Annotated in this window: 55 protein-coding genes, 1 rRNA gene and 1 riboswitch (1 of these 57 cut by a window edge); of the genes, 32 read left to right on the forward strand and 24 right to left on the reverse strand. The window is 74.5% G+C overall.

Going from position 1 to position 55561, the window contains the following annotated elements; genetic code table 11:
• The 3 genes from ACI79D_RS08020 to ACI79D_RS08030 form a co-directional block, all read right to left on the reverse strand.
• Nucleotides 1-103: ribosomal RNA gene (locus tag ACI79D_RS08020) — 16S ribosomal RNA — on the reverse strand; the annotation flags it as partial.
• Nucleotides 104-610: 507 nt separating this feature from the next.
• Nucleotides 611-1234 (reverse strand): alpha-ketoglutarate-dependent dioxygenase AlkB, encoded by a 624-nt coding sequence (locus tag ACI79D_RS08025; protein WP_456917834.1) that lies wholly within the window; start codon nt 1232-1234, stop codon nt 611-613.
• A 106-nt stretch (nt 1235-1340) separates the two neighbouring features.
• Nucleotides 1341-3563, reverse strand: a complete 2223-nt coding sequence (locus ACI79D_RS08030) for a DEAD/DEAH box helicase (RefSeq protein WP_456917835.1) — start codon at nt 3561-3563, stop codon at nt 1341-1343.
• A 60-nt stretch (nt 3564-3623) separates the two neighbouring features.
• Here ACI79D_RS08030 and ACI79D_RS08035 point away from each other — a divergent pair, with 60 nt between their 5' ends.
• The 3 genes from ACI79D_RS08035 to bar all read left to right on the forward strand — a co-directional run bounded on the left by ACI79D_RS08035 (nt 3624) and on the right by bar (nt 6655).
• A complete protein-coding gene (locus ACI79D_RS08035) occupies nt 3624-4463 on the forward strand; it encodes a PHP domain-containing protein (RefSeq protein ID WP_456917836.1) in 840 nt (279 codons plus the stop codon).
• A 92-nt stretch (nt 4464-4555) separates the two neighbouring features.
• A complete protein-coding gene (locus ACI79D_RS08040; protein WP_456917837.1) occupies nt 4556-5527 on the forward strand; it encodes a carbamate kinase in 972 nt (323 codons plus the stop codon).
• A gap of 24 nt (nt 5528-5551) precedes the next feature.
• A complete protein-coding gene (gene bar, locus ACI79D_RS08045; protein ID WP_456917838.1) occupies nt 5552-6655 on the forward strand; it encodes a barbiturase in 1104 nt (367 codons plus the stop codon).
• 184 nt (nt 6656-6839) lie between these two features.
• Here bar and ACI79D_RS08050 read toward each other — a convergent pair whose 3' ends face one another.
• Nucleotides 6840-7421 (reverse strand): TetR family transcriptional regulator, encoded by a 582-nt coding sequence (locus ACI79D_RS08050; RefSeq protein ID WP_456917839.1) that lies wholly within the window; start codon nt 7419-7421, stop codon nt 6840-6842.
• Between the two features lie 52 nt (nt 7422-7473).
• On the opposite strand from ACI79D_RS08050, the gene ACI79D_RS08055 reads away from it, so the two are divergent.
• A complete protein-coding gene (locus ACI79D_RS08055) occupies nt 7474-8286 on the forward strand; it encodes a mycofactocin-coupled SDR family oxidoreductase (protein WP_456917840.1) in 813 nt (270 codons plus the stop codon).
• Nucleotides 8287-8322: 36 nt separating this feature from the next.
• Here the strand turns inward: ACI79D_RS08055 and ACI79D_RS08060 are convergent, their stop codons facing one another.
• A complete protein-coding gene (locus ACI79D_RS08060) occupies nt 8323-9114 on the reverse strand; it encodes an SDR family NAD(P)-dependent oxidoreductase (protein WP_456917841.1) in 792 nt (263 codons plus the stop codon).
• A 132-nt stretch (nt 9115-9246) separates the two neighbouring features.
• Between ACI79D_RS08060 and ACI79D_RS08065 the strand changes: the two genes are divergently transcribed.
• On the forward strand, nt 9247-10347 hold the full coding sequence (locus ACI79D_RS08065; protein ID WP_456917842.1) for a PP2C family protein-serine/threonine phosphatase: 1101 nt from the start codon (nt 9247-9249) through the stop codon (nt 10345-10347).
• On the opposite strand, the gene ACI79D_RS08070 is transcribed toward ACI79D_RS08065, so the two are convergent.
• Nucleotides 10323-10859 carry an RNA 2'-phosphotransferase gene (locus ACI79D_RS08070; RefSeq protein ID WP_456917843.1) on the reverse strand — a complete coding sequence of 179 codons (537 nt, stop codon included), beginning with the start codon at nt 10857-10859 and terminating at the stop codon, nt 10323-10325. The two genes, ACI79D_RS08065 and ACI79D_RS08070, sit on opposite strands and share 25 nt — an antisense overlap.
• A gap of 4 nt (nt 10860-10863) precedes the next feature.
• Nucleotides 10864-11655, reverse strand: coding sequence for an IclR family transcriptional regulator domain-containing protein (locus ACI79D_RS08075; RefSeq protein WP_456917844.1), 792 nt, complete (start codon nt 11653-11655; stop codon nt 10864-10866).
• 117 nt (nt 11656-11772) lie between these two features.
• Between ACI79D_RS08075 and ACI79D_RS08080 the strand changes: the two genes are divergently transcribed.
• The 7 genes from ACI79D_RS08080 (at nt 11773) to pcaD (ending at nt 17826) form a co-directional block, all read left to right on the forward strand.
• Entirely contained in the window at nt 11773-12345 is a 573-nt protein-coding gene (locus tag ACI79D_RS08080; protein WP_456917845.1) for a flavin reductase family protein, read from the forward strand.
• Between the two features lie 148 nt (nt 12346-12493).
• Nucleotides 12494-14086, forward strand: a complete 1593-nt coding sequence (locus tag ACI79D_RS08085) for a 4-hydroxyphenylacetate 3-hydroxylase family protein (protein ID WP_456917846.1) — start codon at nt 12494-12496, stop codon at nt 14084-14086.
• A gap of 69 nt (nt 14087-14155) precedes the next feature.
• Entirely contained in the window at nt 14156-15055 is a 900-nt protein-coding gene (catA, locus tag ACI79D_RS08090) for a catechol 1,2-dioxygenase (RefSeq protein ID WP_456917848.1), read from the forward strand.
• Between the two features lie 84 nt (nt 15056-15139).
• A complete protein-coding gene (locus tag ACI79D_RS08095) occupies nt 15140-16261 on the forward strand; it encodes a muconate/chloromuconate family cycloisomerase (protein ID WP_456917849.1) in 1122 nt (373 codons plus the stop codon).
• Between the two features lie 19 nt (nt 16262-16280).
• On the forward strand, nt 16281-16568 hold the full coding sequence (gene catC, locus ACI79D_RS08100) for a muconolactone Delta-isomerase (protein ID WP_456917851.1): 288 nt from the start codon (nt 16281-16283) through the stop codon (nt 16566-16568).
• The gene (locus tag ACI79D_RS08105) at nt 16565-17071 is read left to right on the forward strand and encodes a nuclear transport factor 2 family protein (protein WP_456917852.1); all 507 of its coding nucleotides are present in this window, start codon (nt 16565-16567) and stop codon (nt 17069-17071) included. The genes catC and ACI79D_RS08105 overlap by 4 nt, the downstream gene beginning before the upstream one ends.
• Nucleotides 17068-17826: a 3-oxoadipate enol-lactonase gene (gene pcaD, locus ACI79D_RS08110; RefSeq protein WP_456917853.1), complete on the forward strand. Its 759-nt coding sequence runs from the start codon at nt 17068-17070 to the stop codon at nt 17824-17826. Before ACI79D_RS08105 ends, pcaD begins: the two co-directional genes overlap by 4 nt.
• Nucleotides 17827-17903: 77 nt before the next feature.
• Here pcaD and rpsD read toward each other — a convergent pair whose 3' ends face one another.
• A complete protein-coding gene (gene rpsD / locus ACI79D_RS08115) occupies nt 17904-18506 on the reverse strand; it encodes a 30S ribosomal protein S4 (protein WP_456917854.1) in 603 nt (200 codons plus the stop codon).
• Between the two features lie 70 nt (nt 18507-18576).
• Between rpsD and ACI79D_RS08120 the strand changes: the two genes are divergently transcribed.
• The gene (locus tag ACI79D_RS08120) at nt 18577-19332 is read left to right on the forward strand and encodes a DUF2470 domain-containing protein (RefSeq protein WP_456917855.1); all 756 of its coding nucleotides are present in this window, start codon (nt 18577-18579) and stop codon (nt 19330-19332) included.
• A gap of 21 nt (nt 19333-19353) precedes the next feature.
• Here the strand turns inward: ACI79D_RS08120 and ACI79D_RS08125 are convergent, their stop codons facing one another.
• Nucleotides 19354-20016 carry a TetR/AcrR family transcriptional regulator gene (locus tag ACI79D_RS08125; protein WP_456917856.1) on the reverse strand — a complete coding sequence of 221 codons (663 nt, stop codon included), beginning with the start codon at nt 20014-20016 and terminating at the stop codon, nt 19354-19356.
• Nucleotides 20017-20096: 80 nt separating this feature from the next.
• Here ACI79D_RS08125 and ACI79D_RS08130 point away from each other — a divergent pair, with 80 nt between their 5' ends.
• Nucleotides 20097-20816 carry a DUF998 domain-containing protein gene (locus ACI79D_RS08130; RefSeq protein WP_456917857.1) on the forward strand — a complete coding sequence of 240 codons (720 nt, stop codon included), beginning with the start codon at nt 20097-20099 and terminating at the stop codon, nt 20814-20816.
• Between the two features lie 81 nt (nt 20817-20897).
• Here the strand turns inward: ACI79D_RS08130 and ACI79D_RS08135 are convergent, their stop codons facing one another.
• Nucleotides 20898-22307: a DUF1116 domain-containing protein gene (locus ACI79D_RS08135; protein WP_456917858.1), complete on the reverse strand. Its 1410-nt coding sequence runs from the start codon at nt 22305-22307 to the stop codon at nt 20898-20900.
• Nucleotides 22304-23803 (reverse strand): FdrA family protein, encoded by a 1500-nt coding sequence (locus ACI79D_RS08140; RefSeq protein ID WP_456917859.1) that lies wholly within the window; start codon nt 23801-23803, stop codon nt 22304-22306. The genes ACI79D_RS08135 and ACI79D_RS08140 overlap by 4 nt, the downstream gene beginning before the upstream one ends.
• Before the next feature lie 163 nt (nt 23804-23966).
• Between ACI79D_RS08140 and ACI79D_RS08145 the strand changes: the two genes are divergently transcribed.
• The 5 genes from ACI79D_RS08145 (at nt 23967) to ACI79D_RS08165 (ending at nt 30243) form a co-directional block, all read left to right on the forward strand.
• Nucleotides 23967-25442, forward strand: coding sequence for a uracil-xanthine permease family protein (locus tag ACI79D_RS08145; protein ID WP_456917860.1), 1476 nt, complete (start codon nt 23967-23969; stop codon nt 25440-25442).
• 337 nt (nt 25443-25779) lie between these two features.
• Complete coding sequence (locus tag ACI79D_RS08150; protein ID WP_456917861.1) at nt 25780-26655, forward strand: FAD binding domain-containing protein; 876 nt, start codon at nt 25780-25782, stop codon at nt 26653-26655.
• A complete protein-coding gene (locus tag ACI79D_RS08155; protein WP_456917862.1) occupies nt 26652-27170 on the forward strand; it encodes a (2Fe-2S)-binding protein in 519 nt (172 codons plus the stop codon). Before ACI79D_RS08150 ends, ACI79D_RS08155 begins: the two co-directional genes overlap by 4 nt.
• Nucleotides 27167-29587 carry an aerobic carbon-monoxide dehydrogenase large subunit gene (gene cutA, locus ACI79D_RS08160; RefSeq protein ID WP_456917863.1) on the forward strand — a complete coding sequence of 807 codons (2421 nt, stop codon included), beginning with the start codon at nt 27167-27169 and terminating at the stop codon, nt 29585-29587. Before ACI79D_RS08155 ends, cutA begins: the two co-directional genes overlap by 4 nt.
• Nucleotides 29584-30243 carry an SRPBCC family protein gene (locus ACI79D_RS08165; RefSeq protein WP_456917864.1) on the forward strand — a complete coding sequence of 220 codons (660 nt, stop codon included), beginning with the start codon at nt 29584-29586 and terminating at the stop codon, nt 30241-30243. The genes cutA and ACI79D_RS08165 overlap by 4 nt, the downstream gene beginning before the upstream one ends.
• A 98-nt stretch (nt 30244-30341) precedes the next feature.
• Here ACI79D_RS08165 and ACI79D_RS08170 read toward each other — a convergent pair whose 3' ends face one another.
• Nucleotides 30342-30908: a hypothetical protein gene (locus ACI79D_RS08170; RefSeq protein WP_456917865.1), complete on the reverse strand. Its 567-nt coding sequence runs from the start codon at nt 30906-30908 to the stop codon at nt 30342-30344.
• Nucleotides 30909-30992: 84 nt separating this feature from the next.
• A complete protein-coding gene (locus ACI79D_RS08175; RefSeq protein ID WP_456917866.1) occupies nt 30993-32129 on the reverse strand; it encodes an alkene reductase in 1137 nt (378 codons plus the stop codon).
• A 139-nt stretch (nt 32130-32268) separates the two neighbouring features.
• Nucleotides 32269-32427, forward strand: a riboswitch (cyclic di-AMP (ydaO/yuaA leader).
• Between the two features lie 246 nt (nt 32428-32673).
• Between ACI79D_RS08175 and ACI79D_RS08180 the strand changes: the two genes are divergently transcribed.
• Nucleotides 32674-33114, forward strand: a complete 441-nt coding sequence (locus ACI79D_RS08180; protein WP_456917867.1) for an aggregation-promoting factor C-terminal-like domain-containing protein — start codon at nt 32674-32676, stop codon at nt 33112-33114.
• Nucleotides 33115-33166: 52 nt separating this feature from the next.
• Here the strand turns inward: ACI79D_RS08180 and ACI79D_RS08185 are convergent, their stop codons facing one another.
• The 3 genes from ACI79D_RS08185 to ACI79D_RS08195 form a co-directional block, all read right to left on the reverse strand.
• A complete protein-coding gene (locus ACI79D_RS08185; protein ID WP_456917868.1) occupies nt 33167-34150 on the reverse strand; it encodes an LLM class flavin-dependent oxidoreductase in 984 nt (327 codons plus the stop codon).
• A 66-nt stretch (nt 34151-34216) separates the two neighbouring features.
• On the reverse strand, nt 34217-34843 hold the full coding sequence (locus tag ACI79D_RS08190; protein WP_456917869.1) for a dihydrofolate reductase family protein: 627 nt from the start codon (nt 34841-34843) through the stop codon (nt 34217-34219).
• A gap of 96 nt (nt 34844-34939) precedes the next feature.
• Nucleotides 34940-36790, reverse strand: a complete 1851-nt coding sequence (locus ACI79D_RS08195) for an ABC transporter ATP-binding protein (RefSeq protein ID WP_456917870.1) — start codon at nt 36788-36790, stop codon at nt 34940-34942.
• Between the two features lie 59 nt (nt 36791-36849).
• Here ACI79D_RS08195 and ACI79D_RS08200 point away from each other — a divergent pair, with 59 nt between their 5' ends.
• From ACI79D_RS08200 to ACI79D_RS08230, 7 genes are all read left to right on the forward strand, one after another.
• Nucleotides 36850-37269 (forward strand): MarR family winged helix-turn-helix transcriptional regulator, encoded by a 420-nt coding sequence (locus tag ACI79D_RS08200; protein ID WP_456917871.1) that lies wholly within the window; start codon nt 36850-36852, stop codon nt 37267-37269.
• A gap of 98 nt (nt 37270-37367) precedes the next feature.
• On the forward strand, nt 37368-38573 hold the full coding sequence (locus tag ACI79D_RS08205) for a globin domain-containing protein (protein WP_456917872.1): 1206 nt from the start codon (nt 37368-37370) through the stop codon (nt 38571-38573).
• Between the two features lie 217 nt (nt 38574-38790).
• Nucleotides 38791-39231 carry a DUF1707 SHOCT-like domain-containing protein gene (locus ACI79D_RS08210; protein ID WP_456917873.1) on the forward strand — a complete coding sequence of 147 codons (441 nt, stop codon included), beginning with the start codon at nt 38791-38793 and terminating at the stop codon, nt 39229-39231.
• A 33-nt stretch (nt 39232-39264) separates the two neighbouring features.
• Complete coding sequence (locus ACI79D_RS08215; protein ID WP_456917874.1) at nt 39265-40365, forward strand: winged helix DNA-binding domain-containing protein; 1101 nt, start codon at nt 39265-39267, stop codon at nt 40363-40365.
• Between the two features lie 91 nt (nt 40366-40456).
• Nucleotides 40457-40651 carry a hypothetical protein gene (locus tag ACI79D_RS08220; protein ID WP_456917875.1) on the forward strand — a complete coding sequence of 65 codons (195 nt, stop codon included), beginning with the start codon at nt 40457-40459 and terminating at the stop codon, nt 40649-40651.
• A gap of 123 nt (nt 40652-40774) precedes the next feature.
• Nucleotides 40775-42853: a hydantoinase/oxoprolinase family protein gene (locus tag ACI79D_RS08225; protein ID WP_456917876.1), complete on the forward strand. Its 2079-nt coding sequence runs from the start codon at nt 40775-40777 to the stop codon at nt 42851-42853.
• Nucleotides 42850-44721, forward strand: a complete 1872-nt coding sequence (locus ACI79D_RS08230) for a hydantoinase B/oxoprolinase family protein (protein WP_456917877.1) — start codon at nt 42850-42852, stop codon at nt 44719-44721. Before ACI79D_RS08225 ends, ACI79D_RS08230 begins: the two co-directional genes overlap by 4 nt.
• A 102-nt stretch (nt 44722-44823) precedes the next feature.
• Here ACI79D_RS08230 and ACI79D_RS08235 read toward each other — a convergent pair whose 3' ends face one another.
• A complete protein-coding gene (locus ACI79D_RS08235; RefSeq protein WP_456917878.1) occupies nt 44824-45615 on the reverse strand; it encodes a helix-turn-helix domain-containing protein in 792 nt (263 codons plus the stop codon).
• Between the two features lie 87 nt (nt 45616-45702).
• Here ACI79D_RS08235 and ACI79D_RS08240 point away from each other — a divergent pair, with 87 nt between their 5' ends.
• Nucleotides 45703-46092: a hypothetical protein gene (locus ACI79D_RS08240; RefSeq protein ID WP_456917879.1), complete on the forward strand. Its 390-nt coding sequence runs from the start codon at nt 45703-45705 to the stop codon at nt 46090-46092.
• A 19-nt stretch (nt 46093-46111) separates the two neighbouring features.
• Nucleotides 46112-46480, forward strand: coding sequence for a nuclear transport factor 2 family protein (locus ACI79D_RS08245; RefSeq protein WP_456917880.1), 369 nt, complete (start codon nt 46112-46114; stop codon nt 46478-46480).
• 55 nt (nt 46481-46535) lie between these two features.
• Here ACI79D_RS08245 and ACI79D_RS08250 read toward each other — a convergent pair whose 3' ends face one another.
• From ACI79D_RS08250 to ACI79D_RS08260, 3 genes are all read right to left on the reverse strand, one after another.
• Nucleotides 46536-46727: a hypothetical protein gene (locus tag ACI79D_RS08250; RefSeq protein ID WP_456917881.1), complete on the reverse strand. Its 192-nt coding sequence runs from the start codon at nt 46725-46727 to the stop codon at nt 46536-46538.
• Between the two features lie 7 nt (nt 46728-46734).
• Nucleotides 46735-47211: a DnaJ family domain-containing protein gene (locus ACI79D_RS08255; RefSeq protein ID WP_456917882.1), complete on the reverse strand. Its 477-nt coding sequence runs from the start codon at nt 47209-47211 to the stop codon at nt 46735-46737.
• Between the two features lie 156 nt (nt 47212-47367).
• Nucleotides 47368-47940 carry an NADPH-dependent FMN reductase gene (locus tag ACI79D_RS08260; protein ID WP_456917883.1) on the reverse strand — a complete coding sequence of 191 codons (573 nt, stop codon included), beginning with the start codon at nt 47938-47940 and terminating at the stop codon, nt 47368-47370.
• Between the two features lie 185 nt (nt 47941-48125).
• Here ACI79D_RS08260 and ACI79D_RS08265 point away from each other — a divergent pair, with 185 nt between their 5' ends.
• The 3 genes from ACI79D_RS08265 (at nt 48126) to ACI79D_RS08275 (ending at nt 50898) form a co-directional block, all read left to right on the forward strand.
• The gene (locus ACI79D_RS08265) at nt 48126-49595 is read left to right on the forward strand and encodes a SulP family inorganic anion transporter (RefSeq protein WP_456917884.1); all 1470 of its coding nucleotides are present in this window, start codon (nt 48126-48128) and stop codon (nt 49593-49595) included.
• Nucleotides 49595-49738 carry a MerR family transcriptional regulator gene (locus ACI79D_RS08270; RefSeq protein WP_456917885.1) on the forward strand — a complete coding sequence of 48 codons (144 nt, stop codon included), beginning with the start codon at nt 49595-49597 and terminating at the stop codon, nt 49736-49738. The genes ACI79D_RS08265 and ACI79D_RS08270 overlap by 1 nt, the downstream gene beginning before the upstream one ends.
• A gap of 149 nt (nt 49739-49887) precedes the next feature.
• A complete protein-coding gene (locus tag ACI79D_RS08275) occupies nt 49888-50898 on the forward strand; it encodes an ATP-dependent DNA ligase (protein ID WP_456917886.1) in 1011 nt (336 codons plus the stop codon).
• A gap of 85 nt (nt 50899-50983) precedes the next feature.
• Here ACI79D_RS08275 and ACI79D_RS08280 read toward each other — a convergent pair whose 3' ends face one another.
• The 4 genes from ACI79D_RS08280 to ACI79D_RS08295 all read right to left on the reverse strand — a co-directional run.
• Complete coding sequence (locus ACI79D_RS08280; RefSeq protein WP_456917887.1) at nt 50984-51511, reverse strand: MarR family winged helix-turn-helix transcriptional regulator; 528 nt, start codon at nt 51509-51511, stop codon at nt 50984-50986.
• Between the two features lie 7 nt (nt 51512-51518).
• Nucleotides 51519-52364 carry an SDR family oxidoreductase gene (locus tag ACI79D_RS08285; protein ID WP_456917888.1) on the reverse strand — a complete coding sequence of 282 codons (846 nt, stop codon included), beginning with the start codon at nt 52362-52364 and terminating at the stop codon, nt 51519-51521.
• Nucleotides 52365-52410: 46 nt separating this feature from the next.
• Complete coding sequence (locus ACI79D_RS08290) at nt 52411-53370, reverse strand: anti-sigma factor RsbA family regulatory protein (protein ID WP_456917889.1); 960 nt, start codon at nt 53368-53370, stop codon at nt 52411-52413.
• A 131-nt stretch (nt 53371-53501) separates the two neighbouring features.
• Nucleotides 53502-55561 carry the end of a SpoIIE family protein phosphatase gene (locus ACI79D_RS08295; protein ID WP_456917890.1) on the reverse strand. 3046 nt of this gene lie beyond the right edge of the window, so the window shows 2060 of its 5106 coding nt (coding positions 3047-5106); its start codon lies off the right edge, out of view — the gene reads right to left on this strand; it ends in the stop codon at nt 53502-53504.

Below are 55561 nucleotides of genomic sequence, written 5' to 3' on the forward strand. Positions count from 1 at the left end.
CGTTCGCCACTGATCCCCTCCCGAAGAAGGTTCACCGTTCGACTTGCATGTGTTAAGCACGCCGCCAGCGTTCGTCCTGAGCCAGGATCAAACTCTCCGTAGATGAATTTGCATCCGGGCGAGAACCGAGAGTTGGCACTCTCGATATCCATCAACCCAAAGAAACCCACAAAGGGGTTGTTACTTGGCACTGACTTTCGGCACGCTGTTGAGTTCTCAAGGAGCGGACGCGCTCCAACTCCAGCCTTTTCGGCCTTCGTTCGAGGCGGTGTCTCCACTTTACACCGCGCTCCGCATCAATTCAAACCGCGGGGGTTCGACTGGCGGTTGACCAGGCTGGCGGCCCGGTCCGTTCTCGCTCGGTGCAGAGAGAACATTACACGACCTCCAGGGCCCTCTGCAGGGGGGGTCCCGGAGGGGGGTACGTCCTCCCTCGATCGCCCTGTCCACCAGGGCTTTCGGCCTCCGGGCGGGCGGCTCGGGAGCCGTCGTCCGTGGGCGCTGGGTGGAACGGCAGCCACGGGTCCGCTCTTCCCGAGGCGTCCGAGCGCTGCGTCACAGGAGCGTCGAGCCCTGCGTCACAAGGCGCCCGGGACTCGGCCGGCGGCGGTCAGAGCACGCCGCGGGGGCGGAACTGCACGCTGACCCGGGGCCCGACGGGCTTGGCCGTCTTGGGGATGCAGTGCTCCCACGTCCGCTGGCAGGAGCCGCCCATGACGACGAGGTCGCCGTGCCCCAGGGGGAAGCGCCGGCTCTCGCCGCCGCCGACCGGCCTCAGGAGCAGCGGCCGCGGCGAGCCGAAGGAGACGATCGCCACCATCGTGTCCGCGCTGCGGCCGCGCCCGACGCGGTCCCCGTGCCAGGCGACGCTGTCCCGCCCGTCGCGGTAGAGACACATGCCGGCCGTGACGAACGGCTCGCCGAGCTCCGGGGAGTAGTGGGCGTTCAGCGCGTCGCGCGCCTCGGTCAGCAGCGGGTGCGGCAGCACCTCGCCTCCGCCGTACCACCGGAGCAGCCGGGGGACGGCGACCTCGCGCTCGTACATCTGCCGACGGTCGGCGCGCCAGCCGATGTCGCCGAGCAGGACCTCGAGGACGGCGTCGGACCCGGCGACCCACCCCGGCAGGTGGTCGACCCACGCTCCGCGGCCGAGCTGGTGCCGGGTGACGGTGAGCGGCCCGAGGGTCGGTTCCTCCGCCAGGTCCCACATCGACGGCTGGTGCGCGAGCGACATGGGCGCAGGCTACGCGCGATCGAACGTCTGTACGAGTGGAGCGCCCGCGGCCCCGTCCGGAGGCTCACCGCGAGCGTGCGCGCGGTGACGAGGACCGGGGCCTCCCTCAGGCGGTGAGCGCCAGCGCGAAGGGCAGGACGCGGGAGGCACCCGCCAGCCGCAGCTCCCGGCCGGCGACGGTGAGGGTCCAGCGCGAGTCGGCCAGGTCGTCGACGAGCAGGACCGGGACGGGACCCATCGCCGCGAGCTGCTCGCGCAGCTGGGGACCCACCACGATCCGCTGCCACACCCCCGCCAGTCGGAAGGCGCTGTTCCCGCCGGGCTGTCCGGTCGGGCCGCCGTGCGCGAGGGAGAGCTCACCGAGGTAGGGCAGCCGCCCGAGACCGGCCAGCCCCTGCGCCAGGCCGGTCACCAACCGGGGGCGCCGCCGCGACGGCACCGCGACGACCGCGGCCGGCCGCTCGGCCCAGTCCCAGGCACCGAGCACGCGAGCGCAGGCGCGGATGAGCTCGTCGTCCGGCGGGGTGTCGGAGACCGCACGCCGGACCGGGACGTCGAAGGCGGCGTCCGGGTCCTCCTCGAGGCCGGGCGCCTCGAGGTCGACGACGCCACCCACGCCGTCGTCCCCCAGGAGGGAACGCAACCGCTGCCCCCAGCCCAGGTCGGTGAGCCGGGCGACGGCCCGGCCGGGGTCCATCTGCTCGCCGGGCGGGATCTTGCCCTTCACCTCCACGCCGAGCCGGTCAGCGCCGGTGGGCCACATCGCGCGGGGCGCGAGCTCCACGCCGGGCCGGTCGAGCGCCTCGGAGGCGGCCCGGGTCGCGGCCTCGGGCACGTCGGCCGCGTACCAGGGGCCGGCGCAGACGTCGCACCGGCCGCACGGCGCGGCGGTCGGGTCGTCCAGCGCCTCCTGGAGGAAGGCCATCCGGCACTGCGCCTCGTCGACGGGCCGGGCGTAGGCGATCATCGCGCGCTGCTCGGCCTCGCGGGTGCGGGTCACGCGGGCGTAGCGGTCGGCGTCGTACACCCACGGCCGGCCGGTGGCCCGCCAGCCGCCCTGCACCCGCTCGACCGCCCCGTCGACGGCCAACACCTTGAGCAGCAGCTCCAGCCGGGACCGGCGGACGTCGGCCACGGTCTCCAGCCGGGCCACCGACCAGGCCGCGCCGTCGGCCATCGCGGACAGCACGGCCGCGGCGTGGTCCTCCCGCGGCATGGAGGAGGTGGCGAACCACTGCCAGATCGCGAGGTCCTCCGGGCCGGGGAGGAGTAGCACGTCGGCGTGCTCGACGGCGCGGCCGGCCCGGCCGACCTGCTGGTAGTAGCTGACCGGGGAGGACGGCGCGCCCAGGTGGACGACGAACCCCAGGTCGGGCTTGTCGAAGCCCATGCCGAGCGCCGACGTCGCGACCAGGGCCTTCACCCGGTTCTCCCGCAGCGCCTCCTCGGCCTCGCGGCGGTCGGCGTCGTCCAGCCGCCCGGTGTAGGCGCGCACCTCGTGGCCGGCGTCCCGGAGCAGGGTGGCGGTCTCCTCCGCGGCGGCGACGGTGAGCGTGTAGACGATGCCGCTGCCCGGCAGGTCGCCGAGGTGGGCGGCCAGCCACGCCAGGCGGGCGCGGTCGGTGGGCAGCCGGAGCACGCCCAGGCGCAGCGAGTCCCGCGCCAGCGCACCCCGCACGGTGGTCACCGAGACCCCGCCGGCGCCCAGCTGCTCGGCGACGTCGGCCACGACCCGCTCGTTGGCGGTCGCCGTGGTGGCCAGCACCGGCGTGCCCGCGGGCAGCGTGCCCAGCAGGTCGCGGATGCGGCGGTAGTCGGGGCGGAAGTCGTGCCCCCAGTCGGAGACGCAGTGCGCCTCGTCGACGACCAGCAGGCCGCAGCGCTCGACCAGGTCGGGCAGCTGCTCCTCGCGGAACCGCGGGTTGGTCAGGCGCTCGGGCGAGACCAGCAGCACGTCGACGTCGTCGGCGGCCAGCCGCGCGGCGACGTCGTCCCACTCGGTGGCGTTGGCGCTGGAGATCTCCACCGCCCGGATGCCGGCCCGCGCGGCCGCCGTCACCTGGTCGCGCATCAGCGCCAGCAGGGGGCTGACCAGCAGCGTGGGGCCGGCGCCGCGGCGGCGGAGCAGCGCGGTCGAGACGAAGTACACCGCCGACTTGCCCCACCCGGTGCGCTGCACGACCAGGGCGCGCTCCGAGCGCTCCACCAGCGCGGCGACGGCGGCGTCCTGTCCCTCGCGGAACTCGGCGTCGGGCCGGCCGGTCAGCTCGCGCAGGACCTCGAGGGCCTCGGCGGCGAGGTCGGACGTCGGGGGCGCGACGGAGCTCATGGCTCCCGACAGTAGGTACCCGGGGCGACAGGACCGGCTGCCGCGCGGATCCTGGGGACGATGGAGGAGGATCCACAGGCGATGCGACCGCCGGACAACCACGTGCACACCCACTGGTCCTGGGACACCCCCGACTCGGCGACGATGGTGCGCGCCTGCGAGCGGGCGGTCGCCCGGGGCCTGCCGGCCATCGCCTTCACCGAGCACCTGGACTTCACCACCTGGTCCCCCGAGGACCGCGCCACCGCCGAGGGCCTGGTCGACCGGCACGCCTCCCGGCACCTGCCGATCGACGTCGAGGGGTACTTCGCCGAGCTGGAGGAGTGCCGCGAGCGCTTCCCCGAGCTGCGGATCTGGTCCGGCGTGGAGACCGGTGAGCCGCACCTGTTCGCCGCCAGCGTCGCCGACCACCTGCGCGACGCTCCGGTCGACCGCGTGCTCGGATCGCTGCACTCGCTGAGCGAGGACGGCCGGCTGTACGGCGTCGGCCGGCTGCTCTACCCCGACCCCGACACCACGATGCGCCGCTACCTGGCCGAGGTCGTCGACATGGTCGAGAACAGCGACGTCTTCCAGGTGCTCGCCCACGTCGACTTCCCGCGCCGGTACTGGCCCGGCGGCAGCGACCGGTACTCGGAGAAGGACTTCGAGGAGGAGTACCGGGCCGTCTTCCGGGCGCTGGCGCACACCGGCCGGGCGCTGGAGGTCAACACCACCAGCCCGCTGGCCTCGGTGGACCAGGTGCGCTGGTTCTTCGAGGAGGGCGGGGAGGCGGTCAGCTTCGGCAGCGACGCCCACCAGCCGCCCGTCGTCGGCCAGCACTTCGACCTCGCGGTGGACGTCGTGGAGTCCGCCGGGTTCCGCCCCGGACGGGACGCGTTCGACTTCTGGCGGCGCTGAGCACCGCTGGGCACCGCCGGGCACCACTCGGCACCGCTGGGCGCCGCAAAGAACTACTTCACCGCTAAGAGAACTGCCGTTAGGGTCGGGGGGTGACCTCACCCCGCCGCGTCGTGATCGCCCTCGGGGGCAACGCGATGACCGGGCCGGACGGCTCGGCCACGCCGGCCGCCCAGCAGGTGGCGATCGCCTCGGCGTCGGTGCACATCGCGGAGGTCGTGGCCACCGGCGTCGAGGTCGTGCTGACCCACGGCAACGGCCCCCAGGTGGGGAACCTGCTGGTCAAGAACGAGCTCGCGGCGCACGAGGTCCCCCCGGTGCCGCTGGACTGGTGCGTCGCGCAGACCCAGGCGACGATCGGCTTCACCCTCGCCGACGAGCTGGACGCCGCACTGGCCGCCCGCGGACTCCCCCAGCGCACCGCCAGCCTGGTCACCCGCACGCTCATCGACCCCGACGACCCCCACTTCCGCGAGCCCTCCAAGCCGGTCGGCCGGTTCCTCCCCCGCGAGCAGGCCGAGCAGTTCATCGCGCACGGGCAGATCTGGGAGGACCGCGGCGAGCGCGGCTGGCGGCGGGTGGTCGCCTCCCCCGAGCCGCGGTCGGTGATCGACGTCCCCGCCATCTCCGCGCTGGCCGCGGCCGGCTTCGTCGTGGCCTGCGCCGGCGGGGGTGGCATCCCGGTGGCGGAGGGCGGCGACGGCGGTGCCCTCCACGGCGTCGAGGCGGTCATCGACAAGGACCTCACCGCCGCCCTGCTCGCCGCCGAGCTGGGCGCCGACACCCTGGTCATCGCCACCGACGTCCCGAACGTGATGGTCGACTTCGGCACGCCGGACGCGCGCCCGCTGGGCCGGGTCACCGCTGCCGAGCTGCGCGCGCACGCCGCGGCCGGGCAGTTCGCCCGCGGCTCCATGGGTCCGAAGGTCGACGCCGCGCTGCGGTTCGTCGAGCGTGGCGCGGCGGCCGGCGCCGGACACGTCCGCCGCGCCGTCATCACCAGCCTCGAGCACATCTCCGACGCCGTCCGCAGTGACGACGCCGGCACCACCCTGACCGCCTGAGCACCGACAACCGAGAGGAAAGCCGTGCCCGCACCTATCGAGGTCCGCAAGGTCCCGCTGCACAACGTGAGTGACGCCTCCGAGCTGGCCAAGCTCATCGACGAGGGCGTCTTCGAGGCCGACCGGGTGGTCGCCGTCATCGGCAAGACCGAGGGCAACGGCGGCGTCAACGACTACACGCGGATCATCGCCGACCGCGCCTTCCGGGAGGTGCTGCAGGAGAAGGGGACGCGCTCGGCCGAGGAGGTCAAGCAGATCCCGATCGTGTGGTCCGGCGGCACCGACGGCGTCATCAGCCCGCACGCCACGATCTTCGCGACCCTGCCCGAGGACGCCGTCGAGAAGACCGACGAGCCGCGGCTGACCGTGGGCTTCGCGATGAGCGAGCGGCTGCTGCCCGAGGACATCGGCCGCATCTCCATGGTCGAGAAGGTCGCCGACGGCGTGCGCCGGGCGATGAAGGAGGCCGGCATCGAGGACCCGGCCGACGTCCACTACGTGCAGACCAAGACGCCGCTGCTCACCATCGAGACGATCCGCGACGCCCACGAGCGCGGGCAGACCACCTACTACGACGAGCCGCACGGGTCGATGGACCTGTCCAACGGCACCACTGCCCTGGGCATCGCCGTCGCCCTCGGCGAGATCGAGATGCCGACGCAGGAGCAGGTCATGCGCGACCTGTCGCTGTTCTCGTCGGTGGCCTCCTGCTCGTCGGGCGTGGAGCTCGACCAGGCGCAGATCGTCGTCGTCGGCAACGCCCGCGGGCACGGCGGCAACTACCGGATCGGGCACTCGGTCATGAAGGACGCCCTGGACCAGGACGGCATCTGGGAGGCGATCCGCAACGCCGGCCTCGACCTGCCCGAGCGCCCGCACCACACCGACCTCGGCGACCGGCTGGTCAACGTCTTCCTCAAGTGCGAGGCCGACCCGACCGGCAAGGTGCGCGGCCGGCGCAACGCGATGCTCGACGACTCCGACGTGCACTGGCACCGGCAGATCAAGGCCACCGTCGGTGGCGTGACGGCGTCGGTCACCGGCGACCCGGCGGTGTTCGTCTCCGTCGCCGCGGTGCACCAGGGCCCGTCGGGCGGCGGCCCGGTGGCCGCGATCGTCAAGGCCTGACGACAGCCGGATGACGCCCGCCTGACCGGCCTGACCCGCCCGACCCGCGGTTGATCATGGGGTTGTCGCAGGACGACGCGCCACTACCGGCGTGTCCGACGGCAACAACCCCATGATCAACGCGGAGAGGGGTGCCCACGGAGGAGGGCGCTGAGGAGCGGCGGCCGGGGATCGGCGCGGCGGGTCATCGGTCCAGGGTCACCGCGACCAGCGCGAACCCGCGCGCGACCAGGTCGAGGAATCGGGCGGGGTCCTCGTCCGGGTGCCAGGCGGTGAACGCCGCGCCCAGCACCGCGGCCGCCGCCTGCGCCACCAGCGCGGCGGCGAGGGGGTCGCCCGGGAGCTGGCGGTGCGCCCAGCCGTCCAGGGCCCCCTCGATGTGCCGGTAGGCAGTGCGCTGGTAGGCGGCGAGCTCGGGGTCGTCGGCCAGCCGGCGCCGCACCGCGAGGGTGCCGGTGTGGGTGGTCAGGTACTCACGGCACACCGCGCCCAGCGCCGTCCACGGGTCGGCCGCGCCGTCGGCCGCGGCCAGCATCCCGGCCAGCCGGTCGGCGTCGCCGGGGTCGGGGTCGAAGAGCGCGGCGGCCTTGGTCGGGAAGTGGTTGAAGAACGTCCGCCGGGAGACACCGGCCGCCGCGGCGATGTCGTCGACCGTGACCACGGCGAAGCCGCGTCGCCCCACCAGGTCGACCGCGGCGGCCTGCAGGGCCCGCCAACTCTCCCGGCGCTGCGCCTCCCGGGCGCCGAGCGGCTGCACTCCGTGCACGTTAGCCCCTAGGGTCGCTGCACTGAGTGCAACGGAGCGGGAGGAGCACGGGATGAGCAACCGTCGACTCGAGGGCAAGGTCGCCCTCGTCACCGGCGCCGCGCGCGGCCAGGGCCGGGCGCACGCGGTCCGGCTGGCGAGCGAGGGCGCCGACGTCATCGCCCTGGACGTCAACGCCGACGCGAAGACGACGGCCTACCCCGGCCCGACGGCCGAGGACCTCGCCGAGACGGTCCGGCTGGTGGAGGCGCAGGACCGGCGGATCGTCGCCCGCGAGGCCGACGTCCGGGACTTCGACGCCGTGTCCGCGGTCGTCGCCGAGGGCGTCGCCGAGCTCGGCCGGCTCGACGTCGTCGTCGCCAACGCCGGCATCTGCTCGGCGAACCTCTCCTGGGACATCTCGATCGAGCAGTGGCAGGAGACGATCGACACCAACCTGACCGGCGTCTTCTTCACCGCGAAGGCGACCGTGCCGGTCCTGATCGAGCAGGGCACCGGCGGCTCGATCGTCATCACCAGCTCGGTGGCCGGCCTGCGCGGGCTGCCGTTCCTCGGCCACTACGCGGCCAGCAAGCACGGCGTCGTGGGGCTGGCCCGCACGATGGCCAACGAACTCGGCCAGTACGGCATCCGGGTCAACACCGTCCACCCGCACGGCGTCGCGACCGGGATGACCGTCGACGACATGCAGCCGCTCCTGGTCCAGTACGCGAGCACGCTCGGGCCGATCTTCATGCAGACGCTGCCCGACCAGGTGTCGCAGCCGGAGGACATCGCCGCCGCCGTCGCGTGGCTGGCGTCCGACGAGGCGCGGCACGTCACCGGCATCGCGCTGCCGGTCGACCTCGGCACGCTCGCCCGCTGAGACCGGCCGCGGGCCCGGCGGCGACCGGGCCCGCGGTCAGGGCAGGATCGCGTCCACGTAGCCGCCGTCGACCCGCAGCGCGCCGCCGGTGGTCGCCGAGGCCAGCGGCGAGGCCAGGTAGACGCACATGTTCGCGATCTCCTCGGGCTCGATCAGCCGCTGGAGCAGCGAGTTCGGCCGGTGCCGGCGCATGAACTCCCGCTGCGCCTCCTCCCAGGGCAGGTCGCCGACCAGCGAGTGCACGAACTCCTCGACGCCGCCGGTGTGCGTCGGCCCGGCGATCACCGAGTTGACCGTCACGCCGGAGCCCGCGGCCTCCTTGGCGAACCCGCGGGCCACCGCGAGCAGCGCGGTCTTGGTGACCCCGTAGTGCACCATCTCCGCCGGGATCACCACCGCCGAGTCGCTGGCGATGTACTGCACCCGCCCCCAGCCGCGCTCGCGCATGCCGGGCAGGTACGCGCGGGTCAGCCGGACGGCGGTCAGCACGTTGGTCTCGAAGTAGCGGCGCCACTCGTCGTCCGGGATCTCCAGGACCGGCTGCGCGCCGAAGACGCCGAGGTTGTTGACGAGCACGTCGGCGGCCGGGACGGCGTCGAGCAGCGCGGCGGTGCCCTCGTCGGTGGTGACCTCCCCGGCGACGGTGGCGACCTCGGCGCCCGCGACGTCGGCCCGCAGGCGGTCGGCCGCCCCGGTGAGCTTCCCGGCGTCCCGCCCGGTCAGGACGACCGCTGCCCCGGCCCGGGCCAGTCCGGTGGCGATGGCCAGGCCGATGCCCTGCGAGGAACCGGTGACGACGGCGCGGCGGCCGCTCAGGTCGATCTGCACGAGCAGAGCAAGGCGCGGGCGACGCGGGCTGTTCCGCAGACGGCTCGGTTCCGGGGCTCGGCAGGCCGCCTCCTCTACCCTGTCGGCCGAACAGTGCGACCCGGGGGGTCGGGCCGGACGGGAGCACACCGAGTGAACGGGTCCACCCGCGTGCGGCGTGCCCTCCCAGCGCTCTTCCTCGCCCTGGTCGTCGTCCTCGACGTCGCCGGCGGCCGCGACCAGGTCATCGCGGGCGTGACGGTCATCGCGCCCCTGGTGGCGGCGACGGTGCTGGGCCGGGGGGCGACCGTCGCCTACGGCGTGCTCGCGCTCGGGGCCGCGGCGGCCCTCGGCGTCTACGACCGGCAGTTCACGGCCGCGACGGTGCAGACGCAGGCGGCGCGGCTGCTGCTGATCGTGCTGGGCACGCTGGTGGCGGTCGGCGCCTGCACGCTGCGGCTGCGGCGGGAGGCCCAGCTCGCGCGGGTCAGCGCCGAGGTCGCCGCCGCCCGGGCGGTCGTGGAGACGGCGGAGACCCTGCAGCGTCACCTGCTCGGGGACCCGCCGGACGTGGCGCCTCTCGAGCTGGCCGTGCGCTACCGGCCGGCCGGCCGGCACGCCCGGGTCGGCGGGGACTGGTACGACGCGTTCCGGCTCGCGGACGGGACGACGGCGCTCGTCATCGGCGACGTCGCCGGCCACGACGCCCCGGCCGCGGCGTTCATGGCGCAGACCCGCGGGATGCTGCGGGGCCTGGCGGTGACCGGGCCGGGCTCGCCGGCCGCCGTCCTCACCGCCCTGGACGGGGTGTTCGCGGCCCTGCGCGTCCGGACGCTGGCGACGGTGACCGTGGCGACCCTGGACCCGCGGCCCGGCGGCGGCGCGCTGCTGCGCTGGTCCAACGCCGGGCACCCGCCGCCGGTCCTGGTCCGCGGCGACGGCCGGGCGCTGCTGCTCGAGCGCCCGGTCGACCCGCTGCTCGGCATCGCCCGCAGCGCCCGGCGCGCCGACCACGAGGTCAGCCTCGACCCCGGGGACACCCTGGTCCTGTACACCGACGGCCTCGTGGAGCGGCGGGACGCACCGCTGGACGACGGGTTCGCGCTGCTGGTGGCGACGCTGGAGCGGGTCGGCCGGGACCCGATCGAGCAGGTGTGCGACGGGGTGCTCAGCGGCGTGGGCGGTCGGGGGGACGACGACGTGGCGCTGCTCGCCGTGCGCCTCCCGCCTCAGCCGGCCGCCACCGCCAGGTAGGCGGGCGGGACGGCGTCGACCAACCAGACGCCGTTCGCCGAGCGGGTGAAGCGCGCGCCCGCCGCGGCGAGCCCGGCCGCGTCGACCCGCAGCACCACCGGCACCCCGCGCCGTCCGCCCACCTGCCGGGCGGTCGCGACGTCGGCGCTGAGGTGCACCGCGTGCCGCCGACCGGGCCGCAGCCCCTCGGCGAGGATCGCCGACAGGAAGCGCTCGACGGTGCCGTGGAACAACACCGGTGGCGGGTCCTCCGGGGCGTAGCCGAGGTCGACCGCGACGCTGTGGCCCTGGCTGGCGCGGATCCGCCGCCCGCTCCCGTCCAAGGCGAACCGTCGCTTGCCGTCGGTCGCGACCAGGTGGTCGAGGGTCGCGCGGTCGATGCGCAGCGCGGTGAGCACCGGGTCGACGTCCGCCCAGCCGGCCGCGTCCAGGACCAGCCCGGCGCTCTCCGGCGCGTGCCTCAGCAGGTAGGACAGCCGCTTGCTCAGCCGGACCATCCCCGGCTCGTCCACGGCGCTACGACCGGCCGCCGAGGGCCGCGGTGATCCGGGCGGCGGTCTCGACCAGCAGGGGGACGACGGTGCGCTGCAGCTCGCCACGGCTGGACCGGCCCACCGAGGTCGACGACGCCAGCGCGGCCACCACCTGCCCGGACCGGTCGCGCACGGGCGCCGAGGCCGAGAGCAAGCCCGCCTCCAGCTCCTCGGCCACGATCGACCAGCCCTGCTCCCGCACCCGGGCGAGCTCCGCCCGCAGCGCCGAGGGGTCGGTGACGGTCGAGGGGGTGATGGCCCGCAGCGGCCGGCGGTTGAGGGCGGAGTCGACGACCTCCGTGGGCGCCCAGGCCAGCAGCACCCGGCCCATCGAGGTGGCGTAGGCGGGGACCCGCGTGCCGACGGAGACGTTGATGCTCATGATCCGGCGGACCGGCACCCGGGCGACGTAGACCACCTCGTCGCCGTCCAGGGTGGCCAGCGAGGCGGACTCGTGCGTCTGCTCGGCCAACTGCAGCAGGTGCGGCTGGGCCAGCTCGATGAGCGCGTGCGACGCGGTGTAGTGCTGGCCGATGGAGAGCACCCGCGGGGTCAGCGACCAGCGCCCGTTGCGACCCCGCACGTAGCCCATCCGCTCCAGCGTGATGAGGAACCGGCGGACCGCCGGCCGTGAGAAGCCGGTGATCTGCGCGAGCTCGGCGAGGGTCGGCTCGGGGTGTTCCTCGTCGAAGGCCAGCAGCACGGCGATGCCGCGCTCGAGGCTCTGCACGTAGTCGCGGTCGCCGTTCGTGCCTTCCCGCTCCCCCTCGGACATCGGCCCCCATCTTCCTGCACGCCGGGGCTTGACGGGCGCGCGTGACGCCCACCACACTCTTCGCACGCACTGCGGACACAGTGTACGCACTGCGTGCATCCGGCGAGGAGGGGCACCATGCTCGACCCGCGCAGCATCCGCAACGCCTTCGGGCGCTTCGCCACCGGCGTCACCGTCGTCACGTGCGCCAAGGACGACGGCGTGCCACACGGCGCAACGGTGAACGCGTTCACCGCGGTCTCCCTCGTGCCGGCGCTGTGCCAGGTGACGCTGACCCGCCAGTCGAAGGCCTGCGGCTATCTCGAGGGCGCGCCGTTCGCGGTCAACGTGCTGGCCGCCGACCAGCTGGACACCGCGTGGCACTTCGCCGGCCGTCCGCAGGACCCCGAGCCGGCCTGGGCCGACGGGCCGACCGCACCGGTCCTCGTCGGCAACGCCGCGACGATCTCCTGCCGGCCGTGGCGGACCTACGACGGCGGCGACCACCTCATCGTCATCGGCGAGGTCGTCCACCTCGAGGTGACCGACGCCGCCCCGCTGCTGTTCTTCGGCGGCCGGTTCCGCGAGTTGGCGGCCCCGACCACCGGCGTCCACTGGGGCGGGTCGCTGGACTGCCCCGAGCTGGGCTGGTTCGACGCGACGACGGCCTTCCCCGCGCTGCACCCCCACTCCTCCCGAGCCGCGTCCTGAGAGACGACCCCGTCCTCCTCCCGCCTCGACGAAGGACCCCCTCCTCCCACCCCTCGCTCCGCTCGGGGGCCCGGGAGGGGACCGACGCACCACCCGTTCCACCGCACGGCACGCAGTCCCCGACTCCACCGACGAAGGAGGGTCCCCTGTGACGCTCGAGCAAGAACGCGAGACGGTCAGCCCCCGCACGCCCACCGAACCCGGCACGCCCACGGCCACCCGGCCCATGACCGGCGACGAGTACATCGAGAGCATCCGCGACGGCCGGGAGATCTGGCTGTACGGCGAGCGGGTGCGCGACGTGACGACGCACCCGGCCTTCCGCAACCCGGTCCGGATGACCGCCCGCCTCTACGACGCGCTGCACGACCCGGAGCACCGGGCGGCGCTGACCGTGCCGACCGACACCGGCAGCGGCGGCTTCACCCACCCGTTCTTCCGGGCTCCGCACTCGACCGAGGACATGGTCCGCGACCGCGACGCGATCGCCGCCTGGGCCCGGATGTCCTACGGCTGGATGGGCCGCTCACCGGACTACAAGGCCAGCTTCCTCGGCACGCTCGGCGCGAACAGCGAGTTCTACGCGCCGTTCGAGGACAACGCGAAGCGCTGGTACCGCGAGTCGCAGGAGAAGGTCCTCTACTGGAACCACGCGATCATCAACCCGCCCGTCGACCGCAACCTCCCGCCCGACGAGGTCGGCGACGTGTTCATGAAGGTGGAGAAGGAGACCGACGCCGGCCTGATCGTCTCCGGCGCCAAGGTGGTCGCCACCGGTTCGGCGATCACGAACTACAACTTCATCGCCCACTACGGACTGCCCATCAAGAAGAAGGAGTTCGCGCTCATCTGCACGGTGCCGATGGACGCACCGGGCGTGAAGCTGATCTGCCGCACCTCCTACACCCAGCAGGCCGCGGTCATGGGCAGCCCGTTCGACTACCCGCTGTCGAGCCGGATGGACGAGAACGACACGATCTTCGTCTTCGACAAGGTCCTGGTGCCGTGGGAGAACGTCTTCCTCTACGGCGACATCGAGAAGATCAACGGCTTCTTCCCCGTCTCCGGCTTCATCCCCCGGTTCACCCTGCACGGCTGCACCCGCCTGGCGGTCAAACTCGACTTCATCGCCGGCCTGCTGATCAAGGCGCTCGAGGCTACCGGCAGCAAGGACTTCCGCGGCGTGCAGACCCGGGTCGGTGAGGTCATCGGCTGGCGCAACGTCTTCTGGGCGCTCACCGACGCGATGTGCGCCAATCCCGACGAGTGGGTCGGCGGCACCACGCTCCCCAAGCTCGACTACGGGCTGACCTACCGGATGTTCATGATCCAGGGCTACCCGCGGGTCAAGGAGATCATCGAGTCCGACGTCGCCAGCGGGCTGATCTACCTCAACTCGCACGCCATCGACTTCAAGACCCCCGAGGTGCGGCCCTACCTGGACAAGTACGTGCGCGGGTCCAACGGGATCGAGGCCGTCGACCGGGTCAAGGTCATGAAGGCGCTGTGGGACGCCGTCGGCACCGAGTTCGGCGGCCGGCACGAGCTCTACGAGCGCAACTACTCCGGCAACCACGAGAACGTCAAGGCCGAGCTGCTCTTCGCGGCCGAGGCCCAGGGCACGACCGGCTCGATGAAGGGCCTGGCCGAGGCGTGCCTGGCCGAGTACGACCTCGACGGCTGGACCGTCCCCGACCTCGTCGGAAACGACGACGTCTCCTTCTTCGCCAACCGCACGTGACCGGAGGGGATCGGTGCGCCGGACGCGGACCGATCCCCTCCATCCCGCCCATCCCCCGAGGAGGACCGCATGACCACCACCGAGCACACCGCGCCCGGCGACATCCCCGCCGCCCGCCCCGCAACCGGGGCCAGCCCCACTGCGGCCGGCTCGGGCGCCAACGCCACGGCGTCCTTCCGGACCACCGAGCAGTACCACGCGGGCTCCGCCGCGGTCTCGCCGGAGCGGGTCAGCACCGTCGTCACGGCCGTGCTGCAGGGCGTGCACGCCGCCATCCGCGAGCACGACGTGACCTATCCGGAGTTCCAGGCCGCCAAGGCCTGGATGATCGAGGTCGGCGAGGGCGGCGAGTGGCCGCTGTTCCTCGACGTGTTCGTCGAGCACGTCGTCGAGGAGGTCGCCGCCCGCACCCAGACCGGCACCAAGGGCAGCATCCTCGGCCCCTACTACCTGCCCGGCCAGACACGGCTGCCGGCGCAGGCCACCCTGCCCATGCGGGAGGACGAGGCCGGCACGCCGCTGGTGTTCAGCGGGCAGGTCCGCGACGTCGACGGCACCCCGCTGGCCGGCGCCGAGGTCGACATCTGGCAGGCCGACGACCAGGGCTACTACTCCGGGTTCGCCCCGCACCTGCCCGAGGGCAACCTGCGCGGGGTCGTCGTCACCGACGACGCGGGCCGCTTCGAGATCTGCACCGTCCAGCCCGCGCCCTACCAGATCCCCACCGACGGCCCGACCGGCAAGCTCATCGAGGCCGCCGGCTGGCACCCGTGGCGTCCCGCGCACCTGCACCTGCTGGTCCGCGCCCCCGGGCACCGCACGATCACCACGCAGCTGTACTTCGCCGGCGGCGAGTGGGTCGACAGCGACGTGGCCGAGGCAGTGAAGCCCGAACTGGTCCTCGACCCGCAGGACGCCGGCGACGGCACCCGGGCGGTCACCTACGACTTCGTCCTCGAGCCGCAGTGACGACCCCGCCGGGCCGTGCGACAGCGGCACCGCACGGCCCGGCGGGCTCACCACGCACCTCACGGACGGGAGAACAGCGCCCCCATGGACGACCTGACCATCGAGCGCGTCGAGACGGCGGTCCTCGACGTCCCCCTGCGCCGCCCCCACCGCTTCGCACGGACCGGCATGGACGCCCAGCCGATCCTGCTGGTCACGCTCACCACCAGCGGCGGCGTCCGAGGCGTCGGCGAGGGCGTCGTCCCCGGCGGGCCGTGGTGGGGCGGAGAGTCGGTGGAGACCATGCAGGTGGTCGTCGACCGGTACATCGCGCCACTGCTGCTCGGCCGCCGCGTCGACGAGATCGCCGGCATCCAGCAGGCGATGAACGACGTCGTCAACGCCAACCTCTACGCCAAGGCCGCCGTGGAGGTCGCGCTGCACGACGCGTGGGCGCGCTGCCTCGGCGTCCCGGTGCACACCCTGCTCGGCGGCCTGGCCCGCACCTCGATCCCGGTCACCTGGGCGCTGGGCACCGAGTCCGCCGCCGAGGTGGTCGACGAGGCCCAGGCCAAGCTGGACGCCGGCCTGCACACCAGCTTCAAGCTCAAGATGGGCGCCCAGGAACCCGCCGACGACGTCGCCCGCGTCACCGAGATCGCCGCGAAGCTGGCCGGCCAGGCCAGCGTGCGGGTCGACGTCAACGCCCGCTGGGACCTGGTGACCTCGCTGCGCTGGCTGCCGCGGCTGGCCGAGGCCGGCGTCGACCTGGTCGAGCAGCCGGTGCCCGGCGCCGAGGTCGAGTGGCTGGCCGAGATCAACGCCGCGCTGCCCATCCCGGTGATGGCCGACGAGAGCCTGCGCACCCCGTCGGACGCGCTGCGCCTGGTGCGGCTGCGCGCCGCCGACGTCTTCTCGCTCAAGACCACCAAGTCCGGCGGGCTGCGGTACACCCGACAGATCGCCGACGTCGCCGCCGCGGCCGGCGTCCCCTGCCACGGCGGCACCTCGATCGAGGGCCCGATCGGCACCGCGGCGTCGCTGCACCTGGCCTGCGCGATGCCAGGCGTCACCTGGGGCAGCGAGCTGTTCGGCCCGCTGCTCATGCGCGAGGAGCTGCTCACCGAGCCGCTGCGCTACGCCGACGGCTCCCTGCACCTGCCCGACGGCCCGGGGCTGGGCGTGGAGCTCGACCCCGCCGCCGTCGCCCGCTTCACCCGCGCCTGACCAGCAGAGGAGCTCCAGCATGCTGTTCCACGTCCGCATGGACGTCGCCGTCCCCCGCGACCTCGACCCCGCCGAGCGCACCGACCTGCTCGCCCGCGAGAAGGCCCGCGCGCTGGAGCTGCAGCGGAAGGGCACCTGGGTGCACCTGTGGCGGGTGGTCGGCCAGTACAGCAACATCAGCGTCTTCGACGTCGACAGCTCCGACGAGCTGCACGAGATCCTGTGGAACCTGCCGCTGTTCCCGTTCATGACCATCGCGGTGACCCCGCTGACCGAGCACCCCTCGGCGCTGTCGGCCAACCCGTGACCACGGTCGAGGAGCGGCTGCGGCGGCTCGAGGACGCGGTGCTCCTCCACCGCGACATCGAGGCGATCCGGACCCTCGACGCCACCTACTGCCGGCTGGTCGACACCGGCGACTGGCCCGGGCTGGTCGGGCTGTTCACGCCGGACGGCACCTTCGACGGGCTGGCCGTCGTCACCGGCTCCGCCGACCTGCTCGCCTTCTTCAGCGGGCTCGCCGATGGCGGGATGCGGTTCTGGCACCACGTCGGCAACCACGAGATCGGGGTGGACGGCGACACCGCTACGGTGCGCTCGATGCTGTGGCAGCCCTGCGTGGTCGACGACGTCCCGCACGTCGCCGCGGGCCGCTACTCCGACCGGCTGGTCCGCACCGCCGAGGGATGGCGGTACGCGGTCAAGCAGGTGCGCTTCGACTACTGGGGACCACTGCGCGACGGCTGGGACCAGCACCGCTTCGGTTTCGCCCCCGCCCGCGGTGCCGCCACCGGAGGAGGAACCGCATGACCGCACGCCTGTCCGCCGTCGTCGACGGCCCGGACGACGCCCCCGTCCTGGTGTTCGGCCCGTCGCTGGGCACCGACACCGGGCTGTTCGACGCCCAGGCCGCCGAGTTCGCCGGCCGGTTCCGCGTGGTGCGGTACGACCTGCGCGGGCACGGCGGCTCGGAGGTGGTCCCCGGGCCGTGCACGATGGCCGACCTGGCCGGCGACGTCGTCGCCCTGCTCGACCGGCTCGGCGTGCAGCGGTTCTCCTACGCCGGGGTCTCGATCGGCGGGGCCATCGGCCAGCAGCTGGCCCTCACCGTGCCCGACCGGCTGGACAAGATGGCGGTCCTCGCCTCGGCAGCGCAGTTCGCCGACCCGCCGTCGTGGGCGGTGCGCGCGCAGCAGGTGCGCGAGCACGGCACGGAGGTGCTCGTCGGCTCCCGCACCGGCACCTGGTTCACGGCGGCCTGGGCGGAGCAGCACCCGGACGAGGCCCTGCGGCTGCTGAAGATGCTGCGCGACACCCCGCGCGAGGGCTACGCCGCCTGCTGCGAGGCGATCGGCGCGTTCGACGTCCGCAGCCGGCTGGGCGAGATCACGACGCCGACGATCGTGCTGGCCGGCGCCGAGGACCCGGCCACCCCGCCGGAGATGGTGCAGGTCGTCGCCGACGGCATCGGCGCCGAGTTCGTCGTCGTCCCCGGGGCGGCACACCTGCCCAACGCCACCGACCCGGAGACGGTCAACGCGGCGCTGGCCCGCCACCTGGGCTGAGCCCTCCGCGGCGAGATCTGCACAGTGGTCGCCGTCGGGCGCCCCATGGGCGCCACTGTGCAGGTCTCGCGCCCCGGTCAGCGGGAGTAGTACTCGACGACGAGTTGCTCCTCGCAGACCACCGGGACCTCCTCGCGGGCCGGCGTCCGCTCGACCCGGGCGACCAGGTCGGCCAGCCCGACCGAGAGGTAGGCCGGGGCGTCGGCGTGCGCGCCGGAGGCGGCGACGACGAACGGCTCCTTGGTGCGCGACGTGGCGGCGATCTGCACGAAGTCACCCGGCTTGAGCCGGTAGGAGGGCCGGTCCACCCGCTTGCCGTTGACCAGCACGTGCCGGTGGGTGACGAACTGGCGGGCCTGGTAGATCGTGCGGGCGAAGCCGGCGCGCAGGACGGTGGCGTCCAGCCGCGACTCGAGGTCCTGGATCAGCGCCTCACCGGTCTTGCCGCCGGCGCGCTTGGCCCGGTCGAAGGCCGCCCGCAGTTGGGTCTCGCTGATGTCGTACTGCGCCCGCAGCCGCTGCTTCTCGAGCAGCCGGGTCTTGTAGTCGCTGCTGCTCTTGCGCTTGCGGCCGTGCTCGCCCGGCGGGTACGGACGGCGCTCGAAGTAGGCCACCGCCTTCGGCGTCAGCGGGATGCCCAGCGCGCGGCTGAGCCGGATCTTGGGGCGCGGGGTGTTCACGGGACCTCCTGGTTTGGTTAGGCTCACCTTACTCCTCTGGAGCTTCCCGTCGTCGACCCCGAGGGACGCCATGACCGCCGGCCACCCGATCCCGCCGCACACCGACCGGGCCGCCGTGCCCGCCGCCGCCGAGCGCGCCCGCACCGTCGCCACCCGGCCCGCCGCCTCGATCGCGGCCCTCGGGCTCGGCACCAGCCGGCTGCTGGCCGCGACCACCACCGCCGACGGCGAGGTGCTCGTGGTGGTGCCGCGCGCCGGCGGCCTGGCCGAGGCGGTGGCCTGTGCGCCCGAGGGCGACCTGCCCGCGCGGGTGACGGTGAGCGCGCGCTCGCCCCTGCCGCTGCGCAACCCGCTGCGGGCCCGGCTCGAGCTGGCCGGGTGGCTCACCCCGGTGCCGGCCCGCGAGGAGCCCGACCTGGTGCTCGCCTTCGCCGAGGCCTGCGCGGCCGACGTCCTGCTCGACGTCGGGCTCTCGGCCACGCTGCTGCGCCTGGACCTCGCGGAGGTCCTCCTGCACGAGGGCGGCGGCTGCAGCGAGATCACGCCCGAGGACTACGCGGCGGCCCGGCCCGATCCGCTCGGCGCCGCCGAGGACGACCTGATGGCCGACTGCGCCGGCCCGCTCGCGGAGCTGTGCGTCCGGGTCCGGGCGTGGACCGGGGACGACGCGGTGCACCTGCTCGGCGTCGACCGGTTCGGCGTCCTGTTCCGCGTCGAGCACCGGCGCGGCTGCTACGACCTGCGGACGCCGTTCCCGGCGCCGCTGACCGGCCCCGGCGAGTTCGCGTCGGCGGTCACGACACTGCTGGCCTGCGCGCGGGACTGACCGCCGCGCCGAGGGCCCGGGTCAGGTGCCGTAGGCCGCCAGGAACGCCTCGACGCCGGCCCGGGCCCGCCGGTCGAGCTCGGCGCCCTCCGGCACCGCACCCTCCCCCTCGAACATGACGCGGTCGAGGGTCGCGCCGACCACGAGGAAGGCGAAGTGCTCGGCCGCGAGCCGCCCGTCGGGGACGCGCAGGAGCCCACGCCGGTCCAGGTCGGCGAACGCCCGGGCCAGCGCGCCGATCACGCGGCCGGGCGCACGCGCGTGGTACTCCCGCGCCAGCTCGGGGAATCGTCGGGACTCCGCGCTGGCCAGCCGGCGCAGCCGGACGACCTGGGGGCGGGTCACCGAGGTCAGGTGGCGGGCGGCCAGGTCGCGCAGGGCCGCGCGCACGTCGGCCACCTCGTCGAGGGAGGCGACCAGCGCGTCGGCGAACTGCTCGGCGGTCGCGGTGACCCCGAGGACGATCTCGGTGAAGAGCCGCTCCTTGTCGACGAAGTGGTTGTAGACGGTCTTCTTCGCCACCCCCGCCCGCTCGGCGACGTCGTCGATGCTCGTGTCGACGAACCCCCGCTCGAGGAAGAGCGCGGTGGCCGCCTCCAGGACGGCGGCCCGGCTGCGCACCACGCGCGGGTCGGGCGCTGGGCGGCCTCCGCCAGGCGCCGATGCCTCGTCCCGAGCGCTCATCCCCGGCACCTCCGATGAGTTCTGCCCGGCCGCGGCGTCTCTTGCACTGACCAGTGTAAGAACTCCGGAGAGGCAGACCGATGACCACCAGCGCAGCCCCGCACCCCGCCGTCCCCGTGTCCGCCCCGCGGGGCTGCGACCGGACCGCGGCGGTGACCCGCTCCCTGCTCGGTTACGGGCCGCTGGCCGGCGCCGTCTACCTCACCTCCGGCCTGCTGCAGGCGCTGACCCGGGACGGGTTCGACATCACCCGCCACTCGCTGAGCCTGCTGGCCAACGGCCCGCTGGGCTGGATCCACGTCACCACCCTCGCCGTCTCCGGGCTGATGACCGTCGCCGCCGCCCTCGGCGTGCACCGCGCCCTGGGCGGGGGGCGCCTCGGTTCCTGGGGCGCCGGGCTGCTCGCCGGCTACGGGCTGTCGCTGGTGGCGGCCGCGGTCTTCGTCGCCGACCCGATGGACGGCTTCCCCGTCGGCACGCCCGCCGGAGCCCCGGTCGAGGTCACCGCCTCCGGGCTGCTGCACCTGGCCGCCGGCGGCATCGGCTTCGTCTGCCTGGTCGCCGCGGCCTCGGTCATGGCCCGGCGGTTCGCCGGCGAGGGACGGCGCGGCTGGGCCCGCGCGTCCCTGACCAGCGCCGTCGTGGTGCTGGCCGGCTTCCTGGGCGTCGCCTCCGGTGCCACGTCGTCGTGGGCGGTGCTCCTCCTCTGGGTTGGGGTCGTCGTCGGCTGGGGCTGGGTCGCGGCGGTGTCGGTGCACCTCTACCGGCGGACGCCGCACCCGACCCGCGCCCGCGGCTGACCCGCCCGGAGCCCGTCGAAGTCCGCGGGGCGGCGGTTCCCCGGCCGGGTGGCCGCCGTCCCGCGGATCTCGGCGCGTGCGTCAGACCGCGGGGCGGAGCTCCCCGGCGAGGGCGGCCAGCGCCTTCTCGAAGCACTCCTGCGGCGGCTGCACCAGGCCGGCGCCGACCTGGCCGGTGCCGGCCACCCGACCGGCCATGCCGGTGTTGATCTGCGGCAGCCAGCCGGTCCGGGCCACCGCGAGGACGTCGATGCCGGTCGGCGACCCGCGGAAGCCGAGGATCGGCACCTGCATCGCCGGGTTCTCCGCGAGGGTCAGGGAGTACATCCGCTCGGTGGTGGCCAGCGCGTCGGGCACGGTGCCGCCGACGAACCGGACGATCGCCGGGGCCGCGGCCATCGTGAACCCGCCGACGCCGTAGGTCTCCATGATCGCGGAGTCGCCGATGTCGGGGTTGGCGTCCTCGGGGCCGTAGTCGCCGAGGAACAGGCCGACCGGCGTCTGCGCCGGACCGGTGAACCAGCGGTCGCCGGTGCCGGCGGTCTGGATGCCGAACTCGGTGCCGTTGCGCGCCATCACCGTGACCATCGTCGAGCCCGGGACGTCCCGCGCCGCGTCCATGGCCAGCTTCGCCGTCGGCATGCCGAGGTTGAGGAAGAAGTGCTCGTTGCCGCCGATGAACCGCAGCACCGCCGCGACGTCGGACGCCGGGGCGTCGACCTCGACGATCGCCGGGGAGAGCTCGCGGAGGGTCATCAGCGAGCCGGCGCGGTTGCGGTTGTGCCCCTCGTCGCCCATCTGCAGCATCTGCGCGAGGACGGCCTTGACGTCCAGCGGCTCGGCCATGGAGCGGACCGCCGTCTGCAGCACCGGCCCGAGGACGTCGCGCATCCACCGCAGCCGGGTGAGCACCTCGTCGTTGTAGGCGCCCATCCGCAGGACCTTGCCCAGGCCCTCGTTGAGGTTGCAGAACGCCTGACCGCCGTGCACCGGGTCCGACAGGCACCACATCCACATCGACGGGCTGGTGACGCCGGCCATCGGGCCGACCGCCCGGTGGTGGTGGCAGGGGTCGAGGGCGATCTCGCCCGCGGCGAGGACCCGCTCGGCCTCCTCGACCGAGTCGGCCCAGCCCTCGAACAGGCAGGCGCCGATCAGCGCGCCGCGCAGCGGGCCGCTGGCGTCGGCCCAGGCGATCGGCGGACCGGCGTGCAGCAGCGTGCGGTCGGGCAGACCGAGCACGTCGCGGGCCGGCCGGACGTCGACCAGCCGCGACCCGGCGGCCATCACCCGCTCGACCGCGGTGCGGTTGGCCGCGGCGCGGCGCGGGTCGAGCGCCAGCACCGCGAGCTGGGCGGGGTCGCCGAAGCCCGGCGGGCGCCAGTCGACGTCGTGCACCTCGGCGCCCTGGGCGCGCAGCGCGTCGGAGAAGACGTCGACCCCGGCGGCGACGATGGTCGGCGGGGCGGACAGCAGGTTCCCGAGGCTCATCGCACGGCTCCCAGCAGGTCGAGGGCGTACCGCGTGGCCGCGGCGTTGGACGCGAAGACGGCGGCACCGGCGGCGGCGAGGGCGTCGGCCTGGCGGCTCCACCCCTGCGGATCGCCCTCGGTGCCGACCAGGGCGACCACCACGGGCAGCGTCCGTGTCGCGCGGGCGGCCCGCAGCGCCGGGGCGAGGGTGGCGGCGGGGTCGGCGTCGGCGCCGTACCCGAGGACGACGTCGAGCAGCAGCACCGCCGGCTCCCCCTCGGCGGCCAGCGCGGCGATCGCCTCGAGTCGCAGCGTCGGGTCGATCATCGGGTGCGCCCGCCCGACGGTGAGCGCGTCGTCGCCGAAGTCGACGACCACGTGCCCGCGGGCGGACAGGTCCGTCCCGAGGTCCAGGTCCGGCCGCAGCGGGGTGTTGGACCGGATGTCACCGAGCACCGGCGCGGCGACGAGCATCGCCTCGTCGGCGAGGGTGCCCCCGGAGTACAGGCCCTTGAGCACCGCACCGGGCAGCGGCGTCTCCTGCGGTCCGGGGCGCGACGGCCAGTGCGGCACCTCCGCGCCCATGTCGGCGAGCAGCGCCTCCACGGCGGCGGTGAGGTCGGGGGTGTCGGGGGAGAGCGCCGCGGACCGCACCGGGACCGACAGCCGCGCGGCGGCCTCCTCGACCGCGGCGGCCACCGACGGCGCCGGCGGCTTGGAGACAAGCAGCACCCGCTCGGTGGCGGGGTCGGCGTCCAGCGCGGCGAGCGCGTCGAGGGTCGCCAGCCCGCCGACGGCCTCGGACAGGTCGCGGCCGCCGACGCCGAGGACGTGGCTGACGCCGACGCCGGCCATGTCCAGCAGGCTGGACACCTGCTGCGCGCCGGTGCCGGAGGCGGCGACCAGCCCGACCGGACCGCTGCGCACCACGTTGGCGAAGCCGAGGGCGACCCCGGCGACGATCGCCGTCCCGCAGTCGGGCCCCATGACGAGGACGCCGGCGTCGTGCGCGGCGCGCTTGAGCGCGACCTCGTGCTCGACCGGCACCCCGTCGGAGAAGACCAGCACGCTGCGGCCGGCGGCGATCGCGTCGGCGGCCTCCGCGACGGCGTACTGGCCGGGCACGCTCACGATGGCCAGCGCGGAGCCCTCCGTCGGCAGGGCGTCGAGGCCGCCGCCGATGGTGCGCGCCGGGACGGCCTCGGCGGTGCCGCCGGCGCGCTCGCGGGCGGCCAGCGCGGCGTCGACCGCGGCCACCGCACCGGCCAGGACCTCGTCGTCCGCGGCCGAGACCGCGATGAGCAGCTGGTCGGGGGAGGCCTCCCCGTCGGGGGCCAGGCCCATGTTGGCGGCCAGCTCCAGGTTCAGCGGCGTGGCCATCGCGACGACGACGGCAGAGACACCGTCGAGGGCGCCGATGTCGCGGCTGACCTGCATGAGCTTGACCGAGTCGGCGTAGACGCCGCTGCGGAGGGAGACGTGCCGGACTCCGGTGGCGGAGGGAGGGGCGCTCACCCTCACAATTTATCTCAGCGCTGAGACATCATGGCAATAACGATTTAGCACTGAGGTACTTCCGCGCGCCTCCCGCAGCGTGACAGATTGACCCGTCCCCGGTGCCGGCAACGCGCGTCGACCGGCCCGGACCTGGTCTGTGGTGCACGTCGAGGAGGCACTCATGGCGTTCGGTTGGAAGCTCTACGGGGACGGCAAGACCCCGCCGTTGGGCGAGGCCGTCGCGCCCGATGAGCGCTTGTCGTGGCCGCGCACCATCGGCATCGGCGCCCAGCACGTGGTCGCCATGTTCGGCGCCACCTTCGTCTTCCCGATCGTCATGGGGCTCGACCCCAACCTGGCGATCATGATGAGCGGGATCGCGACGATCATCTTCCTGCTCATCGTCAACGGGAAGGTGCCGAGCTACCTGGGCACCAGCGCCTCGTTCGTGGGCGGCGTGGTCGCCGTCCGGGCGCAGGGCGGCGACTCCTCCGACGTCGTCGGCGCGATCCTGGTCTCCGGGGTCGTCCTCGCGATCGTCGGCGTGATCATCCACTTCATGGGGGCGCGCGTGGTCAACGCCGTGCTCCCGCCGGCCGTGACCGGCGCGGTCGTCATGCTGATCGGGTTCAACCTCGCGCCCGTCGTCGCGGGGGTGTACTGGCCGCAGGACCAGTGGGTCGGCCTGGCCACGATGGTCTTCGTCATCGTCGCGTCGCTGCTGCTGCGCGGCTTCTGGGCCCGCATCTCGATCCTGCTGGGCCTCGTCTTCGGCTACCTGCTGTCGGTCCTGCTCGACGTCACCGCCGGGCCGATCACCGCTCCGGACGGGACCGGCACCGTCTCCACCCGCGAGCGGATCAACTTCGACGCCGTGGGCCAGGCCGACTGGTTCGGTCTGCCGGACATCACCACGCCCAGCTTCTCGTTCAACTTCTCGCTGCTGGTGCTGCCCGCCGTCATCGCGCTCATCGCCGAGAACGCCGGCCACGTCAAGGCGGTCGCCGCCATGACCAAGCGCGACCTCGACCCGGTCATGGGCCGCGCGATCGCCGCGGACGGCATCGCCACCGTCGTCGCGACCTCGGTCGGCGGCTCCCCCACCACGACGTACGCCGAGAACATCGGCGTCATGGCCGCGACGCGGGTCTACTCGACCGCGGCCTACTACGTGGCGGCGGTCGTGGCGATCCTGCTGGGCCTGTGCCCGAAGTTCGGCGCACTGATCAACATCGTGCCCGGCGGGGTGCTCGGCGGGATCACCGTCGTCCTCTACGGGATGATCGGCCTGCTCGGCGCGAAGATCTGGAAGGAGAACCGCGTCGACTTCGCCAACCCGATCAACCTGGTGCCCCTCGCCGCGGGGATCATCATCGCCATCGGCAACGTGACGCTGCAGATCACCGACACCTTCTCGCTGTCGGGCATCGCCTTCGGTGCGATCGTCGCCGTCGTCTTCTGGCACGTGGCCCGGGTGCTGGCCCCGGCCGAGATGAAGGAAGCGCTCGCCCGGGAGGGCGTCCACCCGGCCGCGGGCTCGTCGTTCGGGCACGTCCACGGCGAGGAGGTCAGCTCCGACCCGTCGTCGGTCGACGAGGTCGGCCGGCCCGGCGTCCCGAGCGCCCGGACGCCGGGGAAGGGCACGCGCACGTCGTGATCCCCGCGGGACCGCCGTCGGTCCCGCGCTGTTGGGAAGGGGGCCCCGTCACCTCGGTGACGGGGCCCTTTCCGCTGTTCAGGGCCCAGCGGAGGCGGCCGGCGGACGGCCGTCGTCCGGACACGAATATTTAGCACTGAGGTACTTCCGCCGCTCCGGGCCCCGTGACAGGCTGACACCTCGCCGGTGCGGGCGACGCTCGTCGGCCCAGCACCCCCGGCCGGCCGTCAGGGCCCCCGGGAGTCGGCGATGAGCGCGGCAAGGAGGCACTCGTGGCGTTGCGTCGGAAGCTCCGCCGGGCCGGCACCCGGCCGGGAAGCCGGGGAGCCGTCGGCCGGTGAAACCCGCCCCGTTCCGCTACGCCGACCCCCGCTCGCTGGACGAGGCCCTCGCGGTCCTCGCCGCGGAGGAGGGTGCGAAGGTCCTGGCCGGTGGCCAGTCGCTGCTGCCGCTGCTGTCCATGCGGCTCGCCGCGCCGGCCGCGCTGGTCGACATCAACCGGGTGCCCGGCCTGGACACCGTCGAGGCGAGCGGGGACGGCGTCCGGGTGGGCGCCCTCGTGCGCCACGCGTCCCTGCTCTCCCACACCGCGGCCGCGCGCGTGCAGCCGCTGCTGGCCCGGGCGACAGCGAACGTGGCGCACCCCGCGATCCGCAATCGCGGGACCACCGTCGGGTCGATCGCGCACGCCGACCCCTCCGGCGAGATGACCTCCGTCCTCGCCCTGACCGGCGGCTCGGTCACCGTCGCCACGCCGTCGGGCACCCGTGACGTGGCCTGGCCGGACCTGTTCGTCGGCCCGCTGGAGACCTCGCTGTCCGGCCCGGCGATCGTCACCTCCGCGTTCTTCCCGGCCCTGCCCGAGCGCGCGGGCACCGCGTTCGCCGAGGTCGCCCGCCGCAAGGGCGACTACGCCGTCTGCGGCGCCGGCGTGGTGGTCGAGCTCGACCCGTCCCGCCGGGTGACCGCCGCGCGGGCCGCCTACATCTCCGTCGGGCTGGTGCCGGAGGTGCACGACCTCACCGAGGCCGTCGCCGGCGCGCCGGTCGAGAAGGCCGACTGGGCCGCCGCCGGCGCGCTTGCCCGCACCCTGGTCGACCCCGACGGCGACCTGCACGCCAGCGCGGACTACCGCCGCCTGCTGGTCGGCGTGCTGACCGAACGCACGCTCGCAGAGGCCGCCACGGAAGCAGCCGAGAGGACCGCCGCATGACCGTCTCCGTCGACGCCGAGCGCACGATCACCGTGACCGTGAACGGTGTTCCACGTGAAGCCACCGTGCCGGTGCGACGGCTGCTGTCGGACGCGCTGCGTCACGACCTGGGCCTGACCGGCACGCACGTCGGCTGCGAGCACGGCGTCTGCGGCGCCTGCACCGTGCTCGTGGACGGCGCGCCGGTGCGGTCCTGCCTGGTGCTCGCCGTCCAGGTGGACGGGGCGTCGGTGGAGACCGTCGAGGGCCTGGCCCGCGACGACGGCCGGGGCGGGTCGGTGCTGCACCCGGTCCAGGAGGCCTTCCGCGAGTGCCACGCGCTGCAGTGCGGCTTCTGCACGCCGGGCTTCCTCATGACGATCAAGGCCGGCCTGGAGAACCGCGACGCGGCGGCCGAGCTCACCGAGGAGGAGGTCGACGACCTGGTCGGCGGCAACCTCTGCCGGTGCACGGGCTACGCCAACATCAAGAAGGCCGTGCGCCACGCGGCCGCGGCGATGCGGGACGCCCGATGACCACCAAGCTGTTCGGGGAGCCGGTCCGCCGGCGCGAGGACGCCCGGCTCATCACCGGCCGAGGCCGCTACCTCGACGACATCGGTTCGACCGCGACCCTGGCCGCCGCCTTCGTGCGCAGTCCGCACGCGCACGCCCGCATCGTCGACATCGACGTCGAGGCGGCACTGGACGTCGAGGGCCTGGTGGCGATCTACACCTACGAGGACCTCACCGGCCCGCTCGCCGAGCCGCTGCCCGTGCTGATCCCACACCCGCAGCTGCACGCGCCGCGCACCGGCTTCCCGCTGGCCAACGGCGAGGTCAACCACGTCGGCGAGCCGATCGTCATGGTGGTGGCCACCGACCGGTACCTCGCCGAGGACGCCGCCGAGCGGATCGTCGTCACCTACGAGGAGCTCCCGCCCGTCGTGGGCGTGGACGCCGCCCGCGCCGCCGAGCACGCCGTCCACGAGGAGATCCCGGACAACGTCGCCGCCCGGCACCACCAGGAGACCGGGGACGTCGAGCCGGTGCTGGCCGCCAGCCCGCACACGCTCTCGTTCACCCAGTACATCGAGCGCAGCGCCTGCATGCCGATGGAGGGCAAGGGCGTGCACGCGCGCTGGGACGCCGCCGACCGGAGCCTGCGGGTCTACACCAGCACCCAGGCCTCGACGTCGGTGCGCGCGGCGATCGCGGCGAAGCTGCAGCTGTCGCTGGACAAGGTCGAGGTGATCGCGCCCGACGTCGGCGGCGGCTTCGGCGTGAAGATCGTGCACCCGTGGCCCGAGGAGCTGCTGGTGCCGATGGCCGCGATCGCGCTGCAGGCCGAGGTCAAGTGGACCGAGGACCGCCGCGAGCACTTCATCTCCAGCGCCCACGAGCGGCAGCAGCGGCAGGAGATCACCGTCGGGTACGACGACGACGGGAGGATCACCGCGCTCGACGTCCACATCTGGCACGACAACGGCGCGTACACGCCCTACGGGATCATCGTGCCGATCGTGACCGCGACCCAGCTGGTCGGGCCCTACGTCATCCCGGCCTACCGGGTGATCGTGGAGAGCGTCTTCACCAACACCGTCATCGTGACGCCGTACCGCGGCGCCGGCCGCCCGCAGGGCTGCTACGCGATGGAGCGGACCATGGACCGCATCGCCGACGCCCTCGGCCTGGACCGGGCCGTCGTCCGCGAGCGGAACCTGATCCGGCCCGACCAGTTCCCCTACGACCACCGGCTGACCTTCCAGGACGGCCGGCCGGTCATCTACGACTCCGGCGACTACCCGGGGCTGCTCGACAAGCTGCGCGACCTCGTCGGCTGGGAGCAGGCCGAGGAGCTGCGGGCGGACGCCGAGGCCCGCGGCAAGCTGCTCGGCGTCGGGATGGCGCTGTACGTGGAGGGCACCGGTCCCGGCCCGTACGAAGGCGGGCACGTGCAGGTGCTCGGCAGCGGCAAGGTGCTGGTCTCGACCGGGCTGACCTCGCAGGGGCAGGGCCACGAGACGGTGTTCGCGCAGATCGTCGCCTCCGAGCTCGGGGTGCCGATCGAGGACGTCGAGGTCACCACCGGCGACACCCGCCGGTTCGGGTACGCGGTGGGCACGTTCGCCTCCCGCGCCGCGGTGATGAGCGGCAACGCGATCGCGCTGGCCGCACGCGGGGTGCGGGAGAAGGCGCTGCGGATCGCCGCCGACGTCCTCGAGGTGGACGCCGGCGACCTGGAGATCGACGACGGCGTGGTGCAGGTGAAGGGCACCCCCGGGGCGTCGATCCCGCTGCGGACGGTCGCCGTCCTGTCCAACCCGCTGCGCTACGCGTTCGACGAGGCGGCCAAGCAGGCCACCCAGTTCGCCGGCCCGGGCGACGACAGCAAGCCGCCGGTGGCCGAGGGCGACGCGCCGGGCCTGGAGCACCGCGACTACTACTCGCCGATCCGGTCGACCTTCGCCTCGGGCGCGCACGCCGCGGTCGTGGAGATCGACCCGGCGACGTGGGAGATCGACGTCGTCAAGTACGCGGTCGTGCACGACTGCGGCAACGTGGTCAACCCGATGATCGTCGAGGGCCAGGTGCAGGGCGGCGTCGCGCAGGGCGTGGGCGGCGCGCTGTACGAGCGGATGGCCTACGACGCCGACGGGCAGCTGCAGAACGCGTCGTTCATGGACTTCCTCATGCCCTACGCGTCGGAGGTCCCCGACGTGGTGATCGACCACCAGCAGACCCCGTCGCCGCTGAACCCGCTCGGCATCAAGGGCGCCGGTGAGGCCGGCGTCATCCCCGGGACGGCGGCGATCGCCTCGGCCATCGAGGACGCGACCGGACGCCGGATCGCGGCGATGCCGCTGTCCCCCACCCAGCTGTACGACCTGGTGCGATCCCCCGATTCGGAGCGGACGGCGGCGTCCGCCCGCAGGACAGGAGTGAGTGCGTGAACCTCGACGGCTCTGCGGTGCTGCACGCCGACCCGGAGAAGGTGTGGTCGGTCATCACCGACCCGGCGGTGCTGGCCCGCACGATCCCCGGGTGCGAGTCGCTGGAGCGCACCGGGGACGACGAGTACCGGATGAACGTGTCCGTCGGGGTCGGGGCGATCAAGGGGACCTACGCCGGCGAGGTGCGGCTGACCGACCAGCAGCGGCCGAAGTCCTACGTGATGCACGCGTCCGGGGCCGGTGCGCCCGGGAACGCGCGCGCACAGGTGACGATCAACCTGGAGCCGACCGACGCCGGGACGACGACGCTGACCTACTCGGCCGACGCCGTGATCGGCGGCCCGGTCGCGGGCGTGGGCCAACGGATGATCACCGGCGTCGCCAAGCGGATGGCCGGGCAGTTCTTCAGGGCGATCGACGACGAGCTGACCGGGGTCGCTGCGCCCGCTGTCGAGGCTCCTGCGGTCGCCGAGGCGCCTGCCGCCGCTGAGGTCACCCCTGCTGCCGCGGCACCCACGGTGTTCGCCGGCCGGGCCGCGGCCGCGCCGGCCGCGCCGTCCGACGTCCGAACCCTGGTGACCGGCGCGGTCGGCGGCGCCGGGCTCACCCTGCTCGGCGTCCTCGTCGGCTGGCTCCTGGGCCGCCGCCGGGGCTGACCCATCCCGGGCGGGCGCTGTGTGCACTCAGCGTGGTCCCGGACGACGCCGGACCGCGCTGAGTGCACGAACCGGGAGGGCGGCCTGCCGGACGGCGGTCAGGCGGCGCGGGCCCCGGCACGGGCCTCTGCGCGGACCTGCACGGCGGCGAGCAGCTCCCACCGGATCGCGGAGCTGCCCGGGCGGATGACCCACCAGTAGTGGTCGAAGCGCCGACGGGTGGCCGGGTCGGTCGCCACCACGCGGGTCTCCGAGCTCAGCACCGTGCCGCCGCGGGACGGCGCCAGGCGGAAGTCCATCGCCGCCTTCACCCAGCCCGGCTCCGCGAACCGACGCACGCCGTCGGCGTCGAGCGCCGGTGGCCGGTCACCGCCGGACAGCCGCCACGCCTGGAGCACGCCGCCGAACACGGCCGACTCCGGGGGCTGCGAGCACAGCAGCGGCACCGGCACGGCGTCGAGGAACGGCCGGTCGCGCAGGTGTCCCAGCCCGCGACCGGCGAGCACGACCGGCAGGAAACGGGCGGCGCTGAGCACCGCCGTCACGGGCAGCCGGGACATCCGCACCCGGTGCAGCTCGTCCCATACCGCCGCCGGTGGGGCGTCGATCCACTGCGCCTGGCGGGTGACGTGGTCGGCTGCCGGCACGACGTCCTCGAGGTCCACACGGCTCCCGTACCCGGCCGGCGAGCGCCGTGTGCACCCAGCGTGGTCTCGGACTGCGCGAGACCACGCTGAGTGCACAGGACGTCAGCTGGCCCGGCGGTCGGTGAGGGTCGGGTAGTCGGTGTAGCCCTCGGCGCCGGACGCGTAGAACAGGTGCGCCCGGATCTCGTTCTCCGGGTGCTCGCCGGCCCACCGCTCCACCAGGTCGGGGTTGGCGATGACCGGGCGGCCCACGGCGACGGCATCGGCGTGCGCGGCCTCGATGAGCGCCACCGCCTCCTCGCGCGTGGTGACCGTGCCGAACCCGCTGTTGGCGATCAGCGGGCCGCCGAAGCGCCGGCGCAGCTCCTGCACCAGGTCGCCGGCCGGCTCGCGGTGCAGCACCGACAGGTAGGCGAGACCCAGCGGGGCGAGCTGGTCGAGCAGCGCGCCATAGGTGGCGAGGACGTCGTCCCGGTCGGTCTCCAGGGCGTCCTGGATGCCGTGCTCGGGCGAGATCCGCAGGCCGACGCGGCCGGCGCCGATCGCCGCGGCCACCGCCGTCACCACTTGGACGACGAAGCGCGCCCGGTTCTCCGGGGAGCCGCCGTACTCGTCGGTCCGCAGGTTGGACGTCGGGGAGAGGAACTCGTGCAGCAGGTAGCCGTTGGCGCCGTGGATCTCCACGCCGTCCAGGCCGGCCTCGATCGCGCGGCGGGCGGCGGTGACGAAGTCCTGCACGGTCGCCCGGGCCTCGGCGACGGTCAGCGCGTGCGGCACCGGGTACGGCTGCTTGCCCTTCTCCGTGTGCCCCTCGCCGTTGATGGCGACGGCGCTGGGCGCGACCACGCGGCGGCCGCCGTTGACGTCGGGGTGGGTGACCCGGCCGCCGTGCATCACCTGCATCACGATCGTGCCGCCGCGGGCGTGCACCGCCTCGGCGACGCGGCGCCAGCCCTCGACCTGCTCGTCGGTGACGATGCCGGGCTGGCCGACGAACGCCTGCGACTCGTGGTTCGGGTAGGTGCCCTCGGTGATGATCAGGCCGACGCCGGCGCGCTGCCGGTAGTGCTCGACGACGAGGTCGCCCGGGACGCCGGACGCGCCGGAGCGCATGCGGGTGAGCGGGGCCATCACGACGCGGTTGGCGAGCTCGAGGTCGCCCAGGGTCACAGGGGAGAACAGGTCCACGAGGAGTTCGACGCCCGGACCGGAGCCGCCATTCCGGGCCGCGACCGTCACGGTGCTCACAGTGACGCGCGTCCCGCCGCAACGGCCATGTCGCAACTGAAGATCGGCGGCCGTCGAGTGGCGCGATGTACGTCGCGTTCGTACGGTGACCGTGTCCGGCCCTCGACGTCTCCCGAGCCCGGGGAGCCCGCGCCGGACGCCGCCGAGTCGCACCCACCGTGGTGGGCGCGAGCCGGGGACCCACCCGCACCACCCGGGGTGAGTCCCGCTCCCGGGTGCACCGGGAGCGGGTAGGGCACTCCCAGCCCGAACCCGTCAGCTGACCCGGTAGGCGGCCCGGGGAGAAACGGAGAACCACCGCGCCCTGGGGCCCGGAGCCCCCGCGCGCCCACAGGTCCGGGACCGTCGCGCTCCCGCCTGTCCATCCCAGGACCAGCCGCACGGCACGCACCGTCGGCCGACGGCTCCTCGCCGGGCGCCCGTGTCCGGCCGGTGCCGCGCGCCCAGCTGACGACACGCCGACGGCCCCGGCCGGTCCCGCACCATCGCCCCGGCGCCGTCGGTGCCGGGCGACCGCACAGCACGAGGAACACACATGCACAACCAGCACAACCAGCGCCCCCGCTCCCTGCACCGGCTCGCCGCCGCAGCCGGTCTGAGCCTGGCCCTCGCCCTCGCCCCCACCGGGGGTTCGGTCGCCCGGGCGGAGGGGGACCACTCCCTGGCCTCGATCGGGGCCTCGCAGAAGCAGGCCTACAAGAACCACGCCCTGGGCCAGGTCGGGGGCAACCGGACCCAGTTCGGCTGCCTCGACCAGCTGTGGGAGCGGGAGAGCGGGTGGAACCCCAACGCGCAGAACCCGACGAGCACCGCCTACGGCATCCCGCAGTTCCTCGACTCGACCTGGGCCATGACCGGCATCCGCAAGACCTCTGACCCCTACCGGCAGATCAAGGCGGGGCTGATCTACATCGGGAAGCGGTACGGCAGCCCCTGCGGGGCGTGGAGCCACCACCGGGCCCGCGGGTGGTACTGAGCCCGGGAACGCCGAGGGCCCTCTGCGCGCGCAGAGGGCCCTCGGGCCGGTCTCAGGCGGTGGCCATCGCCTCGGCGGTCAGCTCGACCGAGCGCAGCCGGCCCTCCGTGCCGGGGAACTGGTGCGCCACGATCAGCTCGTCGGCGTCGGCGTGCTTCGCGAAGCCCTGGAGGTACTCACGCACCTCGTCCGGGGTCCCGACGGCGGTGTGGGTGAGCATCGTGTCGACGTGCAGGCCCGCGCCGCCGTCGAGCAGCAGCTGCGTCTCGTCGTCCGACAGCGAGCGACCGCGGCCGAACAGCCCGACGGCCAGCGTCCGGCGGACGGCGGCGTAGGCCTCCTCGGCCGCCGCGCGGGTGTCGGCCGCGACGACGTTCACGCCGGCGACCACGTACGGCTCGGCGAGCTGCTCGGACGGCTTGAACTCGCGCCGGTAGGCCTCGACCGCGGGCTGGAGCATCGCCGGGGCGAAGTGTGACGCGAACGCGTAGGGCAGGCCGAGCGCGGCGGCCAGCGTCGCCCCGAACATCGACGAGCCCAGGACGTAGAGCGGCACGCGCGAGCCCTTGCCGGGGATCGCGTCGACCCCGGGCACCCGCGACTCGCCGGCCAGGTAGGCCTGCAGCTCGAGGACGTCCTGCGGGAAGCGGTCGGCCGAGCGCGGGTCCCGGCGCAGGGCGTACATCGTGTTCTGGTCCGAGCCCGGAGCCCGACCCAGGCCCAGGTCGATCCGGCCCGGGTACATCGCGTCGAGGGTGCCGAACTGCTCGGCGATGGTCAGCGGCGCGTGGTTGGGCAGCATGACGCCGCCGGCGCCGAGCCGGATGGACGACGTCTGCGCGCCGACGTGCGCGATCAGCACGCTCGTGGCCGACGACGCGATGTGCGGCATGTTGTGGTGCTCGGCGTACCAGACCCGGCGGTAGCCGGTCTGCTCCGCCCGCTGCGCGAGCGCGACGCTCGCGGCGATGCTGTCGGCTGCGGTCGACCCCTTGGCGATCGGCGCCAGGTCGAGGATGGACAGCGGGATGCTCATGACGGTGCCTCTTCCGTGGTGTTGTCACGAGCAACGGGTGGGGGACCGCCGTCCTTCCCGGGTGTGTCACTCCTCGTACTCGGGCCCCACCGAGCCGGTCTCCACCTCACCGGCCCGCTGGTAGGTGGCGATCAGCACGCCCGAGCCGGTCACCTTCGACGCGGTCAGCCGCCAGGTGCGCGGGATCGCCCCCTCACCGAACAGCCGCTTGCCCTGCCCGAGGGTCACCGGGAAGACGACCAGCCGCAGCTCGTCGACCAGGTCCTCGTGCAGCAGCGTCTGCACCAGCCCGGCCGAGCCGTGCACCTGCAGCTCCCCGCCGTCCTCGGCCTTGAGCGCCCGGACGGCGTCGGGCACGGGACCCTCCAGCAGCCGCGCGGTCTCCCACTCCACCTCGGTGAGGGTCCGCGAGGCGACGTACTTGGTCTTGTCGTTGAGGCCCGTGGAGACCGCGCTGCTCTCGTCCCGCATCTTCGGCCAGGACGCGTAGAAGATGTCGTAGGTCCGCCGGCCGAGCAGGAAGTCCTGCGCGGGGACGAACCACTCCTCCATCTGCGCGCCGAGGTCCTCGTCGAAGTGCGGCACCAGCCAGCCCTCGTAGGAGAACCCGCCCTCCGGGTCCTCGCCCGGCCCGCCGGGGGCCTGCATGACGCCGTCCAGGGTGACGAACGTGGTGACGACGAGCGGTCGCATCGGGGTCCTCCTCGGGTGCGGCCCGGCCTCGGGTGACCGGTCTCCCCGGTAGGACGGCGCCCGTGCCGCCTTCTCATCGACGAGGCCGACCTCCGCTCAGGCGGCGAGGGCGACGTCCCGGTCGGCGGCGGCCACCAGCTCGGCGTAGCGGCCGCCCGCGGCGAGCAGCGCCTCGTGCGTGCCGCTCTCCACGACCCGGCCCGCGGCGAGCACCGCGATCCGGTCGGCATCGCGCACCGTGGACAGCCGGTGCGCGATGGTGATCGTCGTCCGGCCGCGGCTGGCCTCGTCGAGGGCGGCCTGCACGGCCCGCTCGGTGGCGGTGTCCAGCGCGCTGGTCGCCTCGTCGAGCACCAGCACCCGCGGGTCGCGCAGCAGCGTGCGGGCGATCGCCAGCCGCTGCTTCTCCCCGCCGGAGAACCGGTGCCCGCGGGCGCCGACCACGGTGTCGTAGCCGTCGGGCAGCCCGGCGATGACGTCGTGCACCTGGGCACGGCGGGCGGCGTCCTCGATCTCGGCGTCCGTGGCGTCGGGCCGGGCGTGCCGCAGGTTCTCCCGCACCGTCGTGTGCAGCAGGTAGGTCTCCTGCGCGACGACGCCCACCACCTGCGCCAGCGTGGCCAGGCTCAGGTCGCGGACGTCGATTCCGTCGATCGTCACCCGGCCGGCGGTCGGGTCGGCCAGCCGCGCGACCAGCGAGGCCAGCGTGCTCTTGCCCGAGCCGGTCTCGCCCACCAGCGCCAGCGTCGTGCCGGCCGGCACCGCGAGGTCGACGTCGGCCAGCGCGGGCCGGTGCCCGCCGGGGTAGGTGAACGAGACGCCCTCGAACCGGACCTCGCCGCGCACGGCCGCCGGGTCGAGCGGCACCGGGTCGGCCGGGTCGTCGATCTCCACCGGCAGGTCGAGGTACTCGAACACCCGGCTGAACAGGGCCATCGAGCTGGTCACCGAGACGCCGACGTCGAGCAGCTGCATGAGCGGGCGGAACAGCGTGGTCTGCAGCGTGGTGAACGCGACGAGGGTGCCGATGGTCATGCCGCCGGAGGTCGCCGGCAGCCCCGCGGCGAGGTAGATCGCCGCCGGGATGGCGGCGAAGACGATGCTCATCGTGGCCATCCGCCACCGGCCGGCCAGCTGAGAGCGCACCTCCAGGTCGACCAGGCCCTCGGAGGTGTCGGCGAACCGCCGGGACTGCGTGGGCCCGGCGCCCAGGGTCTTGCCCAGCAGCACGCCGCTGATCGACAGCCCCTCCTCGACCTGGGCGTGCAGGTCGGCGAGGGCACGCTGCCGCTGCGTGGTGACGGCGTACCGCATCCGGGCGACCCTGCGGGTCAGCAGCACCGCCGGCGGCAGGACGACGAGGGACAGCAGCGACAGCCGCCACGACAGCGCCACCATGGCGAGCACTGTGCCGACCACGGTGGTCGCGTTGGACGCCAGAGACGTCGCCGTCGAGGTGACCACCGACTGCATGCCGGCGATGTCGTTGGTGAGCCGCGACTGCACGTCTCCCCCGCGCGTGCGGGTGAAGAAGCCCAGCGACTGGCGCTGCAGGTGGCTGAAGACCGCCGTCCGCAGGCCGTGCATCACGCGCTGGCCGACCGTCGTGGACAGCCAGGTCTGCACCACCCCGAGGACGGCGGTGGTGCCGGCCACCGCGACCATCCCGGCGACCGCCCAGGCGAGCAGGACGACGTCCTGCCGCGGGAGCGCCTCGTCGATCACGAGCCGGACGAGGAACGGCGAGGCCAGCGCCACGACCGAGGCGCAGACGATGAGCACCACGACCGCGGCCACCTGCCAGCGGTAGGGCGAGAAGAGGGCACCCACCCGGCGCAGCGCGACGGGTGAGCGATCGAGTTGGGCACGGTCGGCCGGGTCGACGGTGCGCCCCGAGCGCCCGCCCCCGCCGCCTCTGGTCAGTCCGTCGACGACGACCACCTCCACGGTTTACTGAGGTAACCTCACGATGAGGTAACCGTAGCAGCGTCGGTACGATTCCCGCCGTGGCCGACGACGACGCCGAGGCGCTGGGCGAGTTGCTCATGCGGGTGGCCCGCGCGCAACGCCATCGCTGGAGCGACGCCCTGGCGCCCTGGGACCTCTCCCCGCACCAGGCCCGTGCGCTGCGCGCCGTCTGCACGCGGGAGGGCACCCGGCTGTCGGACCTGGCCGAGGCGCTGCGCATCGCGCCGCGCTCCGCCACGGAGGTCGCCGACGCGCTGGAGGCCCGGGGGCTGGCCACCCGCTCCCCCGACCCCACCGACCGGCGGGCCGTCGTCCTCGCGCCGACCGCGGCCGGGCGCCGGGTCGCCCAGGAGGTCGCCGCGGCGCGGGCGGCCGACACCCGGGATCTCTTCGCCCGCCTCGACCCGAGCGACCGGGCCGCCCTCGGCCGGATCCTGCGGACACTCGCCGCGGAGTGACCCGACCGCGGAGCGCATGCGTACATCCCGGGCATCCGGGCTACGGGGGGTTGCGCGTGACGGACCCGTCACACCACCCGAGGGGGAAGGACTCCGCCGTGCTCTCCGAGAAGGCCAGGCCCGTCATCGAGGCCACCCTGCCCGTCGTCGGCGAGAACATCGGCAAGATCGCCGAGCGCTTCTACCAGCACCTCTTCGGCGAACACCCGGAGCTGCTGGACGGCACGTTCAACCGCGGGAACCAGGCCGAGGGGACCCAGCAGCAGGCGCTGGCCGGCTCGGTGGCGATGTTCGCCAGCGCGCTGGTCAACCACCCCGACCAGCTGCCCGAGCACCTGCTCAACCGGGTCGCGCACAAGCACGCCTCGCTGGGCATCCAGCCCGCGCAGTACCAGGTGGTGCACGACAACCTGTTCTGGGCGATCGTCGACGTGCTCGGGGACGCCGTCACGCCCGAGGTCGCCGCCGCGTGGGACGAGGTCTACTGGCTGATGGCCTGGGCGTTGATCAACCAGGAGCGCGGCCTCTACAGCGCCCGTGGCGTCCGCCCGGAGACGGTGTGGCGCGACTGGGAGGTCATCGAGAAGGTCCGCGAGACCGACGACGTCGTCCGGTTCACCTGCAAGCGCATCGACGACCGGCTGGTGAAGACCTCCCTGCCCGGCCAGTACGTCACCGTGCGGCTGCCGATGCCCGACGGCGTCCTCCAGCCGCGGCAGTACAGCCTGACCCGGGCCGACGACGGCGAGCACCGGTCGTTCGCCGTCAAGCGCGTGCACGACGGCGGGAAGCCCGACGGCGAGGTGTCCAACCTGCTGCACGACCGGATCGACGTCGGCGACACGGTCACGATGTCGCTGCCGTTCGGGGACGTCGTCCTCGACGACTCCCGCCCGGCGGTGTTCGCCAGCGCCGGCATCGGCATCACCCCGATGGCCGGGATGATCTCGCACCTGGTGGGGGCCGGCTCGCACCTCGGCGTCACGCTGCTGCACGCCGACGTCGACGAGTCCTCGTGGGCGCTGCGCCGGCAGGTGGTGGACGACGTCCGCGCGCTGGACGACGGGGAGCTGCACGTCTGGTTCGAGCGCGGGGCGGAGTGCAGCCTGCCCGTGGACGGCGTGCACGAGGGCGTCATGGACGTGTCCGAGGTGGACCTGCCCGACGAGGCCGTCTACTACCTGTGCGGCCCGCTGCCGTTCATGAAGGCCGTCCGCCAGGCGCTGCTCGACCGTGGCGTGTCCCCCCGCGACATCCAGTACGAGGTGTTCGGCCCCGACCTGTGGCAGGCCGACGCCGACTGAGTCACCGTCGGCCTACCGGCCGACACCGCCACCAGGTGCCGTCCCCGACCGGCGTGGAGCCGCTGCCCGTGTCCCGGCCGGGAGACCCTCCGGGCCCCCGCGACCGGTCCACCCGCCACCAGGTGCCGTCCCGACCGACGCGGGCAGGTGCGTGACGTGCGACGTGCCCGGCGTGACGGGCCCCGGCCGCGCCCGGCGAGGTGCCACGATCGGCGGCGTGAGCGATCCCGTGCGACCCGACGAGCTGCGCGTCTCGGACCCCGAGCGGGCCGCCGTCCAGGAGCAGCTGCGCCGAGCCGTCGCGGCCGGCCAGCTCGACCTGCACGAGTTCGACACCCGGGTGCAGTCGGTGTGGGCCGCCCGCACCCGCGGCGAGCTCGCCCGCGTCACCCGGGACCTGCCCGAGCCGCCACCGGCCCCGCCGGCGCCCCGGCGGCTGCCGTTGGGGGACGCGTTCTCCCACGACGCCGGCGGCATGGCGATGCGGGTGCTGACCATCGTCTTCGCCAGCATCGCGGCGGTGAACCTGGTCGTCTGGGGCCTGGTGTCGGTGACCGCCGGCGAGTTCGTGTACCCCTGGTGGATCTGGGTCGCCGCTCCGCCGGGCGCCGTCCTCGCGGTGCTCTACGCGGTGGGCATCGGGCGGCCGAGACGCTGACGACCGTCGTCCCCCGCCGCTAGCGTCCCCGGCGTGCCCCCCTCCCTGACCCGCCGGCAGGTCCTGGACCTGCGGGTGTCCGCCCAGCAGCTGGACCGCCCGGCCGGCGGCCTCGCCGACACCGCGGTGCTCGACCTCGGTGTGCAGGACACCGGTCCGGACGGCGGGCTGTGGGCGCTGCTGCTGCGCGGCGTCGACATCGCGGGTCTGCCGGAGGACGCGCTGGCGACCGTCTGGACCCTCCGCGGCGCTCCGCACCTGTACCGGCGGGGGGACCTGCCGGCGGTCGCCGCGGCCACCGCCCCGTTCTCCGAGGCCGACGCCGGCAAGCGGGTCTTCGACGCGGCCAAGCCGCTCCGGGCCGCCGGCATCGGCACCCTGGAGGCGCTCGACGCCATCGCCGCGGCGATGCGCTCGCTGGTGACCGCCCCCATGGTCAAGGGCGAGATGTCGGGGCGGCTGGCCGAGCTCATGCCCGAGCCCTACCTGCGGTACTGCCGGCCCTGCGACGCCACGCACCTGTACGAGCAGCCGTTCCGCCTGGCCGCCCTGCGCGCCGGGCTCGAGCTGGAGCCCGGCACCTCGCCGCCGGTCCTCCGCCCGGTGCCGGGGCTGGTGCCGAGCGAGACCGTCCCGCCCCGGTTCGACGTCGTCCGGGGGTACCTGCGGCTGCTGGGCCCGGCGACGCCGAAGCTGGTCGCCGGGTACCTCGACGCCCCGGTCAAGGACGTGCAGGCCCGCTGGCCGGAGGACGCCGTCGAAGTCTCCGTGGACGGCGAGCGGCGCTGGCTGCTCGCCGAGGACGCCGACCGGCTCGGCCAGGTCCCCGCGGCACACGGCACGCGACTGCTGGGCCCCTTCGACCTGTTCCTGCAGGGTCGCGACCGCGACCTGGTGGTGCCGGACCCGGCCCGGGCCAAGGCGCTGTGGCCGGTGCTCGGCCGGCCCGGCGCGGTACTCGTCGACGGGGAGGTCGCGGGCACCTGGCGACCCCGCAAGTCCGGCTCCTCGCTCAGCGTCGCCGTCGAGCCGTGGCGGTCGCCGACGGCGGCGCTGCGGGAGGCGGTCACCGCCCAGGCCGAGCGGCTGGCCGCCCACCGCGGTGTCACGCTCAAGGACGTCGAGTTCTCCTGAGGCCGAGGCCCCGTTCTGGGACTGCTCGAGGAGCGGGCGGCCGTCCCCGGGGTGACCCTGGAGGGCGCCGAGTACGACGGAGGGAACAGCCATGACCGGTCCCGACGACGCCTTCCTGGCGCCCGACGACGCGCTGCAGGACTTCGACGAGGACGTCCGCCCCGGCACCGACGACGTCGAGCGCCCGGCCCACGCCGTCGCCCCCCGCGAGGACGGGGTCGAGGACGCCGGCCGCGCGGATGGCTCGGTCGAGCGCGAGACCGGGGGCGGCCCCGAGCAGGGGTGAGGACCCGCCTCCGGGAGACCGGGATCCACCCGGCGGCGGGCACCGTGCCCGGGTGAGCGCCGCCGCGCGGATCCCGGGCGCCGCCTTCCGCCCGGCGGTATCTCAGCGCTAAGGTAATTACCCATGAGCGCGCCACCCCGCCGGGTCCGCATCGGCATCGACACCGGGGGGACGTTCACCGACGTCGTCGCGGTGGACGAGGAGACCGGGCAGACCACCACCACCAAGACGCCGTCCACGCCGGCCGACCCCGCCGAGGGTTTCCTCACCGGCGTCCGCAAGGTGCTCGACCTGCTGGGCCTGCCGGGCGAGGCGGTCACCGCGGTGAGCCACGGCACGACGGTCGCGACCAACCAGCTGCTCGAGGGCAAGCTCGACCGGATCGGGTTCATCACCACCGAGGGCTACGAGTCGGTGCTGGAGATCGCCCGCCAGTCGGTGCCCGACGGCTACGGCAACAGTTACTTCTGGGTCAAGCCGCCGCGGATCGTCCCGGCCGACCTGGTGCGCACCGTGCGGGGCCGGCTGGACCACCGCGGCGAGGAGGTGCGCCCGTTCGACGAGGACGACGCCCGCGCCGCGGCCCGCTTCTTCGCCGACGCCGGCATCGGCACGATCGGCGTCTGCTTCCTGCACGCCTACGCCAACGACGCGCACGAGCGCCGCATGCTCGAGGTGATCCGCGAGGAGCACCCGGGGGCGGTCGTCTCGCTGTCCAGCCAGGTGCTGCGGGAGTACCGCGAGTACGAGCGCTCGGTGACCACGCTGGTCGACGCCGCGGTCAAGCCCAAGGTCGGCGCCTACGTCACCAACATCCGCACCCGGCTGGACGAGCTCGCGCCCGGCGTGCCGTTCTACGTGATGAAGAGCAACGGCGGCGTGCTGTCGGCCCAGGAGGTCGTGCACCAGCCGATCACCACGATGCTGTCCGGCCCCGCGGCCGGTGCGCTCGGTGCCGCGCTCATCGCGGGCACCGCCGGCTTCGACCGGGTGCTGACCTGCGACGGCGGCGGCACCTCCACCGACGTCACCGTGGTCATCGACGGCGAGCCGACCCTCACCACCGAGGGCTCGGTCGGCGACTACCCGTCGAAGATCCCGATGATCGACGTCGTCACCGTCGGCGCGGGCGGCGGCTCGATCGCCTGGCTGTCCCCCGAGGGCACGCTCAAGGTCGGCCCCAAGTCCGCCGGCGCCGACCCCGGCCCGATGTGCTACCCCTCCGGCGGCGACCAGCCCACGGTCACCGACGCGCACGTCGTCCTCGGCCGCATCCCCCCGCACCTGCTGGGCGGGGAGATCCCGCTGAGCGTCGACGCGGCGCGCAAGGGCCTGGCCGACCTGGGCGCGGAGCTCGACATGGACCTCGAGCGCACCGCCACCGGCATCCTGGAGATCTCCGCGTGGAACCAGGCCAACGCGCTGCGCCAGGTCACCGTCGCCCGCGGCCTCGACGTCCGGGACTTCACGCTCACCACGTTCGGCGGCTCCGGCTCGCTGCTGGCCTGCCGGCTGATGGACATCCTGGGCCTGCCCCGCACCCTCGTGCCGCCGAACCCGGGCAACGTGAGCGCCTTCGGCCTGCTCACCGTCGACGTCCGCAACGACCACGTCCAGACGGCGATCCACCGGCACGCCGACCTCGACCTCGACCGGGTGCGCGGGGTGTACGCCGACCTGGAGGACCAGGCCCGGGTCGCCCTCGACGGCGAGGGCTTCACGCGCGACTCGCAGCGGATGCAGCGCACCGCCGACCTGCGCTACGTGGGCCAGGCGTTCGAGGTGCGGGTGCCGGTCCCCGACGGGGAACTGGACGCGGCGGCCGCCGAGCAGGTCGCCCAGGAGTTCCACGCCGCGCACCGCCAGCTCTACGGCTACGACTTCGCCGACGACCCGCGCCAGGCCGTGGAGTGGGTCAACCTGCGGGTGAGCGGGATCGGCCCGATCCGCCGTCCCGACGTCGTGGAGCTGGCCCCGAAGGACGGCGGGGCGGACCGGGCCGTCTCGGGCACCCGGCGGGTGTTCTTCGACGACTGGGTCGACACCCCGACGTACAACCGGCCCGACCTCGGCCCCGGGGACGTCGTCCCCGGCCCGGCGATCATCGAGGAGTTCGGCTCCACCGTGCCGGTGCACCCCGGCTTCGCCGCCACCGTCGACACCCACGGGAACCTGCTACTCACGAAGGAGACCGAGCGATGAGCCTCACCGACGGCAAGGTCGCCGCCGACCCGGTCCTCGTCGAGATCGTCGCCGGCACGCTGGCCGCGATCGAGAAGGAGGTCGAGACCTCCATCGGGCGCACCTCCCGGTCGCCGATGATCCGCGACGCGCACGACTTCCGCGCCGGCATCCACGACCGGTTGCTGCGCAAGCTCACCGGCCGCTCCTACTCGGCGCTGGTGCACCCGGTGGTGCGCGACTACCCGATCGAGACGATGAACGTCGGGGACGTCTACTTCCACAACGACGTCTACCTCTCCGAGGGCGGGATCGGCCACCTGCCCGACCTGTGCGTCACCGTGCCGGTCTTCGCGCACGTCGACGGGGCGGAGAAGGTCGTGGCCTTCATCCAGGCGTTCGGCCACCACGACGACATCGGCGGCGCGGTGCCCGGCTCGATGCCGTCGGCGGCGACGAGCGTGTACGAGGAGGGCCTGATGGTCCCCCCGATCAAGCTGTGGGACCGCGGCGTGCCCAACGAGAGCGCGCTGAAGATCATGACCCGCAACTCGCGGATGCCCGACTCGCTGGCCGCCGACCTCGACGCGGAGTGCTCGGCCTGCCTGGCCGGCGCCCGGCGGCTCGGGGAGCTGTTCGACCGGTACGGGGTCGAGGCGGTGGAGTCGGCCTTCGACGCGATCCTGGCCAACTCCACCGAGGTCTACCGGCGGGAGATCCTGTCGCAGATCCCCGACGGCACCTACGTCTGGGAGGACTACGCCGAGCACGACGGCGTCGAGGAGCCCCAGCTGCACCGGCAGCGGATCACGCTGACCATGGACTCCTCTCGGGAGACCCCGCTGGTCATCGACTTCACCGGCACCGGCCCGCAGGCGAAGGGGCCGATCAACCACTGCGGCGACTACGCCGACGGCAACTTCCTCAAGAAGTGGCTCGCGCCGATCCTGCGCAACCTGGCCGAGACGCCGGAGCGGATGGCCGAACTCGACGTCAACGAGGGCGTCGTCCCGCTGATCGAGATGCGCTTCCCGGAGAAGGGCACGCTGCTCACCCCGGTCTTCCCGGCGCCGACCAACGCCCGGACCTTCGTCATCCTGCGGCTGCTCGGGGTCCTCGCCGGGGTGCTGGCCAAGGCCACCGGCGGCCGGATGCCCGCCGACCAGGAGACGATCCGGTACACCGGCGTCTACGGCACCGACGTCGACGGGCAGCCCTACCTCATGCGCGAGGTGCTGGGCGGCGGCTCGGGCGGGCGGTACTACGCCGACGGGGAGGACACCATCCACGTCGTCCCGGACTCGCGGAACCTGCCCACCGAGTTCACCGAGGGCCGCTTCCCGCTGCGGGTGGAGCGGCTGGGGCTGGCCATCGACTCCGGCGGGCCGGGGCGCTACCGGGGTGGCTGCGGCTACGAGAAGCACATCCGGGTGCTGCGGGACGCGCACTTCATGTCCATCGCCGACCGCTCGATCCTGTCCTGCTGGGGCGTCAAGGGGGGCAAGGCCGGGCGGCCGTTCCAGATCACCGTCGACCCGGGCGGCCCGGACGAGCACGAGGTCGACGCGCTCGCCGACGCCGAGCCGCTGACGGCCGGCACCGTGGTCCGCATCCGGACGACGGGCGGCGGCGGCTGGGGCGACCCGCTGGACCGGCCGGTGGACGAGGTCCTGCGGGACATCGCCTGGCGGAAGGTCTCGGTCGGCGGCGCCCGCACCGACTACGGCGTGGTGGTGCGCGAGGACGGCAGCGCCGACGAGGCGGCCACGTCGGCGCTGCGCGCGGAGATGCGCGCGGCCCGCACCGGCGACGAGCCGTTCTTCGACCGCGGCCCCGGCTACGCGATGCTCTCCGGCGGCGCGGAGTTCAACGAGTTCGACGTCCTGTAAGCCCCTGCCGCGCGATCATGAGGTGCGGGAAGCGACACGCCGTCCTACGACGGGGTGTCGCTCCCGCGACTTCATGATCGTCGCGGTCAGGGGGTCAGGGGGTCAGGTGCCGGGCGCGGGTCGCGAGCGGAGGAGCTCCGCGGTGGACGCGTCGGCGGGCAGGAAGGCCTCCACCGACAGCTCGGCGGCGGTGAGGTCGACGGCGGTGCCGAACGTGGTCACCGTGCTCAGGAAGCTCAGGACGTCGTCCCCGGACCGCACCCGCAGCGGGACGGCGATCCCGTCGGGTGGGCGCCGGTCGAATCCGCCGGGCAGCGCGGCGAGCTCCCGGTGCAGCGCGGCCAGGGCCGGGTCGGCGGTCAGGTGCGCCTCCCGGGCCAGGCGGGCGAGCAGGTGGGTGCGCCACTGCGGCAGGTTGAGGATCCGCGGTGCCAGCCCGCGCGGGTGCAGCCCCAGCCGCAGCACGTTCACCGGCGGCTCCAGCAGCTGCGGGTCGGCCCCGGAGGTGAGCAGCGCGACGCTGCGGTTGGCCGCGACCAGGTGCCAGCCGCGGTCGACGGCCAGGGCGGGGAAGGGCTCGTAGGCGGCCAGCACGAGGTCCAGCGCCGTCCGGACGGCGGCCATGTCCGGGTCCTCCAGCCGGCGGCGTCCGTAGACCGGGGCGTAGCCGGCCGCGAGCAGCAGCTCGTTGCGCTCGCGCAGCGGGACCTCCAGCTGCTCGGCGAGGTGCAGCACCATCTCGCGGCTCGGCCGCGCGCGGCCGGTCTCCACGAAGCTCAGGTGCCGGGTGGAGACGCCGGCGTCGCTGGCGAGGTCCAGCTGGGACAACCGGCGGCGCTGCCGCCAGTCGCGCAGCAGCTCCCCGACGGGAGGCCGGGCTTCGACCGCTGTCATGGCCGCGACGCTAGTGACGGTCGGCTTCCCCGTCGCTTACCTCCGAGGTAATCGACCCGCCTCCGCGGCGCGGCCACCGTGGTCGCCATGACCACGACCACCGCTCCCGCCCCCACCGCCCTGCTCCGCCTGGCGCTGCGGCTCGACGCCGTCGTCACCGGGCTCAACGGCGCGGCGTACCTGCTGGCCGCGCCCGCCCTCGCCGATCTGTTCGGCCTGCCCGCGGGCTGGCTGCGCGGCACCGGCGTCTTCCTGCTGGCCTTCGCCGCCGCCGTGTGGCTGGTCGGCACCCGCCCGACGCCGCCCGCCGTCCGCACGGTGGTCGCCGCCAACGCCCTCTGGGCCGCGGGCAGCGTCGCCGTCGTGCTGGCCGGCCTGGGCTCCCCGACGACCCTCGGCGCCGCCTGGCTCGTCCTGCAGGCGCTCGTCGTCGCCGCCTTCGCCGTCCTGCAGGCCACCGGCCTGCGCCGCAGCTGAGACCGAGAGGAGAACGACCATGACCGCATCGCCCGACCTCGCCGCCCGCTACCTGGCGGCCTGGAACCAGACCGACCCGGCCGCGCGCCGCGCCGTCGTCGCGGAGCTGTTCACCGAGGACGCGCGCTACACCGACCCGCTCGCCGACGTCGCGGGGCGGGACGCGATCGAGGCGACCATCGCCGCCGTCCAGGCGCAGTTCCCCGGCTTCGTGTTCCGCCTCGCCGGTCCCGTCGACGCCCACCACGAGCAGGTGCGTTTCACGTGGCACCTCGGCCCCGAGGGCGAGGAGGCGCCGATCGCGGGCTTCGACGTCGCGGTGACCGACGGCGACGGTCGCATCCGCGCCGTCCTGGGCTTCCTGGACCGGGTGCCCACGGCCGCCTGACCCACGCGACCGAGGCCGGTGGTCCCCCCGAGGGACCACCGGCCTCGGCGTGCGGTCAGTCCGGCTCGACCTGCCAGGAGCCGACGGCGGCGTAGCCGCTGTCGTAGAGGTCCTGCCGGGCGCCCGGCTCCAGGGGCACCTGCTCCATGCTGCCGCCCCAGTAGCGCAGGATCCGGCCGAGCTCCGCGGCGCGGTCGTCCCCGGCCAGGGCGCCGGCGTCCAGGTCCACCTCGAGCACGAAGCGCATCAGCCGATCATCGCCGCCGGCGCCACCACCGGCGACGGGGCGGCGGCGGAGCCGGGACCTCGGCCGGCGGGGGCGGCGGCCGGGTGGCCCGCCAGTGCGCGACGAGCGCCTCGACGTCGGCGAGGCCCGGGACCGGCGCCCACCGGCTCTCCTGCGGACGGCGCCAGAAGGCCTCGACTCGGGCGTTGAAGTCCTCGCCCACGGCGCGGACGGCGGCCTCCGAGGGCAGCCCGGCCACCCGCTCGGGCAGCTCGTCGCGCTCCCTCCGCAGCGCCATGCCCGGTGGCAGGAGGTCCCGCGGGTCGGTCGACTGCCGCCGGGCCCACTCCAGCGCCCACTCGTAGCTGCTCTGCGGCCGCTCCCGCCGGGGCAGCGGCCGGCCGGCTCCGCCGAGGCCCTCGAAGGCCCCGCGGGCCTGCGCCTGCGTGATCTGCTGGTCGACCCAGGTCTCGAACGACATCCCGGGCGGCTTGCGCTCCGTCATCCCCTCCAGGGTGACACCCGGAGCGTCCACTGCTCGACGATCACGAACCTCGGGAGAGGACACGCCGCTCGATCCCGGCGTGTCGCCACCGCGACTTCATGATCGTCGGCGGCGGCGGGCGTCGGGCGCCCGCCGACGGAGCGCGCAGGGGTTCCGTCAGGCGGCCCGGAGCGGGCGCAGCGCGGCGGTGACCCGCTGCAGCTCGTCGAGCATCGCCTTGCCGCCGGCCTCCAGTTCGGCGTTGGGCGCGAACTCGTCGTCCTCGTCGAGGAACTGGGCGAAGAACGGCACCGACACCGCCTCCACCACCGGCAGCACGCGCAGGGCGGCCAGCACCGGCTTGAGCGCGGACGACGCGCGCAGACCCGCCGAGACGCCGCCGTAGGTCACCAGGCCGGCCGCCTTGTCCGCCCACTCGACCGAGAGGAAGTCCAGGGCGTTCTTCAGGGCGCCGGGGAAGGAGTGGTTGTACTCCGGGGTCACGAAGACGAACGCGTCGGCGCGGGAGACCGTCGCGCTCCAGTCCTTGGTGTGCTGGTGGACGTACTGCTGCAGCCGCGGGTGGTTGGGCTCGTCGAAGACCGGCAGGCCCACCTCGGCGAGATCGACCAGCTCGACGTCGAAACCGCCGTGCGCCTCGGCCAGGCGGGTCACCCAGCGGGCGACGGCGAGGCCGCGGCGGCCGGGGCGGGTGCTGGCGGCGACCACCTGCAGGACGGGACGGGACACGGGGAGCTCCTCTCGATCGCTTCGTTGAGCTCTCAACCGCAGGGTGGCCGTCCGATTCCCCGCTGTGCCCGAGACCTCACCGACCCGACCCTCACGTGAGGTTAGGGTCGGTGCTCGATCCACCCCGGCTGCGCCGACGCCCCGCGGGTGCACCCCGCCCGCTGCCGTCGAACCGGAGCCCTCCCGTGCCCTCCTCCCGCCCGAGCCGCCCGGCCTGGCTGTCCCCCACCGTGGCCCGCACCGAGGTGCTGGCCGGCCTGGTCGTCGCGCTGGCGCTCATCCCCGAGGCGATCAGCTTCTCGATCCTGGCCGGCGTCGACCCGCGGGTGGGGCTGTTCGCCTCGTTCACGATGGCCGTCGTCATCGCGTTCACCGGCGGCCGACCGGCGATGATCAGCGCCGCCACCGGCGCGGTCGCCCTGGTGGTCGGCCCGCTGGCCCGTGAGCACGGGCTCGAGTACCTGCTCGCCGCCGTCGTCCTCGGGGGTGTCTGCCAGGTCCTGCTGGCGGCGGCCGGCGTGGCCCGGCTGATGCGGTTCGTGCCGCGCAGCGTGATGGTCGGCTTCGTCAACGCCCTGGCGATCCTGATCTTCACCGCGCAACTGCCGCACCTGGTCGACGTGCCGTGGCCGGTCTACCCGATGGTCGCGGCGGGCCTGGCGATCATCTTCCTGCTGCCGCGGCTGACCACCGTCGTCCCGGCGCCGCTGGTCTCGATCGTCGTGCTCACCGGCCTCACCGTGGTCGCCGGGTTCACCCTGCCGACCGTCGGCGACCAGGGCGCGCTGCCCGGCAGCCTGCCGTTCCTGGCGCTGCCCGACGTCCCGTTCACCCTGGAGACGCTGCGGATCGTCGCGCCGTACGCGCTGGGCATCGCCTTCGTCGGGCTGATGGAGTCCCTGATGACGGCGAAGCTGGTCGACGACCTCACCGACACCTCCTCGGACAAGACCCGCGAGTCCTGGGGCCAGGGCGTGGCCAACATCGTGACCGGCTTCTTCGGCGGCATGGGCGGCTGCGCCATGATCGGCCAGACCATGATCAACGTGAGGTCCGGCGCCCGCACCCGGCTGTCGACCTTCCTCGCCGGCGCCTTCCTCCTGGTCCTGGTCGTCGCCCTGGGGGACGTCGTCGCCGTCATCCCGATGGCCGCCCTGGTCGCGGTCATGGTGTTCGTGTCGATCGCCACCTTCGACTGGCACAGCCTGCGGACGCTCCACCGGATGCCCCGGAGCGAGACCGCGGTGATGCTCACGACCGTCGCCGGGACGCTGCTCACCCACAACCTCGCGGTCGGCGTCGGCGCGGGCGTCCTGGTCGCCTGCGTCCTGTTCGCGCGCCGGGTCGCGCACCTGGCCGAGGTCACCAGCGTTCCCGTGCCGGACGGCGGCACCCGCGTGTACTCGGTGACCGGCGCGCTGTTCTTCGCCTCCAGCAACGACCTCTACACGCAGTTCGACTACGCCGGCGACCCCGACCACGTCGTGATCGACCTGTCGGCGGCCTCCGTCTGGGACGCGTCCACCGTCGCCGCGCTGGACGCGATCACGCACAAGTACGCGACCCGCGGGAAGACCGTCGAGGTGGTCGGGCTGACCGGCCACTCGGCGGACCGGTACGAGCGGCACACCGGCCGGCTGGCCGGGGCGCACTGATGGCCGCCGACCTGGTGCGGATCGGCCAGGTGGCCGAGCGCACCGGGCTGAGCCTGCGGACGATCCGCTTCTACGAGGAGCTCGCCGTCGCCGAGGACGTCGCGGGCACCCTCGCCGACCGCCTCGTCACCGAGGGCAGCTGACCCGCCCGTCACCCGAACGTGACTTGACCCGGCGGCCGGGAACGTGCGTCCCGCCGGGTCCCTCGCGCAGGGTGGCGACCTGCCACGAAGGGGTGAACCGCCAGCTCAGCGCCCTGCGCGCGGGGCGCGCAGCCCCCAGGCTGGCCGACGTGCCGCTGTCCGTCCCCGGTCTGCCCGACGTGCCGCCGGAGCTGGCCGGGCCGGTCGCGGTGGAGCTGGCCAAGCCCGTCCGCGAGATCCCGCGGGCCGACGCGCTGCCCGGCGGCGTGCTCTACGAGCCCAAGTGGGACGGCTACCGCCTCGTCGTCGTCCGCACCGGAGGCACCACCCGGCTGTGGTCCAAGCAGGGCCGCGACCTGACCGCCCGCTTCCCCGACGTCGCCGCCGCGGCGGTCGCCCAGGTGCCGGCCGGCACGGTGGTGGACGGCGAGGTCGTCGTCTGGAACGGGTCCCGGCTGGACTTCGGGCTGCTGCAGCGGCGGATGGTGACCGCGCCCGGCCGGATGGCCGCCCTCGTCGCCGCCGCCCCGGCCTCCTACGTCGCCTTCGACCTGCTCGCGCTCGGCGGAGCGGACCTGCGCGGTCGCCGTCTGCGCGAGCGTCGGGCCGCGCTGGAGGAGCTGGCCGCCCGCTGGGCGCCGCCGATGCAGCTCTCCCCCGCCACCACCGACCCGACCGAGGCCGAGCAGTGGTCCACCGAGTGGCGGGCCGCCGGCGTGGAGGGCCTGGTCGCCAAGGGCGCGGGCAGCCGCTACGCACCGGGGCGGCGGGAGTGGGTGAAGGTCAAGTCCTGGGAGACCACCGAGGTCGTCGCCGGAGGGGTCATCGGGCCGTTGGAGCGGCCCAGCCAGCTCGTGGCCGGCCGTTACCGGGACGGCGAGCTGGTCGTGGTCGGCCGCACCAGCCCGCTCGGCCGCGAGCAGGCCGCCGAGCTGGCCGCCGTCCTCCGCCCCGCCGGGCCCGGGCACCCGTGGCCGGACCGGATCGGCACCGGCCGCTTCGGCGGCGGCCGGCTGTCGGTGCCGCTCACCCGCGTGCAGCCCGACGTCGTCGTGGAGGTCAGCGCGGACGCCGCGCTGCAGGCCGGCGTCTTCCGCCACCCGCTGCGGTTCGTGCGGGTGCGGCCCGACCTGGAACCGGCCGACGTCCCCGGGCTCTGACCTGCCGGCCTGCGATCACGGGGCGCGGGACGCGGCACGCCGACGAGAACCGGCGTGTCCCGTCCCGCACTTCATGATCGCGCTGTCACAGCTGGGGCACCCGGCCCAGGGCGACCAGCAGCCGGCGCAGCAGGCCGGCCAGCTGCTCGCGGTCGTCGTCGGACAGCCCGGCGAGCAGCCGGCGCTCGGTCTCCAGATGGTCGGGCAGCGCGGCGTCCAGGGCGGCGCGGCCGGCGGCGGTCAGCGTGACGACGACGGCCCGCCCGTCGGCCTCGCTGCGCTCGCGGGTGATCAGCCCCTTCTCCTCCAGCCGGTCCAGCCGCTGGGTGATGGCGCCGGAGGTCACCAGCGCGGTGCGCATCAGGGCCGTCGGGGTGAGCTGGTAGGGCTCGCCCGCCCGGCGCAGCGCGGCCAGCACGTCGAAGGACGGCGCGTCGAGGCCGTGCCGGGCGAAGGTGGCCCGCTGGGCGAGGAAGACCTCGCGCTGGAGCTGGGAGATCCGGCCGATGACCCCCATCGGGCTGCAGTCGAGGTCGGGGCGCTCCCGGGCCCACTGCTGCAGGATCAGGTCGACCGCGTCCCCCATCCCGGCCACGCTAGTGCGCTCCGTCACCACTTGGTCACCGTTCCACGCCGCCCGGGACGGCCAGGGACGCGAGGCGCTCGGCGTAGGTGCGGGGCGGGCGGCCGAGCAGGGCGGTGAGCACCCGCGGGCTGCCGGCGAAGCCGTGCGCCCGGTAGTGGTCGAACATCAGCCGCAGGCAGCGTTCGGCGTAGGCGGCCGGCACCTCGTCCGGCGGGACGGCGTCCTCGGCGGTCACCTCCCGGCCCAGGTGCGCGGCCATCAGCTCGGCCAGCCGCGGCGCGGTCAGCGGCTCGGGCCCGGCCGCCTCGAAGGTCCCGCCGTCCAGGCCGTCCTCGGTGAGCAGCACCGCGGCGGCCTCGGCCACGTCGGCCAGGTCGACCAGCGACTGCCCGGTGCGCAGGCCCCACGGGCTGCGCAGCCGGCCGGTGCGCGCCGCCTCGGCCAGCGCATCGTCGAGGTTCTGTGCGTAGGCGCAGGGCTGCAGCACCCGCCAGGCGAGGCCGGTGGCGTCCAGGGCCTCCTCGGCGCGGTCCTTGGCGGCGTGGTGCGGCATCGCCCGGGCCTGCGGGCGCAGCACGGAGTGGTAGACGACCCGGTGGACGCCGGCCTGCCGGGCCGCGCCGAACAGGGCGGCGGCGCCCTCGGCCTCGCGGGGGTCGAAGTTCGGCCAGATCAGGTACAGCGCGGCGGCGCCGGCCAGGACGTCGGCCCACGCCCGCGACTCGGTCAGCTCCGCGACCACCACGTCGGCGCCCAGCGCGGCGAGCTCCGGCCGCGGGCCCGGCCGGGAGACCACCGCCCGCACCGTCAGCCCCCGCGCCCGAAGCGCCCGGACGACGGCGGTGCCGGTCTGCCCGCCCGCCGCCGTCACCACGATCACCCAGGTACCTCAGCAGTGAGATATCGCCGCGTCAAGGACCCGGGGCTCAGCGCAGGCGGGCGCTCAGTCGCACGGTCAGGCCCTGGGGGCCGGGCAGCAGGTCCACGGAGTCCCAGAGCTTGCGGGCCAGCCACAGGCCCATGCCGCCCCGGCTGAGGTCGTCGCCGTGCGCGGGCTGGAAGCCGGCGAGCGGGTCGCCGAAGCCGGTGCCGGAGTCGGTGATGGCGCAGACCATCCGCTTCCCGTCGGTCCAGATGCGGGCCGACACCGGTCGGCGGCCGTGCCGGAACGCGTTGGCCGCGATCTCGCTGGTGGCCAGGTGGAGGTCCTCGCGCTGCTCCCGGTGGGGCACGTGGGCGGCGAGGGCCGCGCCCATCGCGTGCCGCAACCCGGCCAGCGTGGGCGCGTCGTCGACGGCCAGCACCGGCGGGGTGTCCTCCACCGGTTCCCGGGGGACGGGCAGCGTGGCCAGGTACTCGGCGGGGTCACGGTAGTCGGCGTTGAGCGCGCGCTCGCCGTCGGAGACGAGCTCGGGGTGCGTCCGGGCGGCGCTCTCCACCACCTCGGGCGGCAGCGCCCGGCGGTCGTAGAGGCACATCGCGGTCAGCGGGCAGCCGTCGAGCAGCGCGTTGACCGCGGCCTCGTAGCGCTGACCCTCGTGCCAGGTGGCCGGCTCCCGGCCGAACTCGATCTGGCCGAGCACCCGCAGCCAGCCCGACGGGGCGGACGCAGCGCGGTCGAGCAGCCGCCGCGTGACACCGAGGGCGTCGGGCGCCCGGGTGTCGACCAGTGCGATGCGGGCGTCGGTCTCCACCCGGGGGAACTGCTCGCCGAGCGCGCCCGCGACCAGCGCGGCGGTCTCCGGCCCGCAGGAGAGCACGGTGAGGTCGCCGGCGAGCAGGCCCTCCTCCACGAACGGGACGGCGGCGGCCAGCAGCTCGTCGTCCGAGCCGACGAGGGCGGCGGCGTGCGGCCGGGCACCGGGCAGGAGGGGGCGCGCGCGCACGTCAGCACGCTCGTCTGCCCTGTGGTGCACCGCGCTCGTCCTCTTCCTGGCCGGGTCGCTCCAGCCGGCCGAAGCGACATTCTGGGACATCCCGACCCGGTGGAGGTCACCGGGGAGGGCTGTGCGCGTCGTCACGGCGACGGGCGCGCGGCTCCCCCGCCGGGCTCGTCCAGCCCGGCAAGTGCGAGTATGCGCGCCGGCGGTGTGCCCCGCTCCGTCCGGACGCGGAGCTCCAGCCCGGCTTCACCCGCACGAGCGAGGGCCTCCAGCAGCATCCCGACACCGGCGCTGGCCACGTACGTGGTCCGGCGCAGGTCGAGGGTGGCCCGCGCACCGACCGGCAGCCTCGCCAGGCGGCCGAGCACGTCCTCGCGCAGCGGCCCCGTGCTGGCGAGGTCCAGCTCCCCCACCAGCTCCAGCCGCAGCCCCTCCGGCCCGTCGGAGGTCAGCAGCCGCGCCGGCACGCCGCCGTCCTCCGTGATCCGGACGGGCACGCGCACCGCGCCGGCCGTCGCGGCCGGGGGCGGCACCCGGAAGCGCACGGTCGTGCCGGGCCCCTCGCCGTGCTGGACCTCGACCTCGGCGGCGAGCGCGCTGATCAGCTCCAGCCCGCGCCCGCGGTAGCCCCGGTCCTCCGGCGGCGGTCGCCAGACCCCGGAGTCCCGGACCTCCACCCGCACCCCGCCGTCGGCGTCCCGGGCCACCCGGTAGGAGCACTCGCCTCGCCCGTCGCCGGCGTAGGCGTGCTCCACCGCGTTGGCCAGGGCCTCGCCGAGCGCCAGCTGGAGGTCCTCGGCGGTCTCCTCGGGCATCCCGGCCGCGGTCGTCCAGGCGGTCAGCCGGCGGCGGGCGGCGGACAGCCGGCCCGGGTCGGCCGGCAGGGTCTCGGCGAGCGGGCCGGGCAGGAGCCGGGCGGCGATCACCGCGACGTCGTCGGGCTGGTCGGTGTCGGCGAGGACCTCGGTCAGCAGCCGTGCGGTCAGCCGGGCCGGGTCGGCGGCGCCGTGCCGCGCGGCAGCGGCGCAGACCCGGTCCAGCCCCTCGTCGAGCACCTCGCCGCGGCGTTCCACCAGCCCGTCGGTGTAGAGCAGCAGGGTGGCCCCGACGGGGACGTCCGTGGCCGCCTCGGTGTAGTCGGCCCGTCCCGGTACGCCGAGGACGGTCCCCGCGCCGGCGCCGTCGAGCAGCCGGGCACCGTCGGGGGTGACCAGCAGCGCCGGCGGGTGCCCCGCCCGGGCCCAGCACACCGACCCGGCGGCGGGGTCCACGACCAGACAGGCCGCGGTGGAGGCGAGCGCGCCGGGCAGCCGGGCGGCGAAGCGGTCCAGCAGCTCCAGCGCCTCAGCCGGGCTGCAGCCCTGCAGCAGGGCCGCGGACAGGGCGCTGCGCAGCTGCCCCATGACCGCGGCGGCGGCCGGCCCCTGCCCGACGACGTCGCCGACGGCGATCGCCACCCGGCCGTCGTCGAGCTCCACCACGTCGTACCAGTCACCACCGGCCTGGGTGCCCTCGGCGCCGGGGAGGTAGTGGGCGGCCAGCGCCAGCCGCTCCAGCCGCGGCAGCTGGGCCGGCAGCAGGCTCAGCTGCAGGGTCTCGGCGATGCGCCGCTCGGACCGGTACAGGCGGGCGCGGTCGAGGGCCTGGGCGCACTGCTCGGCGACGGCCAGCAGCATGGCCCGGTCGGTGGCGGAGAACCGCTGCACCGTCGGCCAGGCGACGGCCAGGACGCCGACGACCCGGCCGGCGACGACGAGCGGGAGGCCGACGTTGGCGGCCAGCCCGTACTCCCGGAGGGACGTCTCCAGCTCGGGGGGCAGGTGCCGGTCCCCCGTCGACAGCGTGGCGACGTCCTCGACCCACAGCGGACGGCGCTGGCTGACCGCCGTCGTGGCCACCAGCGGCGCCGACAGCGGCAGGCTCTGCCACAGCCGCTGCCCCTCCTCGGAGCCGCCGCTGATGGTCAGCGCGCTCAGCGAGCGGTGCGACGGGTCGAGCTCGTAGACGGCGACCCGGCTGTCCGGCCCGGTGAGCGCGCGGACGTGACCGGCGGCCGCGGCGGCCACCTCGACGGGGGTGGTGGCGGCCGACAGCTCCGCGGTGGCCCGGTGCAACAGGGCCAGCCGGTGGGCGGCGGCGCGCTCCTCGGTCAGGAGCACCGCGTTGTCCACGGCCAGCGCGGACCGGGCGGCGA

This window comes from Geodermatophilus sp. SYSU D00708 (genome assembly GCF_054050115.1).

What these genes read in the sequence shown, in the direction of transcription:
- ACI79D_RS08230 (WP_456917877.1), top strand. Translation starts at nt 42,850, where the DNA reads ATGAGCCTCACCGACGGCAAGGTCGCCGCCGACCCGGTCCTCGTCGAG.
- ACI79D_RS08255 (WP_456917882.1), bottom strand. Translation starts at nt 47,211, where the DNA reads ATGACGGAGCGCAAGCCGCCCGGGATGTCGTTCGAGACCTGGGTCGAC.
- ACI79D_RS08245 (WP_456917880.1), top strand. Translation starts at nt 46,112, where the DNA reads ATGACCGCATCGCCCGACCTCGCCGCCCGCTACCTGGCGGCCTGGAAC.
- ACI79D_RS08190 (WP_456917869.1), bottom strand. Translation starts at nt 34,843, where the DNA reads ATGCGACCGCTCGTCGTCACCACGTTCGTCACCCTGGACGGCGTCATG.
- ACI79D_RS08180 (WP_456917867.1), top strand. Translation starts at nt 32,674, where the DNA reads ATGCACAACCAGCACAACCAGCGCCCCCGCTCCCTGCACCGGCTCGCC.
- ACI79D_RS08130 (WP_456917857.1), top strand. Translation starts at nt 20,097, where the DNA reads ATGACCACCAGCGCAGCCCCGCACCCCGCCGTCCCCGTGTCCGCCCCG.
- ACI79D_RS08080 (WP_456917845.1), top strand. Translation starts at nt 11,773, where the DNA reads ATGCTCGACCCGCGCAGCATCCGCAACGCCTTCGGGCGCTTCGCCACC.
- ACI79D_RS08095 (WP_456917849.1), top strand. Translation starts at nt 15,140, where the DNA reads ATGGACGACCTGACCATCGAGCGCGTCGAGACGGCGGTCCTCGACGTC.
- ACI79D_RS08220 (WP_456917875.1), top strand. Translation starts at nt 40,457, where the DNA reads ATGACCGGTCCCGACGACGCCTTCCTGGCGCCCGACGACGCGCTGCAG.
- ACI79D_RS08035 (WP_456917836.1), top strand. Translation starts at nt 3,624, where the DNA reads ATGGAGGAGGATCCACAGGCGATGCGACCGCCGGACAACCACGTGCAC.
- ACI79D_RS08145 (WP_456917860.1), top strand. Translation starts at nt 23,967, where the DNA reads ATGGCGTTCGGTTGGAAGCTCTACGGGGACGGCAAGACCCCGCCGTTG.
- ACI79D_RS08055 (WP_456917840.1), top strand. Translation starts at nt 7,474, where the DNA reads ATGAGCAACCGTCGACTCGAGGGCAAGGTCGCCCTCGTCACCGGCGCC.
- ACI79D_RS08185 (WP_456917868.1), bottom strand. Translation starts at nt 34,150, where the DNA reads ATGAGCATCCCGCTGTCCATCCTCGACCTGGCGCCGATCGCCAAGGGG.
- catC (WP_456917851.1), top strand. Translation starts at nt 16,281, where the DNA reads ATGCTGTTCCACGTCCGCATGGACGTCGCCGTCCCCCGCGACCTCGAC.
- ACI79D_RS08075 (WP_456917844.1), bottom strand. Translation starts at nt 11,655, where the DNA reads ATGTCCGAGGGGGAGCGGGAAGGCACGAACGGCGACCGCGACTACGTG.
- ACI79D_RS08155 (WP_456917862.1), top strand. Translation starts at nt 26,652, where the DNA reads ATGACCGTCTCCGTCGACGCCGAGCGCACGATCACCGTGACCGTGAAC.
- ACI79D_RS08250 (WP_456917881.1), bottom strand. Translation starts at nt 46,727, where the DNA reads ATGCGCTTCGTGCTCGAGGTGGACCTGGACGCCGGCGCCCTGGCCGGG.
- cutA (WP_456917863.1), top strand. Translation starts at nt 27,167, where the DNA reads ATGACCACCAAGCTGTTCGGGGAGCCGGTCCGCCGGCGCGAGGACGCC.
- ACI79D_RS08235 (WP_456917878.1), bottom strand. Translation starts at nt 45,615, where the DNA reads ATGACAGCGGTCGAAGCCCGGCCTCCCGTCGGGGAGCTGCTGCGCGAC.
- ACI79D_RS08125 (WP_456917856.1), bottom strand. Translation starts at nt 20,016, where the DNA reads ATGAGCGCTCGGGACGAGGCATCGGCGCCTGGCGGAGGCCGCCCAGCG.
- pcaD (WP_456917853.1), top strand. Translation starts at nt 17,068, where the DNA reads ATGACCGCACGCCTGTCCGCCGTCGTCGACGGCCCGGACGACGCCCCC.
- ACI79D_RS08240 (WP_456917879.1), top strand. Translation starts at nt 45,703, where the DNA reads ATGACCACGACCACCGCTCCCGCCCCCACCGCCCTGCTCCGCCTGGCG.
- ACI79D_RS08135 (WP_456917858.1), bottom strand. Translation starts at nt 22,307, where the DNA reads ATGAGCCTCGGGAACCTGCTGTCCGCCCCGCCGACCATCGTCGCCGCC.
- ACI79D_RS08120 (WP_456917855.1), top strand. Translation starts at nt 18,577, where the DNA reads ATGACCGCCGGCCACCCGATCCCGCCGCACACCGACCGGGCCGCCGTG.
- catA (WP_456917848.1), top strand. Translation starts at nt 14,156, where the DNA reads ATGACCACCACCGAGCACACCGCGCCCGGCGACATCCCCGCCGCCCGC.
- ACI79D_RS08270 (WP_456917885.1), top strand. Translation starts at nt 49,595, where the DNA reads ATGGCCGCCGACCTGGTGCGGATCGGCCAGGTGGCCGAGCGCACCGGG.
- ACI79D_RS08225 (WP_456917876.1), top strand. Translation starts at nt 40,775, where the DNA reads ATGAGCGCGCCACCCCGCCGGGTCCGCATCGGCATCGACACCGGGGGG.
- ACI79D_RS08030 (WP_456917835.1), bottom strand. Translation starts at nt 3,563, where the DNA reads ATGAGCTCCGTCGCGCCCCCGACGTCCGACCTCGCCGCCGAGGCCCTC.
- ACI79D_RS08025 (WP_456917834.1), bottom strand. Translation starts at nt 1,234, where the DNA reads ATGTCGCTCGCGCACCAGCCGTCGATGTGGGACCTGGCGGAGGAACCG.